Source organism: Bacteroides sp. AM37-9, assembly GCF_003603455.1.
Classification (GTDB): domain Bacteria; phylum Bacteroidota; class Bacteroidia; order Bacteroidales; family Bacteroidaceae; genus Bacteroides; species Bacteroides xylanisolvens.
In genome coordinates this window covers 10111-67781 of the sequence record NZ_QTNF01000005.1, presented here as the reverse complement: position 1 = coordinate 67781, position 57671 = coordinate 10111, and the positions used below count along the sequence as shown (strand labels likewise).

At 41.5% G+C, this 57671-nt stretch carries 47 protein-coding genes and 1 pseudogene (1 of these 48 running past the window's edge); 30 read left to right on the top strand and 18 right to left on the bottom strand.

What is annotated here, in order from left to right:
- Positions 1 to 89 carry the end of a type II toxin-antitoxin system RelE/ParE family toxin gene (locus DW862_RS05245; RefSeq protein WP_008643242.1) on the top strand. The gene continues 253 nt to the left of window position 1, outside the view, so 89 of the gene's 342 nt are visible here — the last part of the coding sequence; its start codon lies off the left edge, out of view; it ends in the stop codon at positions 87 to 89.
- A 70-nt stretch (positions 90 to 159) separates the two neighbouring features.
- Here the strand turns inward: DW862_RS05245 and DW862_RS05240 are convergent, their stop codons facing one another.
- From DW862_RS05240 to DW862_RS05210, 7 genes are all read right to left on the bottom strand, one after another.
- Positions 160 to 819, bottom strand: a complete 660-nt coding sequence (locus tag DW862_RS05240) for a response regulator transcription factor (protein WP_120067449.1) — start codon at positions 817 to 819, stop codon at positions 160 to 162.
- An 88-nt stretch (positions 820 to 907) separates the two neighbouring features.
- The gene (locus tag DW862_RS05235; protein ID WP_004305931.1) at positions 908 to 1498 is read right to left on the bottom strand and encodes a DUF4251 domain-containing protein; all 591 of its coding nucleotides are present in this window, start codon (positions 1496 to 1498) and stop codon (positions 908 to 910) included.
- A 67-nt stretch (positions 1499 to 1565) separates the two neighbouring features.
- Entirely contained in the window at positions 1566 to 2993 is a 1428-nt protein-coding gene (gene nhaC / locus DW862_RS05230; protein ID WP_120067400.1) for a Na+/H+ antiporter NhaC, read from the bottom strand.
- 154 nt (positions 2994 to 3147) lie between these two features.
- Positions 3148 to 3582 (bottom strand): hypothetical protein, encoded by a 435-nt coding sequence (locus DW862_RS05225; RefSeq protein ID WP_008018526.1) that lies wholly within the window; start codon positions 3580 to 3582, stop codon positions 3148 to 3150.
- Between the two features lie 45 nt (positions 3583 to 3627).
- Entirely contained in the window at positions 3628 to 4803 is a 1176-nt protein-coding gene (locus DW862_RS05220; protein ID WP_120067399.1) for an MFS transporter, read from the bottom strand.
- Positions 4804 to 4829: 26 nt separating this feature from the next.
- Positions 4830 to 7274, bottom strand: a complete 2445-nt coding sequence (gene pbpC / locus DW862_RS05215) for a penicillin-binding protein 1C (protein WP_165861882.1) — start codon at positions 7272 to 7274, stop codon at positions 4830 to 4832.
- A 149-nt stretch (positions 7275 to 7423) separates the two neighbouring features.
- A complete protein-coding gene (locus DW862_RS05210; protein WP_120067397.1) occupies positions 7424 to 13054 on the bottom strand; it encodes an alpha-2-macroglobulin in 5631 nt (1876 codons plus the stop codon).
- 99 nt (positions 13055 to 13153) lie between these two features.
- On the opposite strand from DW862_RS05210, the gene DW862_RS05205 reads away from it, so the two are divergent.
- On the top strand, positions 13154 to 13555 hold the full coding sequence (locus DW862_RS05205; protein WP_004315996.1) for an FKBP-type peptidyl-prolyl cis-trans isomerase: 402 nt from the start codon (positions 13154 to 13156) through the stop codon (positions 13553 to 13555).
- Positions 13556 to 13700: 145 nt separating this feature from the next.
- Here DW862_RS05205 and DW862_RS05200 read toward each other — a convergent pair whose 3' ends face one another.
- The 6 genes and pseudogenes from DW862_RS05200 to DW862_RS05175 form a co-directional block, all read right to left on the bottom strand.
- The gene (locus DW862_RS05200; protein ID WP_004315995.1) at positions 13701 to 14063 is read right to left on the bottom strand and encodes a DUF1622 domain-containing protein; all 363 of its coding nucleotides are present in this window, start codon (positions 14061 to 14063) and stop codon (positions 13701 to 13703) included.
- Between the two features lie 657 nt (positions 14064 to 14720).
- Positions 14721 to 14894: pseudogene (locus DW862_RS05195) on the bottom strand (GGGtGRT protein); the annotation flags it as partial.
- A 142-nt stretch (positions 14895 to 15036) separates the two neighbouring features.
- On the bottom strand, positions 15037 to 15375 hold the full coding sequence (locus DW862_RS05190) for a DUF86 domain-containing protein (RefSeq protein WP_004315993.1): 339 nt from the start codon (positions 15373 to 15375) through the stop codon (positions 15037 to 15039).
- On the bottom strand, positions 15368 to 15667 hold the full coding sequence (locus DW862_RS05185) for a nucleotidyltransferase family protein (protein WP_004315992.1): 300 nt from the start codon (positions 15665 to 15667) through the stop codon (positions 15368 to 15370). Before DW862_RS05185 ends, DW862_RS05190 begins: the two co-directional genes overlap by 8 nt.
- Before the next feature lie 307 nt (positions 15668 to 15974).
- Complete coding sequence (locus DW862_RS05180) at positions 15975 to 16985, bottom strand: GGGtGRT protein (RefSeq protein ID WP_004315991.1); 1011 nt, start codon at positions 16983 to 16985, stop codon at positions 15975 to 15977.
- A gap of 19 nt (positions 16986 to 17004) precedes the next feature.
- Positions 17005 to 17706, bottom strand: a complete 702-nt coding sequence (locus DW862_RS05175) for an iron-sulfur cluster assembly scaffold protein (protein ID WP_004296942.1) — start codon at positions 17704 to 17706, stop codon at positions 17005 to 17007.
- Positions 17707 to 17944: 238 nt separating this feature from the next.
- Between DW862_RS05175 and DW862_RS05170 the strand changes: the two genes are divergently transcribed.
- The 9 genes from DW862_RS05170 (at position 17945) to DW862_RS05135 (ending at position 26368) form a co-directional block, all read left to right on the top strand.
- Positions 17945 to 18349, top strand: coding sequence for an HsmA family protein (locus DW862_RS05170; RefSeq protein WP_004315990.1), 405 nt, complete (start codon positions 17945 to 17947; stop codon positions 18347 to 18349).
- Positions 18350 to 18785: 436 nt separating this feature from the next.
- The gene (locus DW862_RS05165; protein WP_008021714.1) at positions 18786 to 19286 is read left to right on the top strand and encodes a DMP19 family protein; all 501 of its coding nucleotides are present in this window, start codon (positions 18786 to 18788) and stop codon (positions 19284 to 19286) included.
- 82 nt (positions 19287 to 19368) lie between these two features.
- Complete coding sequence (locus tag DW862_RS05160; RefSeq protein ID WP_117809150.1) at positions 19369 to 20142, top strand: hypothetical protein; 774 nt, start codon at positions 19369 to 19371, stop codon at positions 20140 to 20142.
- 32 nt (positions 20143 to 20174) lie between these two features.
- Positions 20175 to 20720, top strand: coding sequence for a Yip1 family protein (locus tag DW862_RS05155; RefSeq protein ID WP_008021718.1), 546 nt, complete (start codon positions 20175 to 20177; stop codon positions 20718 to 20720).
- 9 nt (positions 20721 to 20729) lie between these two features.
- Entirely contained in the window at positions 20730 to 21182 is a 453-nt protein-coding gene (smpB, locus tag DW862_RS05150) for an SsrA-binding protein (RefSeq protein ID WP_008643258.1), read from the top strand.
- Between the two features lie 89 nt (positions 21183 to 21271).
- The gene (gene metH / locus DW862_RS05145) at positions 21272 to 24019 is read left to right on the top strand and encodes a methionine synthase (RefSeq protein ID WP_120067396.1); all 2748 of its coding nucleotides are present in this window, start codon (positions 21272 to 21274) and stop codon (positions 24017 to 24019) included.
- 11 nt (positions 24020 to 24030) lie between these two features.
- On the top strand, positions 24031 to 24633 hold the full coding sequence (locus DW862_RS05140; RefSeq protein ID WP_004315984.1) for a nitroreductase family protein: 603 nt from the start codon (positions 24031 to 24033) through the stop codon (positions 24631 to 24633).
- Positions 24634 to 24701: 68 nt separating this feature from the next.
- Positions 24702 to 24827 (top strand): symporter small accessory protein, encoded by a 126-nt coding sequence (locus tag DW862_RS26710; RefSeq protein WP_004296931.1) that lies wholly within the window; start codon positions 24702 to 24704, stop codon positions 24825 to 24827.
- The gene (locus DW862_RS05135; RefSeq protein WP_087318208.1) at positions 24824 to 26368 is read left to right on the top strand and encodes a sodium:solute symporter; all 1545 of its coding nucleotides are present in this window, start codon (positions 24824 to 24826) and stop codon (positions 26366 to 26368) included. Before DW862_RS26710 ends, DW862_RS05135 begins: the two co-directional genes overlap by 4 nt.
- Before the next feature lie 93 nt (positions 26369 to 26461).
- Here the strand turns inward: DW862_RS05135 and DW862_RS05130 are convergent, their stop codons facing one another.
- Positions 26462 to 27853 (bottom strand): transglycosylase SLT domain-containing protein, encoded by a 1392-nt coding sequence (locus DW862_RS05130; protein ID WP_120067395.1) that lies wholly within the window; start codon positions 27851 to 27853, stop codon positions 26462 to 26464.
- Between the two features lie 37 nt (positions 27854 to 27890).
- Entirely contained in the window at positions 27891 to 28502 is a 612-nt protein-coding gene (gene udk / locus DW862_RS05125) for a uridine kinase (protein WP_032811070.1), read from the bottom strand.
- Positions 28503 to 28610: 108 nt separating this feature from the next.
- On the opposite strand from udk, the gene DW862_RS05120 reads away from it, so the two are divergent.
- The 11 genes from DW862_RS05120 to DW862_RS05070 all read left to right on the top strand — a co-directional run bounded on the left by DW862_RS05120 (position 28611) and on the right by DW862_RS05070 (position 44129).
- On the top strand, positions 28611 to 28910 hold the full coding sequence (locus tag DW862_RS05120; RefSeq protein ID WP_004315980.1) for a Dabb family protein: 300 nt from the start codon (positions 28611 to 28613) through the stop codon (positions 28908 to 28910).
- A 15-nt stretch (positions 28911 to 28925) separates the two neighbouring features.
- Positions 28926 to 31007 carry a cytochrome c biogenesis protein CcdA gene (locus DW862_RS05115; RefSeq protein WP_165861881.1) on the top strand — a complete coding sequence of 694 codons (2082 nt, stop codon included), beginning with the start codon at positions 28926 to 28928 and terminating at the stop codon, positions 31005 to 31007.
- A gap of 149 nt (positions 31008 to 31156) precedes the next feature.
- Positions 31157 to 31759: an RNA polymerase sigma-70 factor gene (locus DW862_RS05110; protein WP_009040891.1), complete on the top strand. Its 603-nt coding sequence runs from the start codon at positions 31157 to 31159 to the stop codon at positions 31757 to 31759.
- A gap of 86 nt (positions 31760 to 31845) precedes the next feature.
- A complete protein-coding gene (locus tag DW862_RS05105; RefSeq protein ID WP_165861880.1) occupies positions 31846 to 32835 on the top strand; it encodes a FecR family protein in 990 nt (329 codons plus the stop codon).
- A 207-nt stretch (positions 32836 to 33042) separates the two neighbouring features.
- Positions 33043 to 36486 carry a TonB-dependent receptor gene (locus DW862_RS05100; protein WP_120067393.1) on the top strand — a complete coding sequence of 1148 codons (3444 nt, stop codon included), beginning with the start codon at positions 33043 to 33045 and terminating at the stop codon, positions 36484 to 36486.
- A gap of 23 nt (positions 36487 to 36509) precedes the next feature.
- Complete coding sequence (locus DW862_RS05095) at positions 36510 to 37901, top strand: RagB/SusD family nutrient uptake outer membrane protein (protein WP_120067392.1); 1392 nt, start codon at positions 36510 to 36512, stop codon at positions 37899 to 37901.
- 27 nt (positions 37902 to 37928) lie between these two features.
- Positions 37929 to 39893, top strand: coding sequence for a PQQ-binding-like beta-propeller repeat protein (locus tag DW862_RS05090; protein WP_120067391.1), 1965 nt, complete (start codon positions 37929 to 37931; stop codon positions 39891 to 39893).
- Between the two features lie 6 nt (positions 39894 to 39899).
- The gene (locus DW862_RS05085; protein ID WP_117809104.1) at positions 39900 to 40781 is read left to right on the top strand and encodes a sugar phosphate isomerase/epimerase; all 882 of its coding nucleotides are present in this window, start codon (positions 39900 to 39902) and stop codon (positions 40779 to 40781) included.
- 1 nt (position 40782) lies between these two features.
- The gene (locus DW862_RS05080) at positions 40783 to 41841 is read left to right on the top strand and encodes an MBL fold metallo-hydrolase (RefSeq protein WP_120067390.1); all 1059 of its coding nucleotides are present in this window, start codon (positions 40783 to 40785) and stop codon (positions 41839 to 41841) included.
- A 20-nt stretch (positions 41842 to 41861) separates the two neighbouring features.
- Positions 41862 to 42761 carry a glycerophosphodiester phosphodiesterase family protein gene (locus DW862_RS05075; protein ID WP_120067447.1) on the top strand — a complete coding sequence of 300 codons (900 nt, stop codon included), beginning with the start codon at positions 41862 to 41864 and terminating at the stop codon, positions 42759 to 42761.
- Positions 42762 to 42773: 12 nt separating this feature from the next.
- Positions 42774 to 44129 carry an MFS transporter gene (locus DW862_RS05070; protein ID WP_120067389.1) on the top strand — a complete coding sequence of 452 codons (1356 nt, stop codon included), beginning with the start codon at positions 42774 to 42776 and terminating at the stop codon, positions 44127 to 44129.
- A 132-nt stretch (positions 44130 to 44261) separates the two neighbouring features.
- Here DW862_RS05070 and DW862_RS05065 read toward each other — a convergent pair whose 3' ends face one another.
- Complete coding sequence (locus DW862_RS05065) at positions 44262 to 45827, bottom strand: ATP-binding protein (protein ID WP_120067388.1); 1566 nt, start codon at positions 45825 to 45827, stop codon at positions 44262 to 44264.
- Between the two features lie 154 nt (positions 45828 to 45981).
- Between DW862_RS05065 and DW862_RS05060 the strand changes: the two genes are divergently transcribed.
- The 8 genes from DW862_RS05060 to DW862_RS05025 all read left to right on the top strand — a co-directional run bounded on the left by DW862_RS05060 (position 45982) and on the right by DW862_RS05025 (position 54690).
- Positions 45982 to 46635 carry a DUF2490 domain-containing protein gene (locus tag DW862_RS05060; RefSeq protein ID WP_120067387.1) on the top strand — a complete coding sequence of 218 codons (654 nt, stop codon included), beginning with the start codon at positions 45982 to 45984 and terminating at the stop codon, positions 46633 to 46635.
- A 324-nt stretch (positions 46636 to 46959) separates the two neighbouring features.
- Positions 46960 to 48864 (top strand): fimbrillin family protein, encoded by a 1905-nt coding sequence (locus tag DW862_RS05055; RefSeq protein WP_087321422.1) that lies wholly within the window; start codon positions 46960 to 46962, stop codon positions 48862 to 48864.
- 73 nt (positions 48865 to 48937) lie between these two features.
- Positions 48938 to 49429, top strand: coding sequence for a PaaI family thioesterase (locus DW862_RS05050; protein ID WP_087321424.1), 492 nt, complete (start codon positions 48938 to 48940; stop codon positions 49427 to 49429).
- A 246-nt stretch (positions 49430 to 49675) separates the two neighbouring features.
- Complete coding sequence (gene hisG, locus DW862_RS05045) at positions 49676 to 50527, top strand: ATP phosphoribosyltransferase (RefSeq protein WP_008021757.1); 852 nt, start codon at positions 49676 to 49678, stop codon at positions 50525 to 50527.
- A gap of 98 nt (positions 50528 to 50625) precedes the next feature.
- The gene (gene hisD / locus DW862_RS05040) at positions 50626 to 51915 is read left to right on the top strand and encodes a histidinol dehydrogenase (protein ID WP_087321426.1); all 1290 of its coding nucleotides are present in this window, start codon (positions 50626 to 50628) and stop codon (positions 51913 to 51915) included.
- Positions 51875 to 52972 carry a histidinol-phosphate transaminase gene (gene hisC, locus DW862_RS05035; RefSeq protein WP_165861885.1) on the top strand — a complete coding sequence of 366 codons (1098 nt, stop codon included), beginning with the start codon at positions 51875 to 51877 and terminating at the stop codon, positions 52970 to 52972. The genes hisD and hisC overlap by 41 nt, the downstream gene beginning before the upstream one ends.
- Positions 52973 to 52975: 3 nt before the next feature.
- Positions 52976 to 54100 (top strand): bifunctional histidinol-phosphatase/imidazoleglycerol-phosphate dehydratase HisB, encoded by a 1125-nt coding sequence (gene hisB, locus DW862_RS05030; protein ID WP_120067386.1) that lies wholly within the window; start codon positions 52976 to 52978, stop codon positions 54098 to 54100.
- Between the two features lie 26 nt (positions 54101 to 54126).
- Positions 54127 to 54690 carry a dual specificity protein phosphatase family protein gene (locus DW862_RS05025; protein ID WP_120067385.1) on the top strand — a complete coding sequence of 188 codons (564 nt, stop codon included), beginning with the start codon at positions 54127 to 54129 and terminating at the stop codon, positions 54688 to 54690.
- Between the two features lie 183 nt (positions 54691 to 54873).
- On the opposite strand, the gene DW862_RS05020 is transcribed toward DW862_RS05025, so the two are convergent.
- Both DW862_RS05020 and DW862_RS26285 read right to left on the bottom strand, forming a co-directional pair.
- Positions 54874 to 56799, bottom strand: a complete 1926-nt coding sequence (locus DW862_RS05020) for an NAD(+) synthase (protein ID WP_120067384.1) — start codon at positions 56797 to 56799, stop codon at positions 54874 to 54876.
- Between the two features lie 598 nt (positions 56800 to 57397).
- Positions 57398 to 57583 (bottom strand): hypothetical protein, encoded by a 186-nt coding sequence (locus DW862_RS26285; protein ID WP_120067383.1) that lies wholly within the window; start codon positions 57581 to 57583, stop codon positions 57398 to 57400.
- Positions 57584 to 57671: the final 88 nt, after the last annotated feature.

Sequence of the window (57671 nt, the reverse complement as noted above, 5' to 3'; positions counted from 1 at the left end):
ATCTTCTCTATATTTATGATAAAGCAGATAGAGCGTCTATATCAGAAAAGGAAATAGAACAACTTCTGAAACAGAATGGATTGAAATAGAATAGAGAAAGGCACTGTTCACTAGTTTGTGCTAATAGGATGTGTAGGGTAATTCTTATAAGGCGGCATCTCAGATGTAGTATTCCGCTAAATCCACAATCCCAGCCCTCATCGCATATTTAGTAGCTTCATGTACATTATTTACTCCCAATTTGCGAAAGATATTCTTACGATGACTGTTTATCGTATGGAAACTAAGATTTTTCTCTGCTGCAATCTCTTTCGTCGTTTTTCCCAATGCAATTTCTTTTAGGATGTTCTTCTCCGTTTGTGTCAGCAGATGATCGTCTACGTTTGAGGCAGCCAGCGGAGAAGAAGTGCCTGAAAGCAACAGATTGCTGACATGATTGCAAATATACCGTTGTTTGCGGGTGGCACATTGAATGGCAGTCATGATTTCTTCTTTTGAATTATCTTTCATCACTACCCCGAAAGCCATACTGCTGAACAGTACCTGGCGGAGAAAGTTCAGGCTAAGTTCGTCAGAGAATAGAATCCAGTCGGCTTCCTTGAATCTTTCCTGCAAGACAATCAATTCATCCGCCCCGGCAAAATTGAACAGTGTATAATCCAATACAATCACCGCTTGCGGATGCAATCGTAGCTGCTGAATCAGTTCAGCCTTGTTATCAGCTTCTAAAAGGAGGGATACTTCCTTTTGTTTACTTAGCAGGAACATCATTCCTGCCTTACTGATATCCTGATTGTCTGCGATGATAAATTCTCTCATAAGCAATGATGAATAAAAAAACTCCGCTACAAATGTACGCATTTTGCGCGATTTGTAGCGGAGTTATGATAAGATTCTTGTATCCGGATTACCAGGAACGTCCTTTGAAGATATTTGACTGGTCAAGCGGAACGATATTTCCGTTCAATGTCAGGTTATTGTTGCTGAAGTTCGGGCTGATGCTAACCGAAGCAGTATTGTTTCCGCTGCTCATATTGATAAATACTTGAGCGGAGATGCCGATACCCTGAACGCTGAATGAGCAGTTCACATTTCCTTTTTTGTCGATATTCATCTTCATATCCGAAGAATTACCATCTACTGTAACACCACCGATTCCGTTAGGACCTGGGTAAGGAGTGTTGAAAGCAGTCTGTACGGTAGCTCTGTTGCCGTTCATCAAGACGAAGTTGGTGTTTGAAGTAACAAAAGCACTCATACCGTTGCGGAAGACAACTTGATTAGCTTCCAATACAAATTGCTTGTTCTTCAAAGCCTGTACAGCTTGTTGATAGGCTGCCATGTCCTGCACCTCTTCTTCGGCACGGAGTTTTGCTCTTTCTGCATCTCTTTGAGCTTTTCTTTCTGCGCGGCGTGCTGCTGCGTTACTTTCTTGTGCATACATCATTGTGCTTGCACTTACTAATACTAATGCTACTAATGCAATAAACTTTTTCATAACTTTTTTTTGTTTAGGTTTAATACGTTGTTCGTTTATTGCAAAAACAAAGTGTATGCCAGATTGTTCACGAACGTCTTGCAATTTTATATCCGATGGCTGCCACAGTGATACTCATTAAGGGGCTGATAATGTTGAAAAAACAATAAGGTAGATACACAAGTGTGGGTACACTCAAGATAGTAGCTTGTGTCATTCCGCAACTATTCCACGGAATCAATACGGATGTAACGGTTACTGCATCTTCCGTCGTACGGCTTAGTAAGCAACTTTCATACCCTTTCTTGGCATAAATATCGCGAAACATATTTCCCGTCAGAATGATACTGATGTATTGGTCGGCAGTTGTCAGATTAAGAAACAGGCCGGAGCAGACTGTCGCTCCAACCACGCTGACTGTTTTCTTCATGAAGCGGACGAAGATGGAAGTGATACTTCCCAGCATACCGCTTGCTGTCATTGCCCCGCCAAAACACATGGCGCACAGAATCAGCCAAATCGTATTCATCATTCCCGCCATCCCACGTGTAGCGATTAAATCTGTCAGAACGGCATTGTCTGTATGTAAATTTGTCGCTCCATAGACGGTCATCATCAGTCCTTTGAATAAAGAATCGAATCCGGAAACGGCAACTCCGGAAATCTCTTGCAACAATTCCGGCTGAAATATCAAAGCAAAGACACCAGCCAGCAGAGTGGATAGGAACAGCGTAACGATAGAGGGTACTTTCCGTGCTATCAGTATTCCGGTTACAACAGGAACTATTAACAACCACGGAGTGATATGAAACTTTTCGTTCAAAGCGGTTGCCACCTCCGCAATATGTTGTGTATTGCTGGCATCATGGGAAAGTCCTGCCACTGTGAAAATAATCAGCGTGATGATAAGAGACGGTACCGTAGTAATCATCATATAACGAATGTGACGGAACAGGGGAGTGTCTGTGATGGAAGACGCCAGGATAGTGGTTTCGGATAAAGGAGATATTTTATCCCCGAAGTATGCCCCCGAAATGATAGCTCCGGCAATCCATCCATCTTCAAAGCCTTGCGCCTTTCCGATACCCATCAATGCAATACCGATAGTGGCAATAGTGGTCCACGAACTTCCGGTCATTACAGAAATCAACGCGCAGATGATGCAGGTCGATGCCAGGAAGAAACTGGGATGGATAATTTGCATCCCGTAATAGATTAAAGTCGGTACTACTCCGCTAATCATCCAAATGCCACTTAACGCACCGATTATCAACAGAATGATGATGGCTGTTGCCACTCCGGCAATATTGTTGGTGATGGCGAGCTCGTAATCTTTCCAGGGAATCTTATAAAACACCATACCGATCAGGATACAAATGGCTGTAGTGGTAAGCAATGACACTTGACTTCCGCCGCTTAGGGCATCACTGCCAAAGGTACGGATAGTGGCAAACAATAATAACACCAGTACAACAATCGGTATCAACGATATGAGGGGAGAGGGGGCTTTCTTCATCTTGATTCTTATAACCTTTTATTTATTTTCCGGCTACTGCTTGTTGATAGCCGCGCAAAGATACAACAAAAAAGAATGAAATCTTTTGCTTCAAAACATCAGGTAATAAAAATTATTAGATGTTTATATTTGATTGGAATATGTAGGAGACGGCTCAACTGGCAAAAGTCTTGCGCCTGATCCACCAGTAACGGATGAAAAGCACCCCTGTCAGGATGAGGGCGATGGATAATCCGGTATAGAAAACAGAAATGAACGTTTCGGGCAGGAGGTGGAAGCTACGGATGGTGATTCCCAGGGAAATCATGAATATCATTGTAATCCAGCTTTTCACATCGAAAAAGGAGAACGGACAATTCCGGCGTTCTTTCTTTTGCTCGATTCGCTGGGTATGTTTATAGTAGAGCCTTCTGAAAACCAATACGAAGAATAATAAGAAAACCACGGTGGCTTCTCCTATTTTGAACATCCAATCTTGGGAAGTGTTTAACCAGGTCACAATTCCTATTCGCAGAATATTGGCACCGGCTATAATCCAGACGGCACCGGCTGTGATAAGTAAGATTTGTCTGTTAACTCCGTATTTCATTGGCGTTTTATTGTAATAAACGGTTTGACCGTTCGTTTTGTTGACTCATTTCTTGTAGAAAATCGTAATTAATAAAGAAATCCCGGTTAAAACAACTCCGGTACTGATAACTCCGTGCCAGCCATACAGTTGCCAAAAGCTGCCTGCCAGAAATGTTCCCATAGAGCCACCGATAAAGTAAGTAGTCATGAACACTGTATTAATACGGTTCGAAGCACGCGGATTCAGTTCGAAGATACTTGTCTGGTTACTTAGCTGAATACATTGCATTCCTATGTCAATGATGATGATACCGGCGATGATACCGACAAAGGTGTTTTCACCGACGAAGAACAACAACCAGGCAAAGAGAATCAAACCGCAGCCGATAAAGTTGAAGCGGCGTACGCCTACCCGTTTTACGTATTTTCCTACAAAAGAAGCAGTCAGTGCCCCGGCCACGCCGCAAAGTCCCAGCATACCGATTACGTCGCTGTTGGCGAAGAACGGAGCTTGTCCCATTTTAAAAGCCAGACAGGACCACATGGCAAGGAGGGAACCGAAATTCAGTGCTGCCCGAATCGAATAAATGCGTAGTTGCGGATATTCTTTCACTAAGGCTAACAGAGATTTCATCAGGTCGCTATATTTTCCCTGGAAGTTGGTTTGAATATCGGGAAGGACTTTTAATACAACAATCGCGCAGATAAACATCATGCCTGCAGCGATGTGATACATTTCCCGCCAGCCAATCAGTTCACCGATAAATCCGCTGACGACACGTGAAGCCAGAATACCGGTCAATAGTCCTGATAAGACAATTCCTACGTTTCTGCCTTTGTGTTCCGGACGGGAAAACTGGGCGGCTATGGGAATGAATATTTGTGGAATCATGGAACAGACTCCCGTGAGGAATGAAGCGATGAGTATCAGATGGAAACTGCGTGTCAGGGCAATCGTCAAGAGGGAGAAGATTAGGACGGTGAAATTGACAAGGATGATTTTCTTTCGTTGATATAAGTCGCCTAAGGGGGTGATGAACAACAGTCCTGCCGCATAGCCTATTTGTGTGACCATGGCAATCAGGTTAGTTCTGAACTCTGATATGCCAAGTTCATGGCGTATCATATTTAATAGAGGTTGGATATAATAGATGTTGGCTACCGAGACACCTGCCACAATAGCAAGTGTCCAGAGGATGGATGCCGGTAGTCCTCCGTTTTCTTTTAATGACTGTTTCATGCGGCAAAGATAATAAAATAAGATGTTTATTCGATGAAGAAAGTAGTGGAAACTGTGTTGCCTTCTCCGTCTACTGCCGTCAGGGAATGTTTGCCGGGAGCGGGTTGCAGGGAAGTTTTGTGGAAATCCTGCGTCTGTGTCTGATAAGTGTCGTCAAGATGCCAGAAGATAGTCGCATTGGGGTTGCTGTGTGCCAGTTCGACCGTGAGAAACCCTTTACTGCCGTCCAATTGTTTGGGCAACTTGATATGGGCGTTCATCGGAGGGTAGATGAACTGCATGGATTGGAAAGAATCTTCTCCACAGCCGGCTTTGAAAGGTGGCAGTGGTTTGTATTCCGGATGGTGCTGCTTATAGTACCATTCCCATACGGGTGGCAGGGCAAACCATGATTTCTGAATGGTAGGTTCGGTATTTGCACAGTTTTCATAGATGCGGTGGCTTTCGTCAGCAGATAGAGTGACGAGATGATGGTAAGGACAAGCCTCTGTCCGTAATCCGGCAGGAAGAATCAATACGGTATCAGTTTCTTCACAGAAACGTCCTTTCAGATGACCGGACTGGCGGCATATTTCTGCATCAACGAAAACGCCTGTGGGACGTTCGAACCACGGTGAAGAAGGGAGGTAACTGAATATATCGAATAATATAGGACCGGCTGTTTGTGCACCAACCAATCCGGGCTTTCCTTCTCCGGTTGCATTGCCTACCCATACGCCTACTGCATAGCGCGGAGTCACCCCCACTGCCCACGCATCACGGAATCCGTAGCTGGTTCCGGTTTTCCATGCGATAGTCTGCATGGATGGAATTGATTTCCAGTCAATCTCTTCGGGGCGGTTGACTTCTGTTAAGGCGGAGAGGGTGAGCCAGGCTGCTCCTGCTTTAGCCGAAGTGGTTTCTTCTGAATCCTCTTCTACGGAGAGAGGACTGAAGTTACTTTGTTCTCGTTTTTCCTGCTTGTTATGATTGCTTTTATGATTACGGCTTGTTTGCTTCGTATCATTGTTTATTTGCTCTGTATTTTCTGTTTCCAGTAGTATCTGTGCTTCCTTTCCTTGAGATACGTTCGGGGAGGGGCTGTTGCTGGAAAGGCTTCGTCCCATTTGCGCATAGGCATTCGTTACATCCCATAATGTTGCTTCTGCACCTCCTAAAATCAGTGACAAACCATAATGAGAGGCTGCCCTATTGATGGTCTTGAATCCCATCTGTTGCAACAAATGGTGAAACTTGGGTACTCCATATCTTTGTAACATGGTTACAGCCGGAATATTCAATGAACGTGCAAGGGCTTCGGAAGCGGGGACAGCTCCTTCAAACTGCATACTGAAGTTTTGAGGAGTAAATCCGTTGATATTAACCGGTACATCCGGTAACAGCATTTTCGGCAATAAACTTCCTTCCTGCAGCATGGCATTGTAGAGAAAGGGCTTTAAAATACTGCCTGTGCTTCTGGGAGCTTGGATCACATCTACCTGGTTTCCTCCTTGTTTACGGTCGAAATGTACATTTCCGCAGTATGCTACTACTTGATTGGTGGGAATGTCGATAACCAGAATTGCCAGGTTGCGGATATCACTTCGATTAAACTCGTTGCTCCACCGTTCTGCCAAACTCTCTATGTGGGTTTGTATCCCTCTGTCAATAGTTGAACGGGTATATAGCCCGTTTCTTTCCTGATAGAAACGACTGACTAGGTGGGGAGCTATTTGAGGAAGCGGATGCGGCTCGTCGGGTAACGGTTCGCTGACAGCTAATTCGTAGGTAGACGCATCGATAATCTCTTCTTCAAAAAGTTGCTTTAATAAACGGTTGCGTTTGGAAAGCAGTGTCTTTCGTCCTTTGGATAGATGAATCATGGCGGGGGCATTGGGCAGGACAGCCAGCACAGCCGATTCCGCCCATGATAAATCTTCGGCAGAATGACCGAAGTAACGCCAGGCAGCAGCATCCAATCCTACAACATTTCCTCCGAATGGTGCATGAGAGACATACATGGATAAGATTTCCTCTTTAGAAGCCCGAAATTCCAGACGGGTAGCCCATATCATTTCAACGACTTTCTCTCCGAGAGTTCTAGGTTTGTTCCGGGCGAGACGAATGGTTTGCATGGTAAGGGTACTTCCTCCGCTTATGACACGTTTGTTCTTTAAATTTTGATAGAGTGCCCTTCCGGTAGCTAACGGATTAACTCCCCAGTGGTGATAAAAGTGTTTGTCTTCAAAGGTAATGAGGCATTGCTTGATTTTTTCGGGTGTTGTCTTTCGGGGAGGAAACCGCCATTGACCGTCCGAGGCGATGCGTGCTCCCAATAATTCTTCATTTCGATCAGTCACAACGGTAGAGTAGGGTACATGAAACAGTTGCCGGGGAAGGCTAAAGATGTATCCTATTATCAAAAGAGTAATGCTTATAGTCATTACTTTCTTAGTGACAGATAATCGTTTGAAGAATTTTATAGGATTCATTTAAATATTAAAAGCTAAGAGACATATCTTTGTGACAAATAATTAAGTAAGAAATAATAAGGTACGAAATAATTAGGCACGGATTACACGGATTACGCGGTTTAAGTGAACGAGTAGAACCGTGAAATCCGTGTAATCCGTGCCAAATATTATCGACTGACAGTTGTTCTTCCTGCTTTGCTTCGTGCCTGTACGTTTACATCATACATCGCTTCACATTGAACGGCAGGGAGAATAAAGTTACCGGCATAGGTCGCTTGTAACCTGACAGTGAATACCTTTGTCTCACCGCGGCGCAGATTGAAATAGGTCAACACCCTGTCATCACGTATATCCTGATAGCTGTACTTGCTGACTGATTGACCGGAGCCGTCGGCTGCTGCGTTTTCCGTTTCGGGAGCAACCATTCTTTCATTGTATATTTCCCAACCGGACGGTATGATATGCGTCAGTGCCAGATTAGTGTAATCGGAAGTACCGCTGATATTGGATATTGAGGTGATAGCCATAAAGTCAGTTCCCTGTATGATGTCATTGACAGAGAGCGGTGTACCGTTCAGGTTAGCATATCTTATATCCATGCGGAGGTTATCGCTGATAGCCGGTAACGTATCGTTTAATAACTGCGTACGTGTGATAAGGTCTACGCTAAGCGCTCCCTTTCCTTGATTCTTCACAGAAACAGTGCCGGATTTTGGAGTGGTAGCGATCTCTTTTTCAAACACAGCTTTGGCTGATTTTACAGCAGGCTGCTGTTTATCGTTCCATGACCACACAAAATCCAGTGTGCCTGACAGCTTTTCTGCCAGACGTCCCATTGCCATCAGAGCAAAAGCGGTAGATTGTGTACTGAACCAATCCTCTTGTGACAGATTCTTAGAAACGACTTTCGCTTGTTGTAAAGCATCCCGTTCCCGGTTCATCAGGATGAGTGTTTCCAAAATCATTGCTTCGTCACGATCGGAAGAACCGTAAATCTGATTCATGGAAGAGTAGGGGTTCACCGTTGTTTCTACATTATACACAAGTTCTTCAGCCGGTTTCATCTTTCCGGTCAGTGCGTATGCGGCTGCCAGTCTCCATTTGGCCTGAATAGATAATCCGGTCTGTTCTTTCATTCGGTTCATAGCTCCATATTCCGGTACTCCTGCCAATGCAAGGGTATATAAACGGAAGGCTTGTTGCAATTCCGACTGCCATTGCTGCCAACCGCTTGCCTCCTGTGGCATACGCCAGTTTTGTGCGGCAGCACGTTGGAAACGCTTCCACTTGTTCAGTACGTTCGCATGAACGGCATATCCTTTTTCCTGTGCCAGCGTCAGGAACATTCCAGCATAAGAACTGATCCATTCGTCGGCAACAGCATTCCCCGGCCAATATACAAATCCGCCGTTGGGGAGCTGACGACCATAAATCTGCCGGATAGCTTCCTGTACATTCGTCTTTATCTTTTCGGCTTCCGTCTTATCTATCGTCTTGAATTGAGCGACAAACAGAAGAGGCAGAGCCTTGGAAGTCAACTGCTCCGTGCAATGGTGCTGATAATTGTATAAGAAGTCGAACCGACGGCTGATATCTACCGAAGGTATGCGGGATACTTCCAGCTTGATCTGATTATTTGTGGAAGAACTGCTTAGGTTGTATGACAATTCTTTGCTTTGTCCGGCTTCTATCCATTGACTGTTGCGCAGGGTTACTACCGGATTCGGATTGCGTACGTCTATTTCAATGGTTTCTTTGGTTTGTTGTCCGCCGCCATTTGCTGTCAGGTGGATCGTAGCCTTTCCGGTTTTGCTGCCTGTTTTTAAGGTAAAGAAGACAAGCTGGTCTCCCGGTTGGGTAAATTTGAGCGATTGTTGGTTAGCTCCTACAATCTGTACTCCTCCACCGGATGCCTGAAGTGATACGGTTACATTCTTCACTTGATTCTCCATCGCAAAGATATTGACCGGAACGGTAATTTCTTCCTGAATACTAAGCACACGGGGCAAAGTAGACAACATCATCAATGGAGTCCGTACGAAGGCAGTCTTTTCCGCATTACCATAAGCTCCGTCCTGTCCGGCAACCACCATGGCACGTACCGAACCTACGTACATCGGAAGTTTCAATGTATGCGTCTGGCTCTTTCCTTTTCCCAAATAGAAAGGACCTATAAACTTGACTACTGGTTTAAAACGGTTTGCTTTAGCATCGGCAGGTTTCAGTGTGGCGTCTCCACCTGTGCTGAAAAGCGAACTGTAGCTTCCGGAAGAAGCTCCCAATACATTATCATACATATCCCATGTCCGGATGCCAAGCGCTTCGCGTGAATAGAAATCATTCCATGGGTCCGGGGTCTTGAAGTTGGTAAGATCCAATAAACCGTCGTCTACAATCGCCAATGTATAAGTCATCGGTTTACCGCTCTTTTCGCTGACGGTCACGTTGAAGTTGGTTTCCGGGCGTAACACTTTCGGCATCTGTATCTGTGGTTGCAATACTGTCTGACTGTTAGTGACAAATACCGGAACAACGCCGTACATACGGATAGGCAGGTCATTGACTGTTTGTGCGTGAGGCTGTAACAGACTGATATGCAAATATACGTTCGGAGTCATCTCCGGCGTAATCTTGAATGTATATTTCGTATCTCCTCCGTTGGAGACTTCTATCCATTCCTGACGCAAAACTGTCGAACCGTTTTCAATGGATACCAGTGCACGTCCTCCCGCTGCCGCAGGAATAATGGCTGTGGCTGTTTCTCCAATTTCGTATGAATCTTTGTTCAGAGAGAAAGCAAGCATCTTGATGCCGCTGGGATCTGTTTTGCTCGAACGTCCGCGCCATTCCGGCCAGTCTATATAAACGGTTCCTCCGGTGGCATGTCCGCTCTCTTTGTCTTTTACGTAAACCAGGTAGCGTCCCCATGATGGATAATCGACGCGGAATTTGAAGGATGCTTTTCCGCCTCTTGTCTGTAAGTTGCCGCTGGCAACAGGTGTGATGGAACTGTTGTTGATGTAAGTGCCAAAAGATTCACCGCTGTTCTCCCACCACCAGCTCCAGCCGATGCGATATATTTTGTATTCCAGATTAGTACGGTTCACTAACTGTCCCTGCGTGTTTACAGTCACAATATCGAATACGTGATCTTTGTCCGTTTCAATATATTTGCCTTTCGGTTGGTTCAAGTTGATACCGACGTAAGATGTAAATGGCGAGAACGGGATTGTTTGGGTGTAGATGCTGGCATCTCCTCCCGGTTCGAATACACGGGTGGTGAAAGTTGCATTCAACATACCCGGTGCTTCGGTTGCAGTCGGAACTTTCAGTGTGACGCTGGCTTTTCCTTCTGCATCCAGTGTACCGTCAAATACATCTGTTTTGATAGTCGTGAAATCCGTAGCCGGATTATTGAAGATATATTGTCCGTACTTCTTAAACTGTGTATTCACTTTAGATAAAGACATTTCTATTTTAGCTTTCAATTTGGAGGCAGTGGCTCCTGTCAACCAGGTTGAAGTGAGTGGAGCGTAGACATCCTTGTCCGTAGCTTGAAGAATCTTCGGCAATGCCAGGTTTATTTTCAAGCGGTTGGGTTTTATGGTTTCGATACGCAGACCTTTGTGGAAGGTGGTTCCTCCTACTTTAATATATGCATTCCAGAGCCCGGTTGGATCTGTAGCCTGTGTCGGAACGTCGAATGTATAAAATCCGTTCATTCCTTGCGTTGAAATCATTTTGGTGTAGAACTGTCCTCTCGGATTGTATATTTCCAGTGCTACGGGATGCTTGTCGGGGATTCTCTTTTCGCGGTCCTCCAATATAAAGGAGATGTGCAATGTGTCTCCCGGTCGCCATACTCCTCTTTCGCCATATATGAATCCTTTCAATCCCTTTTGAATATCTTTTCCTCCTACATCGAATCTGCTGACGGACTGTTCTTCACCGTCTACGACACGCACATACGCCTTTTGCTTTTCCGATTCTGCCACGATAATGAAAGGTACGCCCTTCGGAGTGATTTCAACGAACCCGTCTCCATTGGTTTCTCCCTTTCCTATGGGCTGTAACTGGAAGTTATATGCTGTTACTTGTGCTTTCCCTATCGGTTTGGTGTCCAAAATATTGCTTACGGCAATCCATAGTTTGTTCAGTGAATTCCGTTTTACAATCATCCCCAGATTGGAAGCAAACACATTACATGCAGCAATTCGGTCTGAATTCATATAATAAGATGGATGGCATGGATTGTCGCGTTCCGTCCATCGGTACACGCTCCAGTCCATTGTTCCTCCGTTGTAATAATAGTAAGCTTCGGGCGTATTCCAGATGGCTTCATCTTCTTCAGACAAGACACTTCCGCTTACTTTGGTCAACCCATCGGATGTGTTACTGTCAGCGAATTTCATATCCTGATTCTCGTTTCCTCCACAAGGATAAGCGGAGTATTCCTGACGGAATGAAAGTATGACACGGTATATGGCACCCGGCTCCTGATGAATCAACCCGGCAAGATCTATTGAGTAATCCCCCCAATGATGAATGTCTTTGGAAGCATCTTTGGCAAGCCACAATGTTTTCTTGTAAACCAGTCTTCCCGAGCGGCGTAGTTCATTGGCCGAGGCGAGCGAATTGGTTTGCATAAACATCAATACATTATTCTCGAAGACGCGGATCACGCTCAAATCCACAGCATATAGATTGACTGCTCTGAAAGGAATAATCAGACTTTTCGAATCGGGCAGGATAGCGGCGGAGGTAGACATTTCTACCTGTGGTTTCAGACTTACTTCACTGAACGAGATCGTATGAGAAGTGCCCAGCGCTTTACCTTGACTGTCTTTGACTCCTTCATGGATATTCAACGTCAGTTTGTTCTGTGTGTTTGCTTCGAAATAGATGAAGACTCTGTTCTCGCTGATTTGGAAGATAGATGAGGAGACTTCCGGAATCTCAATCAGTCCTTTTAAATCCTGGGTAGTGGATAAAGGAGCGGAGAAAACAATCTCAATTCCGTTTTCCGGTTGTTCAATGCGTTCGGCAGACATAAAACGGAAGCAATCTTTAGCCGGTATCAGCACTTCTTCGCTTTGTTTGCGGTCAATGCCGGCTGGGTTACCATTGGCTGTAATGGTCAATGGGTAATCATCAGCTTCTCTGGGTATTTGTCTGATGCTAAACTGATACCGGGTAAGGTTGTCTGTCGCGGTGACTTCTACCGGATAACTCTTCTTGCCATCGCTGGCAGTCAGCATCTTTTCCACTTCCTCTTTTTTCACTACATCGCTGAAGCGTATTTCTCCTTTAATATTTATTTCATCCGGTTGGGTAGCTGTAATTGGTAACGACTCCAACTGCAAAGTGAAGTTACGTTCCTGCACACGGAATGAGAAGTTGAACTCTTTTAGTTTTTTGTCCACTTCGATGAAGTCTCCCAGTTGGAAAGTTCCTTCGTAGAGCGTTCCCGGTTTCAATGTTCCTTCTTCCGGCACAAACTCAATGGTGTTGTTGCTTACCCAATATGCTTTTCCTTTTAATGAAGGGGAAAAGCTGAACGGATTGTTTTTTAACTCACTGTTCAGATCCACCATGGGTTGGTCATGGGTCAACTCTATGCGTATGGTTGAATTCTGTGAAATAACTCCTCCCGTATACGCATTTACATACGGTGCATAATCGGCAGAAGGAATGATGTCTTTTTGAGTACGTGTGCATGAATATAGGCCCACAGTCATCATGATAAGTAGGAGTAGTCCGGTAGCACTAATGCTACGTGTAGTCTTTGTTAGTCCCATAGCGATGAGTTTTTTATAGTTCAACAAACAAATATACAGTTTTTATGCTAAATCCTTTGTTATTCTGATTATATTTGCAAGTTCTTAATCAATTTATTTATGGGGAAAAAGAAAGAATACAAAGATGCCAATCGACGATTTCTGAAAAAGCTGTCATTTCAGGAAGGTGTTTTCGCATTGCCGTGTGGAATTTATTACAAAGTTTTGGAAACTGGTGAAGGTACGATTTCTCCGGGTGCGCGGAGTATTGTTACCGTGCATTACAAAGGAAGTCTGATTGATGGCCGGGTATTTGATAATTCTTATGAACGTACTTGTCCCGATGCCTTACGTCTTAGTGATGTAATAGAAGGGTGGCAGGTAGCACTTCAGAAAATGCACGTTGGGGATAAATGGATCATCTATATACCTTATGCAATGGGATATGGTATTAAATCTTTTGATTCTATTCCTGCTTACTCGACATTGATATTCGAAGTGGAACTGCTTGGAGTTGCATAGAGGTGAGCTATATACGATCAGATGCATGGATATTTTTCTTTTAGCTTCTTCATAAAGGATTTGCTTTTGCAAAGGTAGCTAAAAGTAGAAATATCCGGTAATAAAAATATGCAGCTTTGGAGACATTTAATAATGCTGACCTATCTTATAGTTCCTTTATGTCCTTGGCAGAATTATCTTCTGCCAGTTCTTTAATCTCTTTATTCAAAAACACAGAAAGTACAGTTCTTACTACAACAACTCCGCCCAAGATTGCCAGCTCATCCAAAGTAGGATCAACTACAGTTTTCAGAATGTCGGATGCGATTAGAAATTCCAGTCCCAGCAAAAGGTAACTGCCGAAATCTGCTCTAAGCTGCCGGATATTATTAATGGTATAAGTTCCGTTGAACCGTTTTATCTCATTGCGCAGGAAGGCAACGAAACCAACGAGCACACCATAGGTCACAATCAGTAGACTGATAACACTGATGATAGTGGCGAGTGTATTTAAGAATGTGAGTAGCATTGTTGTATAATGTTTAGTATCTGTTATATAAACAAGCGAAGTTGTATATTAGTTCTTAAATAGATCTTTCGTTAGGATTGAGTTCTCAATCTAATTTGTGTATCAATAAAATACAAATCTCCATCTATTCCATAAAGTATCGCCTGTGTACTCAAAGTTGTTCAGCTTTACAACTATATCTTCATCTCCTGTATAGACTCATTTTCTCCATCTTTACTTAAGAATTCTATATTCAAATAAGAGGGGGGATCCATAAATCGTCTGAATTGGCAAATGAAATTAACTCTTCAATTTGCCTTCTCTTATAGCTCTCTGTTGGTCCAAACGTTCTTGTTGCTTCCTTTTTTCTTCTAATGAGGCTGGCTGCTTGCTCCATAATGCTATTGACTTGCGAGTACGCTCTATCCATTGCTTGTGAAATTCGTTGATGTATTCCATAATTTTATTGATTATGAACTTATGCAGATATGGTTATTAGGTTTATATCCAACAAAGTTCAGTTGATAAATTAGCATTGTTATATAATAATTCTTTGGTGTTTATGCCAATATCTTTTTATAAATATAGAATGGAAACGCTATTCCAAAAGTTTTTGTTTTTAAATAAAAATAGGAGAGTGCTGTATTGAGGACTCTCCTTATGTATAAAAGTAATAAATTACTTACCCAAAGCCTGAGCTCTGTCAACAGCACAAGCTACTGTACAACCTACCATCGGGGTGTTACCAATTCCCAGGAATCTCATCATTTCTACGTGAGCAGGAACAGATGAAGAACCAGCGAACTGAGCGTCTGAGTGCATACGCCCCATCGTATCTGTCATACCGTATGAAGTAGCGACACTGCATCCCTATAATTCAATCAAATTAATCGTAAATGATTGTTTTACAGGTTAATATTGAAATGTTTTAAAGAACGCTCCAGATTATAAATCTCTCTGCTTTGAATAAATGGTCGTGAATAAGTCACAAACCTTATATATTTAGTAATGCTGTTACTTCATTTTTTAGTTTTGGCAAATGATTAATAACCATACTCCAAAGTATATCTACGGATAGACTATCATAGCCATGTATGATATAATTCCTGGCATCTACTATTTTACGAGAATTGGTTATAGCTATATCTTTATCAACTTTTAGTATTCTATTCATAGCTTCACCAATAATTTCTATGTTTCTTTCAACGGCTCGTCTAAGGCATAGGTTACTATAGAAGTCATCATAAACTTTAGGAGCATTGCCGAAGAAACTTTCTACTTCTTCAATGGCAGTTAGAATATCTTGCAAGTGTTTCTTTATTAATTCATCCATAGATTAAAGTTTTAGTTGCATCCACATTCTTCTTCAAATATGGATTCTTAATAGTCTGTTCTTCCAGTAAGTCTACTTTTCTACCAAACAAATTTTCTAAAGCATATTTGAAATCAAAGAAATTATCAAAGTAATCGCTTACTTCTGCCTTATTAAAATCGACAATTAAATCAACATCGCTGTTGTCATTAAAACGACTCGTAAGAACAGAACCAAAGACAAATAATTTATGTACCTTATGTTTTTTGCATAGGTCAATTATCTTTTGGATATTATTTTCAATCAGCTTCATAGGTGTATCTCCTTTCAATGCAAAGATAATTAATAACTCTTACTTTAACAAGGTATCATTAGGGATAGTTGTATTAATACTCTACTTTTTTTGCATTGGACTAATAAATACTTTCTTTTTTAGTTTAAAGTAGTATCTATATTCATCTTAGTAAAGTGAAATCAGTATTAGGTAGGAATACAAAACTAAACTATATTAGAAAGGTAGGAGAGAGGTAAATCAGCAGTTCAACCTACGAACATACTGAAAATAAAAATCCCCATAACCTTATCAGTTACAGGGATTTACTATATGGTAATTATTTGAATTACTTACTCAAGGCCTGAGCTACGTCAACAGCGCAAGCCACTGTACAACCTACCATAGGATTGTTACCAATTCCAAGGAATCCCATCATTTCTACGTGAGCAGGAACTGAGGATGAACCGGCGAACTGAGCGTCTGAGTGCATACGACCCATCGTATCTGTCATACCGTATGAAGCAGGACCGGCAGCCATGTTATCCGGGTGAAGAGTACGACCTGTACCACCACCTGAAGCTACAGAGAAATATGGTTTACCAGCAAGAACACGTTCTTTCTTGTAAGTACCTGCAACTGGATGTTGGAAACGAGTCGGGTTAGTAGAGTTACCTGTGATAGATACGTCTACACCTTCTTTCCACATGATAGCTACACCTTCGCGAACGTCGTCAGCACCATAACATTTTACTTTTGCACGAGGACCGTCAGAGTAAGCGATTTCGCGAACAACTTTCAGTTCACCAGTAAAGTAATCGAATTGAGTCTGAACGTATGTAAAGCCGTTGATACGAGAGATGATCTGAGCAGCGTCTTTTCCAAGACCGTTCAAGATACAACGCAACGGTTCTTTACGTACTTTGTCTGCTTTAGCAGCGATTTTGATAGCACCTTCAGCAGCAGCGAAAGATTCGTGACCTGCCAGGAAAGCGAAACATTTAGTTTCTTCACGCAGCAACATAGCAGCAAGGTTACCATGGCCGATACCAACTTTACGGTCGTCAGCTACAGAACCCGGGATGCAGAATGCTTGCAGACCGATACCGATAGCTTCAGCAGCTTCAGCAGCGTTTGTACAACCTTTTTTAATAGCAATGGCAGTACCTACAACATAAGCCCATTTTGCATTTTCAAAACAGATAGGCTGAGTTTCTTCACACGTTTTATAAGGATCAAGTCCATGAGCTTCACAGATAGCGTTAGCTTCTTCGATATCTTTGATGCCGTTAGCGTTCAAAGCAGCGATAATCTGTTTGATACGACGGTCTTGGCTTTCGAATTTTACTTCTCTAATCATTGTTTCTTTCCTCCTTATATTATTCGTGACGTGGATCAATAGATTTAACTGCTCCCTGTTCTGCTGTTACGCGTCCGTAAGTACCTGTAACTTTCTTCAAAGCTTCGTTAGCATCAGTACCCTTCTTGATTTCGTCCATGAACTTACCCATGTGTACGAATTCGTATCCGCAGATTTCGTCGTTCTTGTCCAAGAAGATTTGTTTGATATAACCTTCTGCCATTTCAAGGTAACGAGGACCTTTAGCCAAAGTACCATAAAGAGTACCTACCTGGCTACGCAGACCTTTACCCAAGTCTTCCAAACCTGCACCGATAATCAAACCACCTTCAGAGAAAGCTGATTGAGTACGTCCGTATACGATTTGCAAGAAAAGTTCGCGCATTGCAGTGTTGATAGCGTCACAAACAAGGTCAGTGTTTAATGCTTCAAGAACTGTTTTACCCGGAAGGATTTCAGAAGCCATAGCAGCTGAGTGAGTCATACCAGAGCAACCGATTGTTTCGATCAAGGCTTCCTGGATGATACCTTCTTTAACGTTCAGTGTCAGTTTACAAGCACCTTGTTGAGGAGCGCACCAACCGATACCGTGTGTCAAACCAGAAATATCAACGATTTCTTTAGATTTTACCCATTTGCCTTCTTCGGGTATGGGAGCCGGTCCGTGGTTAGGACCCTTCTTTACAACACACATGTGTTCCACTTCGTGTGAATAAGTCATAATTAGCTCTTTTTTTAAGTGATATAATTAAAAATACGTAGTCACGATTCTCTAAATCGCCCACAAAGGTAGTCGATTTATTTGTTTCTGCAAATCGCCTTTTATTACTTTTTTGTGAAAAGAGACAAATCTGTTTACGTTTTTTCGTCGTTTGTAAAGTCGGGATTGCATTTGTGAAAGATTGAGACCGCGAGAACTATCTATCCTGTGCTTTGTTGTTATTAGAAAAAGAAAATTTATGGAACTGAATCAGATAGATATACATTATTCAATAGCGGCAATTTGCGTTATTTCATCTGCGCTTGTGTTTTATACGATAGGTGTTTGGGGAGAACGTCTTCAAAGGAAATTAAAGTTTTGGCATATCATTTTCTTTCTTCTCGGGTTGCTGGCCGACACGGTGGGTACAAGCCTGATGGAGCATATTGCCGAACTTACTCATCTGCATGACGAAATGCATACGGTGACAGGGGCAATTGCTATTCTTCTGATGTTTGTACATGCGTTATGGGCGATATGGACCTATGTGAAGGGAACGCCTATAGAAAAGAGACATTTTAATCGTTTCAGCATTGTAGTTTGGTGCATTTGGCTTATACCTTATTTAATAGGAGTTTATTTGGGGATGCGATTACATGTATAATAAACAGCCTGAATAGAGCCGGCTATTCATAAATCACCTTACAATATTCTTGTCGGCTGACGATAGCCGGCGATTCGGACAACTATCGTTGTCTGATTAGCCGACTAGAGTTGACTGGATAGCCGACTGGAGTCGTCTGTTATTAAACAGTTGCTTTTCATTCGGGATATATATGCTATTTGCCTGTTTCTATTAATATAGCAAGTATTGGTTCTCACTATGTGGTGAAACTGTGAAATACATATTCTGTGAAGGATGTGAATACCGTGTTTTATATGATTTGTTCACAGGAAGTGTCTGTAAATGAGATGATATGGATCGTGTGAAGAACGTGGAGGACGGATAATGAAGTTAAGATTGGCAAGATTATGGAGAGATTATTACTGGATGTAGAATAAAATTCGTAGCTTTGCTGCATCATTATATAAAGAAGATTATGATCGAAGTTGTAGAATCAGCCTTACAAAAGGCTGCGGGTGAAGGAATGGATGAATTTATCCAGGCGTTTACAGATAAATATAAAGAGGTAATCGGTGGTGAATTGACTGCGGAGACGATGCCTTTGTTGACGGGAGAACAACATTCTTTGCTGGCTTATCAGATTTTTCGTGATGAGATGATGGTTGGCGGGTTCTGTCAATTGATTCAGAATGGCTATGGTGGTTATATCTTTGATAATCCGTTTGCGAAAGTGATGCGTTTGTGGGGAGCGGAAGAGTTTTCGAAATTAGTTTATAAGGCTAAGAAAATCTTTGATGCCAACCGGAAAGATTTGGAAAAGGAACGGACGGATGATGAATTTATGGCTATGTACGAGCAATATGAAGCTTTTGATGAGTTGGAAGAAGCCTATTTAGAGATGGAAGAACAAGTCACAGCATTGATTGCAAGCTACGTAGATGATCATTTGGAACTTTTTGCAAAAATAATAAAGTAACGGATGCAGTATTTTTTAAGTACTTGCATTTATTAATTATGAATTAGAATTTATATCTTTGCAAAATCTAAAAAATATGTTTATGAAACAAGTGAAATTTTTCTTGGTGGCTTTGATGGCTGTGGTTATGGGTATGTCAGTTACTTCTTGTATGAATGGAGATGATAACCACAATGTTACAATGACTGTTCCTGTTAAGTATAATTTTGGATCATTTCTGATGGGGGATGCAACTACGAAGTTGGTTCCAACTACAGAATTGGGCTTTTTGGATGGAAATATGTATATAATTTCATGCCAATATGACCAATCACAGGTGACAGCAAATAGTACTAGTATACCAGTTACTTTGCTATCTACTCCGCTTTGTATTGACCCTAAAGGTAATGAAGGTTTGAATCCTCAAAAAACGGAACCTACTAATCCTCTTTATTCATTGGATAAGCAACAGTCAAGTTTGGTTTATTATGACAAAAATACAATCGTTTTGACAATGCCATATTGGGTGAAAGTTACAAACTCTAGTGTTGAAGATTCAGAAGTAAAGAAGCATTCATTTGTTCTTTCTTATGATCCTGAAGCAATGACTGCCTCTGACACTAAGTTAAAACTATATATTAGCCATGTTGTTGAGGATGCAGGTGAGACCGTAACTCGTTCTAATTTTACATATGCTTATAGGGCTTATTCAATTAGAGCTGCTCTTGCTGCATTTAAGGAGAAAACAGGCAAATTACCGAAATACCTGGAACTGACAGCTGAAATCAATAACTCAAAAGATGAATTGGTCGATAAGGATGGGAAGGAAACTTCGGTTGAACGTTCGGTTGAATATGATTACGCATTTACAGAATAACATTGAACTACAAAGAACTATTTAACATAGCAATGAAATTGATTTCCTCTCCGGCCAAGGCCTGGGAGGAAATTTCTATGGAAGAGGATAGGCGAAAAGTATTTATGGCTTTTGTCTATCCTATGATTGGTTTATGCGGTCTGTCCGTATTCATCGGTTCGTTATTGACGAATGGGTGGGGAGGTCCGCAAAGTTTCCAGATAGCTATGACCAATTGTTGCGCCGTAGCTGTAGCCCTGTTCGGTGGCTATTTTCTGGCAGCTTATGCCATCAATGAAATGGGAACAAGGATGTTTGGTCTGCATAGCAATATGCCGTTGACACAACAGTTTGCAGGATATGCATTGGTTGTGTCTTTCCTGCTTCAGATAGTAACCGGACTATTACCTGATTTTAGAATTATTGCTTGGTTGCTGCAGTTCTACATCGTCTATGTGGTATGGGAGGGAGTTCCTATACTGATGGGAGTAGAAGAAAAACAACGATTAAAATACACCCTTTTGTCGTCTGTATTGTTAATACTATGTCCGGCGGTGATACAGATCGTGTTTAATAGACTGACGGCTATACTTAATTAATGAGTAAAGATGAAACAACCTCCTGTAAATATAAAGAATAAGCGGGCTACGTTTGATTACGAGCTGATAGATACCTACACAGCAGGTATTGTATTGACCGGTACGGAAATAAAATCCATTCGTTTGGGAAAAGCCAGTCTGGTAGATACGTTTTGCTATTTTACGAAAGGCGAATTGTGGGTGAAGAATATGCACATCGCCGAATATTTCTATGGATCGTACAATAACCATACGGCACGTAGAGAGAGGAAGTTGTTGCTTAATAAAAAAGAATTGGAGAAACTTCAGCGGGAGATGAAAAATCCCGGCTTTACGATTGTTCCTGTACGCTTGTTTATCAATGAGAAAGGTTTGGCGAAACTGGTAGTCGCTTTGGCGAAAGGTAAGAAAGAATACGATAAACGAGAATCTATAAAGGAGAAAGACGACCGTAGAGATATGGCAAGAATGTTCAAGCGGTAAGTAAAAAACGCTATAAGATAAACGCCGGACTGCGAAGTGTCTGGCAGAAGATGGCAGAGTAGGTATTTAGGTATTAATGTGATAGGGTAATGAAAAAGACAATTTCTCAAGTCGTATCCGAGCGCATCCTTATTCTGGATGGGGCAATGGGTACAATGATTCAACAATATAACCTCAAGGAAGAAGATTTTCGTGGTGAACGGTTTGCGCATATCCCCGGACAGTTGAAAGGGAATAACGACTTATTGTGTCTTACACGTCCCGACGTGATTCAGGATATTCATCGTAAATACCTGGAAGCAGGTGCGGATATCATCGAAACCAATACATTCAGTTCGACTACAGTTTCTATGGCTGATTATCACGTAGAAGAATACGTGCGTGAGATGAATCTGGCAGCCGTAAAACTAGCCCGTGATCTTGCCGACGAGTACACTGCAAAGAATCCTGATAAACCGCGTTTTGTAGCCGGCTCTGTGGGACCAACCAATAAAACCTGCTCTATGAGCCCGGACGTGAACAATCCGGCTTATCGTGCTTTGAGTTACGACGAACTGGCTGCATCCTATCAGCAACAGATGGAAGCAATGCTTGAAGGTGGCGTAGACGCCATTCTGATCGAAACAATCTTTGATACCCTGAATGCTAAAGCTGCTATTTTTGCAGCCGAACAGGCAATGAAAGCAACAGGCGTCGAAGTCCCTGTCATGTTATCTGTAACGGTGTCCGATATTGGCGGACGAACATTGTCCGGCCAGACATTGGACGCATTTCTTGCTTCCGTACAACATGCCAATATCTTTTCTGTCGGTTTAAACTGTTCTTTCGGAGCCCGCCAATTGAAACCATTCCTTGAACAACTGGCAGCTCGTGCACCTTATTATATTAGCGCCTATCCGAATGCCGGATTACCGAATAGCCTGGGTAAGTATGACCAGACACCTGCTGATATGGCTCACGAAGTGAGAGAATATATCGAAGAAGGACTAATCAATATCATTGGCGGCTGTTGTGGAACGACGGATGCCTATATTGCCGAATATCCCGCCCTCGTGAAAGGTGCTAAACCTCACGTCCCTGCTCTTGCACCGGATTGTATGTGGCTTTCCGGACTTGAACTGTTGGAAGTCAAACCGGAAATTAACTTTGTAAATGTCGGCGAACGTTGCAACGTAGCCGGTTCTCGTAAATTTCTCCGTCTGGTAAACGAAAAGAAATATGATGAAGCTCTCTCCATCGCCCGTCAACAAGTGGAAGACGGTGCTTTGGTGATTGACGTCAATATGGATGACGGACTGTTGGATGCAAAGGAGGAGATGACTACTTTCCTGAATCTTATCATGTCCGAACCGGAAATAGCCCGTGTTCCGGTAATGATTGACTCTTCCAAATGGGAAGTGATTGAAGCCGGCCTGAAATGTCTGCAAGGAAAGTCAATCGTTAACTCCATTTCTCTGAAAGAAGGCGAGGAAGTTTTCCTCGAACATGCCCGTATCATCCGCCAATATGGAGCGGCCGCCGTCGTAATGGCTTTTGATGAGAAAGGTCAGGCAGATACAGCCGCCCGTAAAATAGAAGTTTGCGAACGGGCTTACCGTCTTTTGGTAGATAAAGTAGGTTTTAATCCTCATGATATTATTTTTGACCCCAATGTACTTGCCGTAGCCACAGGGATTGAAGAACATAATAACTATGCCGTAGATTTCATTGAAGCTACCGCATGGACCAAAAAGAACCTTCCGGGTGCTCATATTAGCGGAGGAGTCAGTAACCTTTCTTTCTCTTTCCGTGGCAATAATTATATCCGTGAGGCGATGCACGCTGTATTCCTTTATCATGCCATTCAGCAAGGAATGGACATGGGGATTGTGAATCCGGGTACTTCCGTGTTATATAGTGATATCCCGACCGATGTATTGGAAAAGATAGAAGATGTCGTCTTGAATCGTCGTCCGGACGCTGCGGAACGTCTGATAGAATTGGCGGAATCGCTGAAAGCAACTATGAGCGGAACTGCCGGACAACCAGCTGCCAAACAAGATGCGTGGAGAGAAGAATCCGTTCAGGAACGCTTGAAATATGCCTTGATGAAAGGAATCGGAGATTTCCTTGAACAGGATTTGGCGGAAGCATTGCCGCTTTATGATAAAGCAGTCGATGTGATTGAAGGCCCGTTGATGGATGGAATGAATTATGTAGGTGAGTTGTTTGGTGCCGGTAAGATGTTTCTTCCCCAGGTTGTGAAGACTGCCCGTACGATGAAAAAAGCCGTAGCTATCCTGCAGCCGATTATCGAATCGGAAAAAGTGGAAGGAAGCGCCGCGGCTGGAAAAGTGTTGCTGGCAACTGTAAAGGGCGATGTGCACGATATTGGAAAAAATATTGTAGCGGTGGTGATGGCTTGCAATGGTTATGATATTGTAGACTTGGGAGTGATGGTGCCGGCGGAAACCATTGTGCAGCGTGCCATTGAAGAAAAAGTGGATATGATCGGATTGAGTGGTCTGATTACTCCCTCTTTGGAAGAAATGGCGCATGTGGCTTTGGAACTCGAAAAAGCAGGACTGGATATTCCTCTTCTGATTGGTGGGGCTACTACATCGAAAATGCATACGGCATTGAAGATTGCTCCTGTCTATCACGCTCCGGTGGTACATCTGAAAGATGCTTCCCAGAATGCAAGTGTTGCTTCCAAATTATTGAATCCACAGCTGAAAGCCGAATTGGTGAACGAACTGAATAGCGAATATGAGGCGCTTCGTGAAAAAAGCGGTCTGCTGAAACGTGAAACGGTTTCATTGGAAGAGGCGCAGAAAAATAAGTTGAATCTGTTTTAAATAGTATCACAATGAAAAAGATTTTCTCTTTCTTATGTCTGATTGCAGCAATAGTTGTTGCTATGAGCGCATGTTCTTCTACCAAAGAAGAAAAAGGAACGTCCGAAACCGGAAATGCTGCTTTGGATAATATCTTCGCACGTAAAAGTGTGCGTACTTATCTGAATAAGGGAGTGGAGAAAGAGAAAATAGACTTGATGCTTCGTGCCGGAATGGCTGCCCCTTCGGGTAAAGATGTCCGTCCTTGGGAGTTTATAGTAGTATCCGACCGTGCCAAACTGGATTCAATGGCTGCTGCGCTTCCTTATGCAAAGATGTTAACCCAAGCCCGTAACGCTATCATTGTCTGCGGAGATTCTGTACGTTCGTCTTATTGGTATTTGGATTGTTCAGCAGCAGCGCAAAATATTCTGCTGGCTGCCGAAAGTCTGGGACTGGGGGCTGTATGGACAGCTGCCTATCCTTATGAAGACCGTATGCAGGTGGTACGCAAATATACCAACCTACCTGATAATATCCTTCCGCTTTGTGTCATTCCTTTCGGCTATCCGGCTACAAAAGAGAACCCGAAACAGAAATTTGACGAGAAAAAGATACATTATAATCAGTATTAGTGAGCAAAAGTTTTGTCTTTTCAATAATTTCCTTACATTTGCAACGCTAATTAAAATCTGATACGCAAATGTTTGGAATAGACGACCCTTTTATAATTCTGCCTTACCTTCTTTCGGTGGTATGTGTGATCTTTGCTGCCTGGTTTGGGCTGAAGTATTGGAATAAGGACGACGAAAAAGACGAAACTCGATGAATACATTTACACTCGGCTTGATTGTGATAGGATATCTCCTGTCACTTGCTTACCTCGGCTTTTTGGGATACAAGAAAACAACGAATACCAGTGACTATCTGGTAGGCGGACGTCAAATGAATCCTATTGTTATGGCACTTTCTTACGGTGCTACGTTTATCTCTGCATCTGCTATTGTAGGTTTTGGAGGAGTGGCGGCAGCTTTCGGAATGGGTATTCAGTGGCTCTGTTTTCTGAATATGTTTATTGGGGTTGTCATTGCTTTTATCTTTTTCGGTTTACGCACCCGGCGTATGGGTGCAAAACTGAATGTGAGCACTTTTCCTCAATTATTAGGCCGTCATTTTCGTTCCCGTAATATACAGGTATTTATTGCTGCTGTTATTTTCATCGGAATGCCGCTTTATGCAGCAGTTGTGATGAAAGGTGGAGCTGTATTTATCGAACAGATCTTTCAGATTGATTTCAATATCTCTTTGTTGATATTTACATTGGTTATTGCTGCTTATGTTATTGCAGGCGGTATGAAAGGAGTCATGTATACAGATGCGTTGCAGGCAGTAATCATGTTCGGTTGCATGCTGTTTCTATTATTCTCTTTATACCAGGTGCTCGGTATGGGTTTTACCGAGGCGAATAAAGAGTTGACTGCTATTGCTCCGTTAGTCCCGGAAAAATTTAAAGCATTGGGACATCAGGGATGGACTGCAATGCCTGTTACAGGTTCACCACAATGGTACTCACTTGTTACTTCCCTTATTTTAGGAGTAGGAATCGGATGTCTTGCGCAACCCCAGCTAGTGGTTCGTTTTATGACTGTAGAGAGTAGCAAACAATTAAACCGCGGTGTATTTATCGGTTGTTTCTTTTTGATTATAACCGTAGGAGCTATCTATCATGCCGGAGCTTTGAGTAACCTTTTCTTCTTGAAAACAGAAGGAGTGGTTGCTACCGAAGTAGTGCAGGACATCGATAAGATTATTCCATATTTTATTAATAAAGCGATGCCCGACTGGTTTGCCGCACTCTTTATGTTATGTATCCTTTCGGCTAGTATGTCTACACTAAGTTCGCAATTCCATACAATGGGTGCTTCGGTAGGTTCTGATATTTATGGAACTTATAAACCCCGTTCGCGGAATAAACTGACCAATGTGATTCGTCTGGGAGTATTGTTCTCTATTTTGGTCAGCTACATTATTTGCTATATGTTGCCTCATGATATTATCGCCCGTGGAACTTCTATCTTTATGGGGATTTGTGCTGCTGCTTTCCTTCCAGCCTATTTCTGTGCTTTATATTGGAAGAAAGCTACTAAGCAGGGTGTCATGGCAAGTCTTTGGGTCGGAACAATCGGTAGCCTGTTTGCCCTTGTATTTCTTCATCAGAAAGAATCTGCAGCATTAGGTATCTGCAAAGCATTATTTGGACGGGATGTATTGATTGCCACTTATCCTTTCCCTGTGATTGATCCGATATTATTTGCCTTACCATTATCTGTATTAGCCATCATCGTAGTCAGCTTAATAACCAAAAAATAAGTATTAAGTAAGTATCAAGTATTAAGTATTACGCCATGCGGATAAGCCCTCAAAGGCCACGGTTAATACTTAATACTTGATACTTAATATTAATCATGCTTTTATTTTCTTCTTGTAGGATTCGTAACGCGACATGATATCACGGACGAAGTTGTAAGTCTCGATACCACGGAAATACCCGTTTTTGCAGACAGGGTCGGTAAAGTATTCTTCATTGCTTTTGAGCAGGATGAAGTTTTCTACATTGTCTTTCCATACTAGTTTGTTCTTTCCGTATTTTTCGGCTAGCGCCATCGCATCGTATATATGTCCCAAGCCGGCATTATAAGATGCCAGAATGAAGTTGAGTCGTTCCTGTTTGTCGGGAATCATACTGAAACTGCGGTCAGTGGCGGCGATATATTTAATAGCCGCTTTCACACTTTCCTCCGGGTTCTGCTCCTTGCCGGGAGGTACTCCCATTGCCCGGGCGGTGGCAGGCATTAACTGCATCAGTCCTTTGGCGCCAGCCCAGGAAACAGCTGTGGTATCGAAATTAGATTCAGTATAGGCTAGTGACGCCAGCATACGCCAATCCCATCCAATATCTTTGGAATACTTTCTGAATAAATCATCATAATGAGATATTTTCCCCTCTTTCAATGAAAGAATAGGAGAGTGGGGCATCATTTTACTATTCTCAAAATAACGTTTCATACTGGCAGTGTAGGCAGGAGAGGTCATATTTTCCTGATGCCATTTAGTAGCGGCGGCTGCCAGTTCGGGGCTGTCTTTTCGTACTGCCCACGAAGACCGTTGATCGAAACTGATAGACAGATCGATATTTAAATTAGGATAATAGGTCTTATTTAATTTTGCCAAGTCATTATCAGCTACTGTATACGGAATTTTTCCTTGCGCCACTTGCGTTATCAAGTCCTCGATGGTAGTACTGTCATTGGTAACTTCATGAATCCGGATGCCGCCTCCTAATTCGCTGTTCAGGTTGACGAGGCGGTCGTAATATTTCCCCGGCTTTACGTATATATCTTTTTCTACCAGTTCGGTTACGTCTTTTAATGGCTTCTGTTTTCCTCTTCCTTGCTGAACAATCACTTGATGGGTGATGACATCTTCACCACAATAAAGCAGACTGTCTTTCCACTCTTTGGTGATAGGCAGATTATAGGCAATCATATCTCCTTCGCCTGCCCGCAATTTTTGAATCATCTCGTCAACGCTGTTGGCAACTTCAATCCTAAGCTTTAGTCCCAGACTTTTGGCAAACTGCTCGCTAAGTTCATACTGGAATCCCATTTCCTGTCCCCGGTAAATAAAATAGGAAGTAGAGCTATACAATGTCAATACAACGAGTTCGCCACTATCTTTTATTTGTGGAAGATCACGTGTGGATTCATCCGTTGTACTATGTTGCTTGTTCCGGCATCCGAACACACAACAGAACAATACGAGGAATAAAGGGATAATCAGTGTCTTGACATTCATACCTGACATTTTGCTTTTAACTCTCCATTCTCCACTCTCAACTCTTCAAGTGTTTCTTGATGTACATAGTCAGTATATCAATAGCTACCTTATTACTGCCGCCTTCCGGTACAATAAGGTCGGCATATCGTTTGCAAGGTTCGATAAATTGCAGGTGCATAGGCTTTAAAACCCGTGTATAGCGTTCCATTACAGCTTCGGCAGTACGTCCGCGCTCAATAACATCTCTTTGGATAACACGTATCAGGCGTTCGTCGGGATCGGCATCTACAAAGATTTTAAGGTCCATCATATTGCGTAGCTTTTTATCACATAAAGCAAGGATTCCTTCAATGATAACCACTTCACGAGGTTCGATATGAATCGTTTCGGGCTGGCGCGTACAAGTGAGATAAGAATAGGTAGGCTGTTCGATGCTATTTCCTTCTTTCAGCATCATGACATGTTTGGATAGTAGGCTCCATTCAAAAGCATCGGGATGGTCAAAATTGATATTCTGGCGTTCTTCAACCGGGACATGACTACTGTCTTTGTAGTATGAATCCTGTGGTAAGAGTACTACTTCCCCTGCGGGGAGACTTTCTATAATTTTCCGTACGACGGTGGTCTTTCCGGAGCCTGTTCCGCCTGCTATTCCTATAATTAACATCTCTTTAAATGTATATTTGAACCAAATAGAGTATTTTTGCATTACTATTAATGCGATGATTGCATTAACAAGACAAATATAGAAACAATTCATTAAAATAACAACGTAATGGTAAAACACATTGTATTATTTAAGTTAAAAGACGAAGTTCCTGCTGAAGAGAAACTGGTAGTCATGACTAAATTCAAGGAAGCGATAGAAGCTCTTCCTGCTAAAATCTCTGTCATTCGCAAAGTGGAAGTCGGATTGAATATGAATCCTGGTGAAACATGGAATATTGCGCTTTACAGTGAGTTTGATACACTAGAAGATGTGAAATTCTACGCAACACATCCCGACCACGTAGCTGCCGGTAAGATTTTGGCTGAAACGAAGGAAAGCCGTGCATGCGTAGACTATGAATTATAAACCCCAAAAATAAAGATGAGAAAAATAATTTCTTTCCTGCTTTTAAGCTTTGTTGTATATGCATTGCAAGCGCAGATCAAAGATCCGGTAAAGTTTAAAACAGAACTGACACCTCTCTCCGATACGGAGGCAGAGGTGGTGTTTACGGCTGCCATTGATAAAGGTTGGCATGTTTATTCTACCGACCTGGGAGATGGCGGTCCTATTTCTGCAACATTTAATGTTGATAATAAATCGGGTGTCGAGCTTGTCGGTAAACTGAAACCTGTGGGCAAAGAAGTAGCTACTTTCGATAAATTGTTCGAAATGAAGGTACGTTATTTCGAGAATACAGCAAAGTTTGTGCAGAAAGTGAAATTTACGGGTGGAGCTTACGCGATAGAAGGTTATCTGGAATACGGAGCTTGTGATGACGAGAGTTGTCTGCCTCCTACTCAAGTGCCATTCAAGTTTTCGGGAGTAGCAAAAGCCGGAAATGCTGCCGCAACGAAAACAGAACAATCGAAAGCAGAACAACCGGAACAAAAAGTAGTGGATAAGGCAGATAAGAAAGAAGAGGCAACTTCTGTTGCTTCGAAAGACTCATCTGCTATGATGGAGTTGGTGCCTGCAACTACAACGGAAGCAGCCACGGATATTCAGCCGGCAGTTGCCTCTAGTGAACTTTGGAAACCCGTTATCAGTGATCTGCAAGCATTAGGTGAGGAGCACGGTCAGGAAGATATGTCCTGGATATATATATTTATTACAGGGTTTCTTGGAGGATTATTGGCTTTGTTCACTCCTTGTGTGTGGCCGATTATTCCAATGACAGTCAGCTTTTTCCTGAAACGCAGTAAAGACAAAAAGAAAGGAATTCGTGATGCGTGGACGTATGGTGCATCTATCGTAGTGATTTATGTGGCATTAGGTTTGGCTATCACGTTGATTTTCGGTGCCAGCGCATTAAACGCTTTATCTACCAATGCTATTTTCAACATTCTCTTCTTCCTGATGTTGGTGATTTTTGCCGCTTCATTCTTTGGAGCGTTTGAAATCAGACTACCCTCGAAATGGGGAAACGCAGTAGATAGCAAAGCGGAATCTACGACCGGATTACTAAGTATTTTCCTGATGGCTTTTACGCTTTCATTGGTATCTTTCTCTTGCACAGGTCCGATTATCGGATTTCTGCTGGTACAGGTATCTACCACAGGAAGTGTGGTTGCTCCGGCAATCGGTATGTTGGGATTTGCCATTGCTTTGGCATTGCCGTTTACACTTTTTGCCCTGTTCCCGTCTTGGCTGAAATCTATGCCGAAGTCCGGTGGATGGATGAATGTAATCAAAGTAACGCTGGGTTTCCTCGAATTGGCGTTTGCGCTTAAATTCTTGTCGGTAGCTGACTTGGCTTATGGTTGGAGACTGCTTGACCGTGAAACATTCCTGGCTCTGTGGATTGTAATCTTTGCTTTGCTTGGATTCTATCTGTTGGGTAAGATCAAATTTCCGCATGATGACGATGATAATAAGGTGGGAGTCACCCGTTTCTTTATGGCATTAATCTCTTTAGCGTTTGCCGTATATATGGTTCCCGGTTTGTGGGGAGCACCATTGAAGTCTGTATCTGCATTTGCTCCGCCTATGCAGACGCAAGACTTCAATTTGTATAAGAACGAAGTACATGCGAAATTCGATGATTATGATTTAGGCATGGAATATGCCCGTCTGAACGGAAAACCCGTTATGCTCGACTTTACTGGATATGGTTGCGTAAACTGTCGTAAGATGGAAGCAGCGGTGTGGACTGATCCGAAAGTGAGTGATTTGATTAATAACGATTATGTATTGATTACTCTCTATGTGGATAATAAGACTCCGTTGACCGAGCCCGTAAAGATAATCGAGAACGGTACAGAACGTACTTTGCGTACTGTCGGCGATAAATGGAGTTATCTGCAACGTGTGAAATTCGGAGCCAACGCCCAGCCTTTCTATGTATTGTTGGACAATCAGGGCAAACCGTTGAATAAGTCGTATGCTTATAACGAAGATATTCCTAAGTATATCGAATTCTTGCAGACCGGATTGGAGAATTATAAGAAAGGGAAAAATTAAAATCTTCGATAAGACACAGTCTTGAATGATAAATGAAATAAAAGCGCTCTCATCTTTTCGGTGAGAGCGCTTTTATTTTTTTATTTCAGAAAAAATACATACGTTTGTAACATCATAACAATACCTTTGTGCCCAAAAATAAAGAAAATATGTACGCAACAGACACTCTTGTAAATGAACGGGAATTGGTTCTCCGTCTGATAGACGGAGATGAAGAGGCCTTTTGCGAACTTTATGCCGCTTACAAGAATCGTTTGCTCTACTTCGCCCTGAAGTTCGTCAAGTCGCGTGAATTTGCTGAAGATATTTTTCAGGATGCATTTACGGTAGTCTGGCAAACTCGTCGTTTCATCAATCCCGAAGCCTCTTTTTCTTCCTACCTTTATACCATCGTACGTAATCGTATTTTGAATCAGTTGCGTGACATGGCTAATGAAGATCAGTTGAAAGAACAGATTCTTTCTCAAGCGATCGATTCAACAAACGAGACCAATAACCATATTTTGCTCAATGATTTGAAAGAGATTGTTGCCCGTGCATTGGAACAATTGACACCCCGCCAACGGGAAGTGTTCAAAATGAGCCGTGAGTTACAGATGTCTCATAAAGAAATAGCCGAAGCGTTGGGTGTCTCTGTTCATACGGTGCAGGAACATATTTCTGTTTCTCTGAAAGTGATTCGTTCTTATCTGACTAAATATTCAAGTACATCAGCTGATATACTTTTGATTCTATTTTGTTTGAATTTATAATAAATGTTAATCACACCCTAGCTCTTTCTTACTTTTGTGTATTACTTATACAAAGGGAAGGAAATTAATATCCTTATTTTGAATGTATGATGAAAGATACTAAAACAGAAAAAGATAAATTGCATCGTTACCTGGATGACCTTTATACCCGGGAAGAGGCTTCGCAACTTTTGCAAAGCATAAAAGAGGCAGAAAACCAAGATTTATTGGATGAACTGGCAGCAGAGGTTTGGGAAGAATCCGGGAACTTGCAACCTGCTACTGATTTGGAACGGGAAAAATATAAGAGAGAGGCACGTCAGTTATTGAAACGTATTGAACACAAAAAACGTACCTGGTTCCGTCGGGCGTCTGTGGTGGCGGTTAGTACGGCGGCTGTCATAGCCATTATAATAGGGAGTGTCAACTTTTTCCGGTATATGAATGAGCAGCAGGTCACGCTTGCCGAAGTCACCACTTCTTTTGGTGAAAAAAGGCAAGTGACTTTGCCGGATGGAACTCTTTTGGTATTGAATTCTTGTTCTCAAGTGCGTTATCCGGAACGTTTTGTGGGAGATAGCCGTGAAATAGAACTTGAAGGTGAGGGATATTTCCGTGTTGCCCGTAATGAAAAGATGCCATTTGTTGTAAAGACGAAGCGGCTGGATGTTCGGGTATTGGGTACTCGTTTTGATGTCAAGTCCTATTCAACGGATGAGATTGTATCTGTGAGTGTGGAGAGTGGTAAAGTACAGGTTGATTTACCGGAAGCGATGATGAGGCTGACTGCAAAAGAGCAAGTGCTTATCAATACGGTTTCCGGTGAATATAGTAAGAAAACAGAAGATAGGGGAGTGGCTGTCTGGATGAAAGGAGGTTTACGTTTCTACAGTACACCGATTCGGGATGTGGCAAAAGAACTGGAGCGTGTATATAATTGCCGGATTACTTTTGCTCCCGGTCAGGATTTCAACAACTTGATTACCGGTGAGCACGATAATAAGAGTCTGGAGGCCGTACTTAAATCCATCGAATTTATCAGTGGTGATATCAAATATAAGAAAGAAGGCATTAATGTCCTTCTTTATAAAGAATGAGATGAAGAAAAGATAATGTTTAACCTTTAAAAGAATAATAGATGAAAACAGCCCCTTCATGAACCCCCTAAAATGATAGAAGCACTCCAAAGGAATGCCCCTATCCGCAATCCGGACGGATATTCATAAGCTTCGACCCAAATGAATAACGTATCGCGTATTGCTTGTTTTTAATAACTTTAGTCAATTACTAAAACGCACAAATTTATGAATAATCTTCTTATTTGTAAAGGGATAAGTAAAAATAGCTGTTCGTTTTTAGCTTTTTTACTATTCACCTTCATTTTAATTGTTCCGGCTGCTGCTCAAACACTGAAAGAGCACGATATAACGCTTCGCGTGCAAAATGAGCCGGTAGAAAGTGTTTTCAATAAAATCAGCAAACAGACTAATTTTAAATTTCTCTATGACCAGGAGACAGTGAACAAAGCTCCGAGAGTTTCTTTCGACATTAAAAATGCTTCATTAAAACAGATTCTGGGCGAGATAACCACCCAGGCCAAACTTTATTTCAATAGGACCGATCATACAATTGCTGTCAGCAAACAGCCGCTTAAAAAGGAAGAAACAGCTCAACGTACACGCACTATCCAGGGAATTGTTGCAGATGATAAAGGAGAACCGGTGATTGGTGCCAGTGTTCAGATTAAAGGAGAAGGCAGTGGTACCATTACCGATATCGACGGACGTTATTCAATCATGAATGTACCGGAATCTGCCACACTGACTATTTCTTATATCGGCTATAAAACGGTGAATATCTCTGCAAAAGATAAGAATACGGCAAAAATCACGTTGGTGGAAGATAGTAAGATGATCGATGAAGTAGTCGTGGTAGGCTATGGCGTTCAGAGAAAAAGAGATGTTTCTACTTCTATTTCTTCCGTGAAAGCTGAACAAATAGCAGAAGTTTCCGCTTCCGATTTTCGTCAGGCGTTGGCGGGAAAAATGCCGGGAGTACAGGTGACGCAACCTAGTGGTGATCCGGAAGGAAGCGTAAGTATCCGTGTTCGTGGTATCAGCACAGTGAATGCAGGTAGTGATCCTCTCTATATTATCGACGGTGTACCGGTGGAACGTGGATTTGCCAATCTGAATAATAATGATGTTGAATCTGTAGAAGTTTTGAAAGATGCTTCTTCGGCAGCTATTTATGGTAGTCGTGGATCGAATGGTGTAATTATTATCACGACCAAACAGGGGCAGTCGGAGAAAATGAAAGTGCAGTATGATGGATATTATGGTATCCAGAGTGTTTCGAAGAAACTTTCAATGATGAATGCATATCAGTTTGCCGAATTTGCAAAAGATGGGCATGACAACGCCTATCTGGATGCCAATCCCGGTGGATCACCGGACGATCCGAATGGAATGCGTCCCAACTCATGGGAACGTATCCCCACCGAACTCTTTCCTTATCTGAATGGTGACAAAGGACTGACCGATACGGACTGGCAAGACGCTATATTCCGTACTGCTGCTACTACCAGCCACAATGTATCTATTTCCGGCAGAGGAAAAACAGTCGGTTATTTTATTTCAGCCAACTATTATGATAAAGAAGGTATTATCATTAATTCCGATTTTAAGAAATATAGTATGCGTATGAATTTGGACGGGAAATATAAAAGACTGAAATTCGGTCTGAATTTTTCTCCTTCTTATTCTACTTCCAACCGGGTAGATGCTTCCGGGTCTAACGGTATTGTGCAATCAGCCTTGATGATGCCTCCGGTATGGCCGGTGTATAATGCGGATGGAAGTTATAACTATCAGGGAAACGGATATTGGAGAATTGGAAATGACTATCAGCACAATGCCGTATTAAACCCGGTAGCCATGGCAAACCTCCAATCGGATGTTGTAGATCGTATGGCTATTGTGGGAAAAGTCTTTGCGGAATTGGAGTTATATAAAGGGCTTACCTATAACATTTCTTTTGGTGGTGATTATTACGGTTCGCATAACGATCAATACCGTTCATCGGAACTTCCGTTATTGGGACAGAAATATTATGATGTGAAGTCGAATCCTACTGCATACAGTTCATCCGGTTTTTATTTCAACTGGTTGGTTGAGAATAAAATCAATTATAATACGACCATCAAGGATGCTCATTCTATCAATGTCGTTTTAGTGCAATCGGCTCAAAAAGAAACATATAAAGGTGATAATGTAACGGCTACCGATTTCCCGAATGACTATATACAAACAATTTCCGGAGGTACGGTGACGAAAGGTGCATCTGATAAAACACAGTGGACAATTGCTTCTTATCTGGCACGTGTACAATATAGCTATAAAGGTAAGTATATGGCTTCAGCAGCCATTCGTGCAGACGGTTCTTCCCGTTTCGGAAAAAACAACCGTTGGGGATATTTCCCTTCTGCTTCTTTTGCATGGAGAATAAGTGGAGAAGACTTTTTCACGAAAGCAAAATTCCTGTCATTTGTTGATGACTTGAAACTTAGAGCCAGTTATGGAGTTACCGGTAATTTTCAGATTGGTAATTATGACCACCTGTCTCTGATGGCTTCCGATAATTATATACTCGGTACAGGCAATGGACAGTTGGTGAATGGATATAAACCTAGTACCATAAAAAACGAGGATTTGAGTTGGGAAAAGAATGCGATGGTGAATGTAGGTATTGATTTACAAATGTTCAAAGGATTGTTGGGGCTGACTGTGGATTATTACAATACCAACACTTCTAATATGTTGTTGAACGTACCTGTTCCTCATCTGACCGGATATAGCACTGCATTGATGAATATCGGTAAAGTGAACAACAGGGGATGGGAAATAGCATTGACCTCGCAGAAGAATATAACGAAAGATTTCGGTTATTCATTCAATGCCAATTATGCTACAAATACAAACGAAGTAAAGGCGCTCGGTCCGGGTAATGCTCCTATCATATCTACCGGTAGCGTAGATCATGCGTATTACATAACGAAAGTTGGTGAACCTATCGGCTGTTATTATCTGTTGGTGCAGGATGGTATTTTCTCCAATGAAGAAGAATTGAAGAAATATCCTCATTTCAGCAATACCAAGCCCGGAGATTTCCGGTTTGTGGATGTAGATGGAGACGGCGTGATGGACTTGGATAAAGACCGTGCGATAGTAGGTAACTATATGCCTGATTTCACCTATGGATTCGGAGGAAAAGTGTGGTTTAAGGGATTTGATCTTGATTTCAATTTCCAGGGAGTGTATGGTAATGAGATTCTGAACTTGAATCGCCGTTACATTGATAATCTGGAAGGCAATACCAATGGTACTACCATCGCCTTGAATCGTTGGAAGAGTCCGGAAGATCCGGGAAACGGTCAGGTGAATCGTGCCAATCGTAAATCAAAAGGTTATAATGGACGTACGTCAACCTGGCATTTGGAAGATGGTTCTTATCTGCGGTTGCAGAATGTGACACTGGGATATACTCTGCCGAAGAATCTGACCCAGCGCTTTTTTGTAGAAAAGTTGAGAGTATACGTTTCCGGACAAAATCTCTGGACTTCAACTAATTATAGCGGATACAATCCGGAAGTGAATGCCCGGCCGTCTAATTCTCTTTCACCGGGTGAGGACTATGGTACTTATCCATTGGCTAAAACATTCTTATTCGGATTGAATATAACTCTTTAATCATCCTTTAAAATACACGTTGTATGAAAAAATATAAACTAATACTATTCTTGTCAACTGCTTTTCTATCAGTTGCTTGTACAGATAGTTTCTTCGATTTGGAACCAAGTAGCAGTGTGCCTACCGATAAAGTATATAAGACAGCAGACGATTTTAATGTAGCTGTGATGGGATGTTACTCTAAATTGCAGACACAGGTTTCCTATTTTACGGAGTGTTGCGAATATCGGAGTGATAATTTGACATTGAGCGCACCTACTGCCGGAACGCAGGACCGTTATGATATCGACCAGTTTGCAGATAAAGCTTCTAATGGAATCCTGGAAAATGCTTGGGCGAATTTTAATAATGGAGTCTATCGTTGTAATCTTATATTAGATAGGATTGATGAAGCCAACTTTGACGCTACTCTGAAAAAACAATATAAAGGAGAAGCCCTTTTCATTCGTGCACTTACCTATTTTAATATGTATCGTCTGTGGGGAGGAATACCTATGACTAATAAGGTGGTAACAGTGGCCGAAGCTCTGAAAATCGGACGTAGTTCAGACCAGCAGGTTTATGATTTCCTTGTCGGTGATTTGAATCAGGTTATTAATGAAAGTATGTTGCCGTCTTCTTATGCAAGTGCCGATATGGGACGAGTGACTTCCAGTGCTGCAATGGCACTGCTCGGCAAGATTTACCTCACTTTCCATAAATGGACGGAAGCTCGAAATGTGTTATCTCAATTGATAGGTAAGTATTCTCTGATGACTACTCCGGACCGGGTTTTTGATGTAAATAATAAAATGAATGATGAGATCATTTTTGCTGTTCGCTTTAATAAGGATGTGGAAGGAGAAGGGCATGGATACTGGTTCTCTATTATTAACCTGACCGACGATACCAATCAGACAAAGGCGCTGAAAGAATGTTATAAAGACGGGGATAAGCGGAAAGATTTGATTACTTATGTAAAGGTGGAAGATAAGGTCTGTGTCATGAATAAATTTAAAGATGTCAAGAGCGCGACTTATAACACTGTTGGTAATGACCAGATTATTCTCCGTTATGCCGATGTATTGTTGATGTACGCAGAAGCTTTGAATGAAATTAGTTACAGTAATTTGCAGAATTCAGAAGCCTTGGTTGCTTTGAATGCTGTACATACCCGTGCCGGATTGTCTCCGATTTTGATTACAGAGTTACCCGACCAGGATAGTTTCCGTAGTGCGATCATGCTGGAACGTCAACAGGAATTTCCTTATGAGGGACAGCGTTGGTTCGATTTGGTACGTATGGGAGGTGCTAAGGAAGCCATGAAAGCAGAAGGACATATTATTCAGGATTACCAATTCCTGTATCCTATTCCCAAAACGGAATTGGAAAGAATAAACAACACAGAATTGTTGTGGCAGAATACGGGATATTAATAGGGTTAAACTAAAAGAATTCAGACAATGAAAAAAATAATATATAGCTTGTTGTTTATTCTCACAGTAGTTTTTACTGCTTGTGAAGAAGAGCTGCCAAAAGCGAATTTCGATTTATATGAACTGAAGTCACTTACGGCAACAGCCGGAGATATGAATGTGACTCTTGCTTGGGAGGCATACGAAAATGCCCGGCCTAATGAATATTTGATTCTTTGGACTTCTGGATCGTCAGACGCGGAAGGAGGTGAGATGACTGTGGATGCAAAAACGATGACTGCCACAATCAATAATCTGGTGAATGACGTTGCTTACACTTTTTCTGTACAGCCTCGTTATACAGGAGGATTGGCTAGTAAAACGACCGCTGCCTGTACGCCGAAGAATGCGAGATACCCGATTTCTGATCTGACGGCAGCAGCCGGCAATGAAAGAGTGCGTTTGAGATGGACAAAACCTGCCAGTGAACGTTTTACCCGTTATCAGGTTACTGTTAATCCGGGCAATCAGATTATCAATCTGGATGATACTTCATTGGAAGAATACATTGTTGACGGGTTGACTAACGATCAGGAATATACGTTCAACGTAGTTTGTGTTTATCCTACAGGCAATTCTATTCCAGTGGAAACTTCAGCTACTCCGGGATTGATCTATCCTATTCTTGCCAATACGGAACTGGTCGTGTGGGAACCTTGCGCCTTTGCTTATAACGATATGTATTTTATGGCAGGTGAAGTGAAATCGGTAAGCTGGGATTTTGGTGATGGTACGACATCAGGAGAAAACAACCCTGTACATGCATTTGCTACTACCGGAACTTATACAGTAGCTGTTACGGTGACTTATGTAAATAACACAACCGAGTCGGGTAGTCTGGCTGTTACAGTCGGCAATTATAAATGGAATTCTGTCGATTTGAACTTTGGCGGACTTACCGGATATGTAAAGACTTCCAATCCGGTGTTCTCTCCGGATGGAAAAACAATGTACACTCCAACATCTACTCCTGCAGGGCATTTATTTGCTATTGATGTAGTGAGCGGTGAATTCAAATGGGTGTTTGCTATCAGTGAGATAACGTATGGTGGAGGTGCGTTGGTGGCTCCTGATGGTACTATATATCAGTGTGTAAGAAATGCTACTATTAATAATGTATATGCTATAAATCCGAACGGAACTCAAAAGTGGGCGGTTAAATTGGATGCTGCGATAGGTGCTTTTCCTGCATTGTCTGCCGATGGTGTCCTTTACTGTCTCACCAATAAGAGTACGTTGTATGCCCTCGATGCATCCAGTGGCATTATAAAATGGCAACAATCCCTTGACGGAGCAACAGGTAGTGCGGTAGCTATTGATAAAGCCGGAAATGTTTATGCGGGTACAAGTGCTGCTATTTATGCTTTTAAACCGAATAAGGATCAGATATGGAAATTGGAAGAAGTAAATGTGACAGAACAGGCTACGTTTGCTTTGAAAGATCAGATGCTTTATGCGACGTTGAAAGGAGGCGGACTTGTTGCTGTCGATATGACAAACGGGACAAAGATATGGACGTATCCGACTACGAAAGGTGATGCCTATTTCCCGATTGTAGATAAAAATGGTAATATCTACTTTACAGAGAAAGGAGCGCAGACAGTTCATGCAGTAAATGCCAACGGGGCTAAAATCTGGGAGAAAAAGGTAGGCAACAATTTGAATTACAGTGGAGGTACCTTGAGCACGGATGGTATTCTTTATATAGGTACTCAATCAGGAAACAAAGTATTGGGACTTGATATTACTAATGGAAACATTGTTTTTGAAGAAACTGTAGGACAACAAGTCATGGCAGCTGTTACTATTGGTCCGGACAAACGGCTTTATTGCGGAACGATCGGATCTGGTAATATCGGTGCTGTCAAAGCATTTGATATTAATAAGACTTTGGAGACAGACTCCTGGAGTATTCGTGGTGGTGATATTCAAGGTACAAACCGTCAAAAGTAAGTGATGATGAGAATCTCGGTTTTTATTGTATTTATGACGATGACAATGGGAGTATATGCACAGAAATATAAAGTAGGTACTACTACAGCTTTGTGGAAAGTACCTGCTTCCACAGATTTTTCTCAAGCTCGGTCTGTGGGGCTAGAGTATGTGGAAGTTGCATTTAACCAGTGTTATAGAGGCGTTCCGGCAAATGAGGTCATTCCTCGTGTTCGGGATATGAAAGCAAAAATTGATAGTGCCGGTATCAAAGTCTGGTCTATACATCTTCCTTTTTCCCGCACGCTGGATATATCGGTTCTCGATGAAAAGAAAAGGAAAGAAAATGTAGATTTTATGGCGGAGATGATTGAACAGTGTGCTCAATTTCAACCGAAATGTTTAGTTCTGCATCCAAGTTCTGAACCGATTGACGACAGTATTCGGGCACAAAGAATAGCCAATGCTTCCAGGTCTATTGCTTATCTGAAGAAATATGCGGATCAGATAGGAGCACAGTTATGTATAGAGAATCTGCCGCGGACTTGTTTGGGAAATACTCCTGAAGAACTTGGGGAGATCATCAAAGACATTCCCGGTGTGAAGGTTTGTTTTGATACCAATCATTATACAAAAGGAACGACGGAACATTTTGTAGAAACCATTGGTGAACGTATTGGTACCATACATGCTTCGGATTTTGATTTTGTCAACGAGTGCCACTGGCTTCCTACGCAAGGCGATATTAAGTGGGGAAAGTTAATGCACGCACTCGAAGGAGTCGGTTATGAAGGAGTTTTCATGTATGAAGCGACTAAAGATCACGAAAGCCATGATACACGTCCAACCCCGGAACGGGTCGTTGAAACTTTCAATAAAATAATTAATGATTATAAAACACTGAAATAAGATGGATATAATAAGAAAAATTCAATATTTACTGTTTTGCCTTTTGGCAATAGGTTTTGTTGCTTGCGATGCTGATGACAACAACAGTACCGAAACAGGTCATGAAGGAATCCTTACTCAATTGGCAGAGGAAGTGGATGCCACAGCACAACAGTTGTGGAGTTCTTCTCCTTTGATTGTCAATGCCGGACGTACTGCTACTTTGACCAAAATTCAGGGGTATGCGGATAAATGTAAAAATGATTATTTTGTCAGCTATCTGAATGGCTTCGACCAAGCAAGTACAAGTATGGAAAAGTGCGATCCTATTATCTATTTTTATCGGAGTGCATTTGACCGCGTGATGGATGGAATTAAAAACTCAAAAGTGGAAAATGGTACGGCAGAGATTTGGGCACTCTATAATATGGGGTATGTGGTTAAGACTCCGTCAGGGTGTTTTGCTATTGACATATCTCATCGTTGGGCAAAAGAACTGGCACCTTATATTGATTTTCTCTGCGTCACTCATAAGCATTCCGATCATTATAACAATGATCTTATTCAGGCTATGTTTGATTTAGGCAAACCGGTATTGTCTAACTACCTGAAAGATACGACATATCCTTATACCGCAAAAGGAGATAAAGATTATGAAATAGGAAAATTCAAAATTAAAACCTGTATCACCGATCACAACAATTCCGGGTTATCTAATTTTGTGACTGTATTTTCGATTGATTGTGGTGAAGATACCGGTAACTTCGTCTTTATGCATGTAGGAGACTCCAACTATAAACCGGAACAATATACGAATCTGGCTTCTCATGTGAATGTATTGATACCACGTTACGCTCCCAATGCACTGACTGAAAATAATATTCTGGGTTCAGGTGCAGGGCAGGTAGAACCGGATTATGTCTTGTTATCGCATATTCTGGAACTTGCTCATGCCGGTGTTGACGAATCAAGATGGTCATTGGAACTGGCACTCGAACGGGCTTCGAAGATTAACTGTGAACAGACCTATGTACCAATGTGGGGAGAAAAAATGGTCTGGAAAAACAATAAACTGAATTAAAATTCTTAATGTTTGCATTTATGAAACGGATATGTAACTTCATACTTCTTCTATGTTTGGTACAACTGGCTGTTGCCCAAAATAGAATAACTGAAATCAGAGAAAACCTGTTAGGAAATCATCCTGATAAAATACTGGTTGTATCACATCGGGCTGACTGGCGTAATGCTCCGGAAAACTCATTGCAAGGTATACAGAATTGCATTGATATGGGAGTCGATATGGTAGAGATCGATTTGAAAAGAACCAAAGACGGACATTTGGTAGTGATGCATGATAAAACAATCAATCGCACCATGAACGGAAAAGGACTGGTGGAAGATTATACACTGGCAGAATTGAAAGCGATGCGCCTTAAAAATGGGGTAGCTTGTAAAACAAGACATCAAATTCCTACATTGGAGGAAGTCATGTTGCTCTGCAAAGGTAAGATAATGGTAAATATTGATAAGGGCTATGATTATTTTCAGGAGGCTTATGCCGTACTCGAGAAGACAGGGACAGTCGACCAGTGTGTTATCAAAGCCGGGCTTCCTTATGAACAAGTGAAAGCTGAAAACGGTGCTGTGTTGGATAAAGTAATTTTTATGCCTATTGTACAGTTGCACAAAGAAGGAGCCGAAGCTATTATTGACAGTTATCAGACTCACATGAAGCCTGCTGCTTATGAATTAGTATTCGACAATGATAGCCCGGAGGTTCTTAACCTGATAAAGAAAGTGCGTGATACAGGTTCTAACTTGTTTATCAATTCTCTATGGCCCGAACTATGTGGCGGTCATGATGATGACCGTGCGGTGGAACTCTATCAACCGGAAGAAAGCTGGGGATGGATCATTAATCAGGGAGCGAAATTAATTCAAACCGATCGTCCTGCGCTGTTATTGGAGTATCTGCGCAAAAAGAAACTTCACGACTAACCGTATTTCTTCATGTTAAAACAGCTTATAAACTTTTACAAGGTCTCTCCACCGGGACCTTGTAACGGGGAGGCTTTGTCCTCTTCCGATGAACGTCGTCTGAAGTATTTGAAATGGTCTACCTTCCTTTCGGCAACTTTTGGCTACGGTATGTATTACGTTTGCCGCCTTAGCCTGAATGTCGTAAAGAAGCCCATCGTAGAGGAAGGAATCTTCTCTGAAACGGAACTGGGAATAATCGGCTCCGTATTATTCTTCACTTACGCCCTCGGAAAGTTCACGAATGGTTTCCTTGCCGACCGTAGCAATATCAATCGCTTCATGACTACTGGTTTATTGGTTACGGCATTAGTGAACTTATGTCTCGGCTTTACCAATTCTTTTATTCTGTTTGCTGTCCTTTGGGGAATTAGCGGCTGGTTTCAGTCTATGGGTGCCGCCTCTTGCGTGGTTGGTCTTTCCCGTTGGTTCACGGACAAAGAACGGGGTTCCTATTACGGATTTTGGTCTGCCAGCCATAACATCGGTGAAGCGTTAACCTTTTTGATTATTGCGTCTATTGTCAGTGTCTTGGGTTGGCGATACGGCTTCTTCGGAGCCGGTATTGTCGGTTTGCTTGGAGCTTTAATCGTGTGGAAGTTCTTTCATGACACTCCCGAGAGTCAGGGTTTCCCTCCAGTGAATATTCCCAAACAGAAAAAAGAGATGAGTGCAACAGAAACGGCGGATTTCAATAAAGCACAGCGCCAGGTGTTGATGATGCCTGCCATTTGGATTCTTGCCCTTTCGAGTGCTTTTATGTATATCAGTCGTTATGCGATAAACAGCTGGGGTGTCTTTTACTTGGAAGCTCAAAAAGGGTATTCTACCCTGGATGCCAGTTTTATCATTTCTATCTGTCCGGTTTGTGGTATCATCGGTACGATGTTTTCCGGAGTGATTTCGGATAAATTGTTTGGTGGTCGTCGCAATGTTCCGGCCTTAATCTTCGGATTGATGAATATATTTGCACTTTGCCTTTTCCTGTTGGTTCCGGGCGTACATTTTTGGATAGATGTATTGGCTATGGTTCTTTTTGGTTTAGGAATCGGAGTACTAATCTGCTTTTTGGGTGGTTTGATGGCTGTCGATATTGCTCCTCGCAATGCATCGGGAGCAGCATTGGGAGTTGTCGGCATTGCCAGTTATATTGGTGCCGGATTGCAGGATGTGATGAGCGGTATACTGATAGAAGACCAAAAAACGGTTCAGAACGGAGTTGATGTTTATGACTTCACCTATATCAATTGGTTTTGGATAGGGGCGGCTCTGCTGTCAGTACTTTTTGCGTTATTGGTCTGGAATGCAAAATCAAAAGAGACAGATTAGTTCCAAGTATATTAGGTTAGATTGAAAAAACTTGTTTGTAAAAGAATATAACAAGTATTTGTTTTCAAAGGTATTGGATTTAATTTCGGGAAGTTCGTTGTTACGATTCTTCCCGAAATGTTTTTATCATATTTACTTCGTCTCTGCCAGCCAACGATTGATATTGCGGGTTTCCGCACTGAATTCCACACCGATCCTCACTACTTCCCGATGATCTTTCTGATAAGGAATTAGGTAACCTTTATTATCAATCTGTTTTATTGCTTCTTCTGCGGTTCCATTTAGTTTGAACTCAAATACATAGATATATTTGGGCGTTTTGACCACAGCATCGGCACGTCCGCGGGCACTGCGTACTTCTGCTTCTGTGAATTGTCCCATTAGTTTGAATACAAGATAGAAGATAACCTGATAGTGCCGTTCGGTCTGGTCATTCAGTTCATACGGAATATCAGCAAAGAAAGCCTCCAAACGGGTGAGGAAAGATTCATAATCACCTGTGCGTAATTCCTGAACGAATTTTCCGATATAAAATCCTTGATCGTTGTTCTTCATTGGAGTGTAAAACGGAACAAGAAAGTTTATGAATCCGTAGCGCACTTCATCATTCGGAAAATCAAGCAGATAGTTCTGAAACTCTCTGTCGTAATCCTTAATAGTCAAATATCCACTTTGATAAATCAGCGGTATAGGATTATGAGCATCCATTCTGTATTCTACAAAAGAAGAAGCAGGCGCTTCTATACCATTTAATAAAGTACGGAGATCATATTCACTTTTTTGTAGTAGTTCAACCAAGAATGTTGGCGTACCGGTTTGGAACCAATAGCTGCCCAACTCCAATTTACTGAAAGCATTCAATACGCTGAACGGATTGAATACCCCTGAGCCATCCGAGTGAAAATGATAACCGTCATAGTTGCGTTTCATTGCTGCGACTACTTCTTCTGGAGTCTGATGATTTTTGCGACCGAAAATTTCAATTTCGGGTTTGAAAGTACTCTCCAGTTCTTCTCGGGTAATACCGCAAAGTGTGGCATAAGAATAGTCTAGGCTAATGTCATTCAACTGATTCAGATCGCTGAATACGCTGACTTGAGAGAACTTCGTAACTCCGGTCAGGAAAACAAAACGGAGATATGCGTCAGCACTTTTCAATACTCCATAAAAGGCTTTCAATATCTGACGATACTCTTCGAACAATCTCGGACGGGTAATGGCTTGCAAAAGAGGTTTGTCATATTCGTCTACTAATACAACGACGTTTTTTCCTGTTTTCAGAAAAGCTTGCTCGATCACATAGCTGAAGCGTTCTTCGGGGCTACGATCTTTTTTCTCATCACCATAAATAGCTTCCCATTTCTCTAAATATTGGTTTAGCATTGCGATTAAATCCGCTGCCGTCTCATATTTTTTTGCATTCAGATCAAGGTGTAAAACTGGATACTGTTCCCATTTCGTCTCTAGTTGTTCAATGGCCAATCCATTAAATAGCTCTTTTTTCCCTTGGAAATAAGCATCGAATGTCGAAATTAATAGACTTTTACCAAAGCGGCGTGGTCTGCTTAGAAAATATGGCTTTCCCAAATTGGCCATACGCCATACAAGCGCGGTTTTATCCACATAAAGATAATTCTCCTTCCGTATTCCTTCAAATGTCTGTATTCCAATAGGAAGTTTACGCATTAAGTTATCCATATCCGATGGTTTTAGAGTTTCATACGCAAAGATACAATATGCAAATGAGAATTTAAGTAGAATACAAACATTATCTTTTCAGAATAAATTCAGTTTTACGCCTTTCTTTTGCCGGAGATAATTTATTATCTTTGTAACTTTAATCCGATAATCAATGAGTAGAATAATATTAAATACTAAGATTTGGCTGTTTGTGTTGTTGCTTGGAATGTCGTTTCCCGCATGGGCACAAAGTGATGATTTCAATACATGGACTAAATTTAAAGTAAATCATAAGATAGATTCCCGTTTCTCGGTTTCAGGCGATTTGGAATTACGTATGAAGGATGATGTAAGTCGATTAGATCGTTGGGGACTGACAGTTGGTGGAAGTTATCGCCCTTGTTCTTTTTTGAATCTGGGAGTGGGATATGAGACCCATCTTCGGAATTTGGGTGATTCAGACTGGAAGTTGAGACATCGCTATCATATATCTGCCACTGCCAACTTTCGTTATCAATGGTTGAAAGTGTCTTTGCGGGAGAGGTTTCAGCAGACTTTTGACCGTGGTGATTCTGAAACTCGTCTACGTTCTCGTTTGAAGTTATCCTATGCTTCTACAAAAGGAATCGTTTCTCCTTATTTTTCTGTTGAAATTTATCAAAGTCTGGATGATACCTCTTTTTGGAGAGCAGACCGTATGCGCTATCGTCCCGGAGTGGAGATTGCTTTAGCCAAACGTTGGTCATTGGATGCATTTTATTGTTATCAATATGCATCTTCGCAAGGCAGACACATTGCCGGAATAGAAGTGGGGTATTCTTTTTGAAATAAATGACGGATAGTAAATAATAACCAATGCTAATATAATAATGTGGAGTTCAGAATGTCTTGTTTTTGCATGTGTTATGTAAATGGCTGATTACGTGCTTTTTATATAAAAGATTAATCTTTTTAAAGGAAAATATTTCTTTTCTTAACTATAATCTGTACTTTCGCTTCCACATTTCAAACTGTAATGTGGGAATTTAAGATTTTACAGTTGCAACAGACGTGTTGTATGGTTTTTCATAACCGAAAGTGAATACTTCCTCTTATGGCATTCTTTCTGCTCAATCAAGAATTTCTTTTTTTGAACTAATAGAAAAACAAAATGAAAACATGCCATAACCTATTTGTGGGAGTAGGTTTTTTTATCCTTTGTTGTACTATGTTTACTGCTTGTGTAAACCATATTTCGGAGGAAGAAGGGGAAATCATTAATAATGGAGATATTCCGTTGAAGTTTGTAGCTGATATTCATGAGATCATGAATACTCGTGTAGTAAACAATAGTTTTGGAGAAAAAGATGAAGTGGGGTTATTTGCACTTGCAGGAACTACTACAATGCAAGAAGAACGTTATGCAGATAATCTTCATTTTGTGCGTTCATCTACTGGTGAGTTTGTATCTGATGAATCGGTTTACTATCCGGATGATGGAGTTACATTGAATTTAATCAGTTATTATCCATATCAGAATAGTGGAGTAGCAATGGGGGAAAGTTCCATGCAAGTGACCGTTGCAACAACTCAAGATAAACTGGATGATTATTCTCATTCTGATTTTCTAGTTGCTTCCAAAAAGGAAGTATTAGCCAGTAAAGATGCAGTTGCTTTGACTTACAACCACCAGTTCTTTCGCATGAAAATAGTCCTTGTCCCCGGAGAGGGAGAGAATATAGAAGAAATACTATCTGTGAAACCTACACTTTCGGTGAGTGGCTTTTATACTAAGACCATTTATGATTTTCAGAAGAAAACATTCTCTGCCTATTCTGAAGAGAAAGATATTACTCCTGCAGGAGAATGGGAAATAAAAGACGGTCGACTAGTAGGAAAAGAGCTTATTTTGATTCCCCAAGAGGCGACTGTTGGGTATCAATACATAACATTGGAAGCTGCCGGCAAACTATATACCAGTTTATTACCATCCACTTTACAATTGGAAAGTGGAAAACAGAGAGAGTTGGAAATAACGTTTGTATCGGCCGAAGATATATTAATGAGTAAAGTGAACGGAGAAATCGGGGATTGGGATGGGACAGAAGTGGATCATACCGAATCGGGTATTTTGCATAAATACATAGATGTATCGAAGCTGACTTTTGAAAAATCGAATGTGTACAAAGTGATACATTCGGGAAAACAAGTAGCCGAAATATGTAAAGAGTATCTTGTTACTCCGGATTTTTCTTCTCAAGCGATTGTTGCCTATCCGATGAAAGAAGACGGTAGCGTTAATTTATCTCAAGGGATTGTAGCACAGTTATTAGGAAAATCAGGAAAAGTAAATGGTGGAAGTGTATCATGGAATATGGAAGATCATTCATTAACCTATGTGGATGGCACCTTATTGGCTCGTAATAATGTTTATGTGCTGGCAGACGGAGCAATCTCCTTATCAGTAACACTGGCAGATGATGTGTTACCTGTTCTAGCATTGGAAGATGTGGTTCGTGACGTACGTGGAGGAGTCATCCATAATTATCCGCTAGTGAAGATCGGAACTCAATACTGGATGAGGAGTAATTTGGAGGCATCTTTATATGTAAACGGTGATGCGCTCCCTAAATTGAATCAGGTAACAGCAAATATAGCCGGATATTTGCAATCTACTACAGAGCATTATTTTTATACCGCTAATGTTGCGCTTTCCGGTAGGATCTTGCCAACTCACTGGAGTATACCGAATTGGGAAGACTGGAATATTTTAAAAGACTACTTGAAGGGGGAAGCTTCTTTGTTGAAGTCAGGGATCTGGTTGTCCCTGAAGACGGAAGAACAAGTGCAACCTGCAACTAATTTATCCGGTTTTAATGGTATTCCTGTAGGAATGTATGTAGGGGCTTTTCAAGCAGATTATGAGAACAAACATTTGGCATATTGGACATTGGACAATACAAATGCCACCATCGATACTAAGGTTTTCTACATGAAAAGTGATACGAATATCATAGAAGAATCTAATGCGGGTATTGATACGAAAGCTTTCGCTATTCGTTGTATTAGAAAGTAAATCAGTGAAAATTGCATCTCCTTTTCATAAATTGCTTATATTTGGGAAGTAAAACTAACTAAAAGAGAGAACTATGAAGAAGATAATAAATCCCTGGAAGGGTTTGGAAGGGTACAATTGTTTCGGTTGTGCTCCTAATAATGAAGCTGGAGTAAAAATGGAATTTTATGAGGATGGTGACGAAGTAGTGAGCATTTGGAAGCCACGTCCCGAGTATCAAGGCTGGATTGACACTTTGCATGGCGGTATTCAAGCAGTTTTGATGGATGAAATCTGTGCGTGGGTGGTGCTTCGTAAACTACAAACGACTGGAGTGACTTCGAAGATGGAAACCCGTTACCGAAAATCTGTTGATACCAAAGATTCTCATATAGTATTGCGTGCCTCTATTAAAGAAGTGAAGCGGAACATTGTCATTGTTGAAGCAAAATTATATAATAAGGATGGAGAAGTGTGCACGGAATCAGTTTGTACTTACTTTACTTTCTCGAAAGAAAAGTCGAAAGACGAAATGCATTTTACGAAATGTGATGTAGAGCCGGAAGAGATATTGCCTTTAATTTGAAATAAAAACTCAAGTTTTTGTGATAAATGTTTGGTGGTTTCAAACAAATGCTTTACTTTTGTCGCAGTTAATAAAAGAAATATGAAATATACAACTACACATCATCATCATCATTTTCCTAACGAATAATCGGTGGGCGTGGATGATATTGTGTATAACTATATAAACGATAACTAAGGCTTGCCGAATACGGTAAGCCTTTTTTTATTTCTCAACGCATATTATAATTAAAAATTAAATAAAGTCATGTTAAGAATCGCAGTACAAGCCAAAGGACGTCTCTTCGAAGAGACAATGGCACTTTTAGGAGAGTCGGATATTAAGTTGAGCACTACAAAACGTACCTTATTGGTGCAGTCTTCCAATTTCCCTATTGAAGTTCTATTCCTTCGTGATGATGATATCCCGCAGACAGTGGCTACCGGTGTGGCAGACTTGGGAATTGTTGGCGAAAACGAATTTATGGAGAAAGAAGAAGATGCGGAAATTATCAAACGTTTGGGATTCAGTAAGTGTCGCCTTTCATTGGCTATGCCGAAAGATATTGAATATCCCGGTTTGTCATGGTTTGACGGTAAGAAGATCGCTACTTCCTATCCGGTTATTCTTCGTAACTTCCTGAAGAAAAATGGTGTAAATGCTGAAATTCACGTGATTACCGGTTCCGTAGAAGTGTCTCCGGGAATTGGATTGGCTGATGCTATTTTCGATATTGTAAGCTCCGGTTCTACGTTGGTAAGTAACCGTTTGAAAGAAGTGGAAGTCGTAATGAAGTCGGAAGCATTGCTGATTGGCAACAAGAATATGAGCGACGAGAAAAAAGAAGTGCTCGAAGAACTGCTGTTCCGCATGAATGCAGTAAAAACAGCCGAAGATAAAAAATATGTATTGATGAATGCTCCGAAAGATAAACTGGAAGAAATCATTGCTGTATTGCCGGGTATGAAGAGCCCTACGGTGATGCCGTTAGCACAGGAAGGCTGGTGCTCTGTTCATACAGTACTTGATGAAAAACGTTTTTGGGAAATCATAGGAAAACTGAAAGGACTGGGAGCGGAAGGTATTTTAGTACTGCCTATTGAAAAGATGATTGTATAAATATATAGGCACAGATTTCACGGATTACACAGATAATGTAGTCGCTAATCCCAGATACCGTGTAACCCGTGAAATCCGTGCCTAATAAGATATAAACTATGAAATTGATTAAATATCCCTCAAAAGAACAGTGGACGGAACTTTTGAAACGTCCGGCACTGAATACGGAAAATTTGTTCGACACTGTTCGCTCTATTATAAATAAGGTAAGAGCAGAAGGTGACAAAGCCGTCTTGAAATATGAAGCTACTTTTGATAAAGTCACCTTGTCTGCGCTTGCTGTGACTCCTGAAGAGATACAGGTTGCCGGAACATTGGTAAGCGATGAACTGAAAGCAGCCATCTCCCTGGCAAAACAAAATATTGAAACCTTTCATGCTTCCCAACGTTTTATCGGAAAGAAGGTAGAAACAATGAACGGTGTGACTTGCTGGCAAAAATCGGTAGGAATCGAAAAAGTGGGATTGTATATTCCGGGTGGAACAGCACCACTTTTCTCAACTGTATTGATGTTGGCTGTTCCGGCTAAAATTGCAGGATGCAAGGAAATCGTACTTTGCACGCCTCCCGATAAGAATGGAAATATTCATCCGGCTATTCTTTTTGCTGCGCAACTGGCAGGTGTCAGTAAAATATTCAAGGCTGGTGGTGTGCAGGCTATTGCCGCTATGGCCTATGGAACGGAGAGTGTACCTAAAGTATATAAGATATTTGGTCCAGGTAATCAATATGTGACAGCTGCCAAACAGTTGGTAAGCCTGCGTGATGTAGCTATTGATATGCCTGCCGGCCCTTCTGAAGTCGAAGTTCTGGCTGATGCATCTGCCAACCCGGTTTTTGTAGCAGCAGACCTTTTGTCACAGGCAGAACATGGAATAGATAGCCAGGCTATATTGATTACCACTTCCGAGAAACTTCAAACAGAAGTAATGGCGGAAGTAGAACGTCAATTAGCCGAATTGCCCCGTCGTGAAATTGCTGCAAAATCATTAGAGAATAGTAAACTGATTTTAGTAAAGGATTTGGATGAAGCATTGGAACTGACTAACGCATACGCGCCGGAACACTTAATTATAGAAACGGAAAACTACATGGAAGTAGCAGAGCGTGTAACAAATGCCGGTTCTGTTTTTCTTGGATCGTTAACTCCCGAAAGTGCCGGTGACTATGCTTCCGGAACAAATCATACCTTGCCTACCAACGGTTATGCCAAAGCATATAGCGGCGTCAGTCTGGATAGTTTTATCCGCAAGATTACGTTTCAGGAAATTCTCCCGGAAGGAATAAAGGCTATTGGTCCTGCTATTGAGGAGATGGCGGCTAACGAACATTTGGATGCGCATAAAAATGCGGTCACAGTTCGTCTCAAAGCAATTCAAAATTCATAATTTAAAATTTAAAGAAGTGAAAACATTACAAGAATTAACCCGGCCGAATATCTGGAAATTAAAGCCTTATTCTTCGGCACGTGATGAATATAAAGGAGTCACCGCTTCTGTTTTCCTGGATGCAAACGAAAATCCGTACAATACGCCTCACAACCGTTATCCGGACCCTATGCAGTGTGAACTGAAAACATTGTTGTCGAAAATTAAGAAAGTATCTCCCGAACATATTTTTCTCGGAAACGGCAGTGATGAAGCCATCGACTTGGTCTTTCGTGCTTTCTGCGAACCGGGTAAAGATAATGTAGTAGCTATCGATCCTACCTATGGAATGTATCAGGTCTGTGCCGATGTAAACGATGTGGAATATCGGAAAGTATTGTTGGATGATGACTTCCAGTTCTCTGCTGACAAATTGCTGGCAGCTACCGACGAGCATACCAAACTTATTTTCCTTTGCTCGCCTAATAATCCGACAGGAAATGATCTGCTTCGTTCCGAAATAGAAAAGATTCTTTGTCAGTTTGAAGGATTGGTAATGTTGGATGAGGCTTACAATGATTTTTCTAAAGCTCCGTCTTTCCTCGAAGAGTTGGATAAATATCCCAATCTCGTCGTATTTCAGACATTCTCCAAAGCTTGGGGATGTGCTGCTATCCGTTTGGGAATGGCTTTTGCTTCCAAAGAGATTATTGATATTCTTAGTAAAATCAAATATCCCTATAATGTCAACCAGTTGACTCAACAGCAAGCCATCGCCATGTTGCATAAACATTATGAGATAGAACGTTGGGTGAAAACTCTGAAGGAAGAACGTGACTATTTGGAAGCGGAATTTGAAAAGCTTCCATGTACCATTAAACTGTTCCCGTCTGATGCGAATTTCTTTTTGGCAAAAGTGACGGATGCCGTGAAAATCTACAATTATTTGGTAGGTGAAGGAATTATTGTGCGTAATCGCCATAACATTTCGCTTTGCTGCAACTGTTTGCGTGTGACTGTCGGTACCCGTGTAGAGAATAATACCCTATTGGCTATCCTTAAAAAATACCCGGGATAATTTATGAAGAAGAAAGTATTATTTATAGATAGAGATGGTACGTTGGTGATCGAACCTCCCGTGGATTACCAACTCGACTCATTGGAGAAGCTGGAATTCTATCCGAAAGTATTCCGTAATTTAGGTTTTATCCGCAGTAAACTCGATTTTGAATTTGTGATGGTCACCAATCAGGATGGATTGGGTACATCTTCCTTCCCGGAAGAAACGTTTTGGCCTGCCCATAATCTGATGCTTAAAACATTGGAAGGAGAGGGGATTACTTTTGATGAGATTCTGATAGACCGTAGTTTCCCGGAAGATAATGCGCCCACCCGTAAACCACGTACCGGAATGCTGACGAAGTATCTAAATAATCCGGAATACGATCTTGCCGGAAGTTTTGTGATAGGCGACCGTCCTACGGATGTGGAACTTGCCAAGAATTTGGGTTGTCGGGCAATCTATCTGCAAAATTCACCTGAAACCCTGAAAGAAAAAGGACTGGAAGAAGTCTGCGCCCTTGCAACAACTGACTGGGATCAGATATCCGAGTTCCTTTTTGCCGGAGAACGGAAAGCGGAAGTACGTCGTACAACCAAAGAAACAGATATTGATGTGGCTTTGAACTTGGATGGAAACGGCGCTTGTGACATCTCTACCGGTCTTGGCTTTTTCGACCACATGCTCGAGCAGATTGGAAAACACTCCGGTATAGACTTGACAATCCGTGTAAAAGGAGATCTGGAGGTAGACGAACATCATACAATCGAAGATACTGCTATTGCATTAGGAGAATGTATTTACCAGGCTTTAGGTAGTAAGCGTGGAATTGAACGTTATGGCTATGCTTTACCGATGGATGATTGTCTTTGTCAGGTTTGTTTGGACTTTGGTGGTCGTCCCTGGCTGGTTTGGGATGCCGAATTCAAGCGTGAGAAGATAGGGGAGATGCCAACGGAAATGTTCCTTCATTTCTTTAAGTCACTAAGTGATGCGGCAAAAATGAATCTGAACATTAAGGCGGAAGGACAAAATGAACATCATAAGATAGAAGGTATTTTTAAAGCCCTTGCCCGTGCCTTGAAAATGGCAATCAAAAGAGATATCTATCATTTTGAACTTCCATCCAGCAAGGGAGTACTTTGATCTTTTTATAATAACAATATAGACTTATGCAGAAACGAATCCTGTTGAGCCTACTTTTGGGAGTAATCTTCTCTATATCTATTTTTAGTCAGAATCTAAAAGTAGAGAAGATTACTCTTCCTGATAGTGAATTAACCAATCTGTACAAGATCGATTCGGGTGTATATCGTTCAGAGCAACCTTCGCATGAAGACTTTAAAGCTTTAGAAAAGTATGGTATTGGCGAAGCTCTCAATCTCCGTAATAGACATAGTGATGATGATGAAGCCGCAGGAACAAACGTAAAGCTTCATCGGGTAAAGACCAAAGCTCATTCCATCAATGAAGAACAGTTGATTGAAGCATTGCGTATTATAAAGAATCGTAAAGCGCCGATTGTTATCCATTGCCATCACGGATCAGATCGCACAGGAGCTGTTTGCGCACTTTATCGAATGGTATTTCAGAATGTTTCAAAAGAAGACGCGATTCATGAAATGACTGAAGGCGGTTTTGGCTTTCATCGTATTTATAAAAATATCATTCGGAGGATTAAAGAAGCGGATATAGAGCAAATAAGAAGAAAAGTTATGTGTACAGAGGGATTTTAGTATGTAATTTTGTGCAGATACATGTCTTGCTAAAATGTTGTATCGAAGCTATGATGAGGCGTTATATTTTCTCAACTATTCTCACTGCTATGAGAAAAAAATCTCACTATAATGAGAAAATCTTCTCATAGTAATGAGTATTTTTTCTCATAGCAGTGAGAATAGTTTGATGTTTGTACTTCCCTATAAATTCTCTATTTCTTTAAGCCACATAGCTGAATTGGCATCACTAGGCATCCTCCAATCCCCCCGTGGACTAATAGAAATACTTCCAACTTTAGGGCCGTCCGGTAAGCAAGAACGTTTGAACTGCTGATTGAAGAAACGACGGAAGAAAGTGGAAAGCCATTTCTTGATGGTTTCTTCATCATACGTATCTTTGAATGTCGTTCTTGCCAAATAGAATATCTTGGAAGGCCGGAAGCCGAAACGTAAGAAATAATATAGGAAGAAGTCGTGCAGTTCATAAGGACCTACCAGATCTTCTGTTTTCTGTTTAATTTCTCCGTTCTCATCCGCCGGAATCAATTCCGGGCTAATAGGAGTGTCTACAATATCAAGCAAAGTAGCTTTCGAGTTTTCGTCCATACCGTTTTCTGCCACCCATTGTACTAAATATTTCACAAGTGTTTTGGGAACACTCGCATTTACCCCGTACATGGACATGTGATCGCCGTTGTAAGTAGCCCATCCCAATGCAAGTTCCGATAAGTCCCCTGTGCCGATAACCATTCCCCAAGTCTGATTGGCCACATCCATTAGTATTTGTGTACGTTCGCGTGCTTGCGAATTCTCGTATGTAACATCGTGTACATTCATGTCATGTTCGATGTCCTTAAAATGTTGGATGCAGGCATCTTTAATACTAATTTCACGGATGGATATACCTAATGATTTCATTAGATCGATCGCATTATGGTAGGTGCGGTCAGTCGTTCCGAAACCCGGCATCGTGATTCCGAGAATACCATTTCGGGATAATCCCAGTTTATCGAAAGTCTTCACGCAGACGAGCAGTGCTAGCGTTGAGTCTAATCCACCTGAAATACCAACTACGGCTGTTTTGGCTCCGGTGTGAACTAATCTTTGTGCTAGTCCGGCCACTTGGATAGAGAATACTTCTTCGCAATGTTCATTTAGCTCAATTCCTTGTGGTACGAAAGGATGGGCATTGAACTTCCGGGTTAAGGTCAGTTCTTTGCTGTTGACAAATTCTGTCGCGATAGAAACTGCTTTCTTGTCTCCTAAATTTGCCTGATTAGCGGCGAAGGTAGTATTTATCCTGCGTTCTGCCCGGATGCGTTCCACATCAATTTCACTGATAATCAGTTGCTCTTTCATACTGAAACGTTCGCTGCGTGCAAGCAGTGAACCGTTTTCATAAATCAGCCCATTACCGGCAAAAACCACATCGGTAGTAGATTCTCCAAAGCCACAAGACGAGAATACATATCCGGCAATACAACGTGCGGATTGTTGGCTGATGAGAGAACAAAGATAATTGTTCTTTCCAATGCCTTCATTATCAGCAGACATATTGAACAGAATCTCTGCTCCTTGCAGTGCCAGTGAGGAACTTGGAGGTATAGTAGACCAAAGGTCCTCGCATATCTCAATGCCAAAAGTCGTATCTGAAGTCTCAAAAAGCAGATTTGCACCTATGGGAACGATTTGTCCACACAGGCGTACGTTGTTTGTAGTCAACTGAAGCGCTGATGTGAACCAACGTTGTTCGTAGAATTCTTTATAATTCGGCAGATAGGTCTTGGCTGCAACTCCCAACACTTTCCCTTTCTGAATCACTACGGCTGCATTGATTACTGTCGAATTGACAACGACAGGCATGCCAACAATAGAAATGATATCTAATTGACGGGTGTTATTCAGAATTTGCATCAGCCCCATTTCTGCTTCTTCTAGCAAAAGTTGTTGTCCAAATAGGTCACCACAAGTATATCCGGTGATACTCATTTCCGGGAAAATGATGATCTGCACTCCTTTTCCTTCAGCCACTTCAATCAGACTTTCTATCTTCTCTACATTGAATTTACAGTCAGCCACTTTTACGTGTGGCACGGCTGCAGCTACTTTTACAAATCCGTAGTTCATCTTATACCTTATTTATATATAATGACTGCAAAAATAGGAAATAGTTTTGAATAATTATCTTTTCTATATTGAATCCTCTTAATAAGCTATTTTGTATGAGTTGTGATGTTGTTATTTGAGCAATTAAAGTAACTATCAAAATGAACATTTATATTCAACTATCATTGAAATATGTTGTGGATTTATTTTCATTTATGGGTTTGTGTACTTAAATATGTATCAAAAAGATATAAGTGGAAATTTGGTATAAAATATGCGACATATTGTTTCTTTTATTTAAATATAATATATATATTTGTAGCCAAAATAGAACAATATTAGAAGTGTATAACACCTAAACAGAACAAGTGATATTAGTGTTTAATTTATAACTTAAGAGAGCAGATGGTCATACATTTAATTCACACAGCAGTAACACGAAAAATCTATTTGGATATTTGGCGCAATATTAAGAATTTGCCAAGTTAGTCTATTCCTATTCTATATTTATAGATAATAATAGCCTGTCCCAAGTCGGTGCAGAAAATGCATAAACCGATTTTGGGAAAGGAGTGTATTATTCTACGCGAAGACTGCGTATTCCTTATTGTAGATAAATCTATAAAAATAAATCAATTTCATTAATCCTCAAATCCGCAACTAAGCTCTTCAGCGTCCTTCTTGCGTCTAAACGTCCTCTCATCACTGAATTAGCAGATAAATTGAGGCTGAAATACCCACTTCTGCCCACAATATCCCCTTGCCCCACTATGCGACTTGAGGCAATACGCAGTATCATACCCATAAGTTGTAGGCGTTATCCAAAATCAGTCTGAAAAATATCTGCGTAAGCATTATTACAGGTATAGATATTCAGCACATACCGCCTTGAT

What these genes read in the sequence shown, in the direction of transcription:
- DW862_RS05085 (WP_117809104.1), top strand. Translation starts at nt 39,900, where the DNA reads ATGAGAATCTCGGTTTTTATTGTATTTATGACGATGACAATGGGAGTA.
- DW862_RS05165 (WP_008021714.1), top strand. Translation starts at nt 18,786, where the DNA reads ATGATCGAAGTTGTAGAATCAGCCTTACAAAAGGCTGCGGGTGAAGGA.
- smpB (WP_008643258.1), top strand. Translation starts at nt 20,730, where the DNA reads ATGAAACAACCTCCTGTAAATATAAAGAATAAGCGGGCTACGTTTGAT.
- DW862_RS05120 (WP_004315980.1), top strand. Translation starts at nt 28,611, where the DNA reads ATGGTAAAACACATTGTATTATTTAAGTTAAAAGACGAAGTTCCTGCT.
- DW862_RS05050 (WP_087321424.1), top strand. Translation starts at nt 48,938, where the DNA reads ATGAAGAAGATAATAAATCCCTGGAAGGGTTTGGAAGGGTACAATTGT.
- DW862_RS05025 (WP_120067385.1), top strand. Translation starts at nt 54,127, where the DNA reads ATGCAGAAACGAATCCTGTTGAGCCTACTTTTGGGAGTAATCTTCTCT.
- DW862_RS05070 (WP_120067389.1), top strand. Translation starts at nt 42,774, where the DNA reads ATGTTAAAACAGCTTATAAACTTTTACAAGGTCTCTCCACCGGGACCT.
- DW862_RS05210 (WP_120067397.1), bottom strand. Translation starts at nt 13,054, where the DNA reads ATGGGACTAACAAAGACTACACGTAGCATTAGTGCTACCGGACTACTC.
- DW862_RS05220 (WP_120067399.1), bottom strand. Translation starts at nt 4,803, where the DNA reads ATGAAACAGTCATTAAAAGAAAACGGAGGACTACCGGCATCCATCCTC.
- DW862_RS05060 (WP_120067387.1), top strand. Translation starts at nt 45,982, where the DNA reads ATGAGTAGAATAATATTAAATACTAAGATTTGGCTGTTTGTGTTGTTG.
- DW862_RS05100 (WP_120067393.1), top strand. Translation starts at nt 33,043, where the DNA reads ATGAATAATCTTCTTATTTGTAAAGGGATAAGTAAAAATAGCTGTTCG.
- DW862_RS05065 (WP_120067388.1), bottom strand. Translation starts at nt 45,827, where the DNA reads ATGGATAACTTAATGCGTAAACTTCCTATTGGAATACAGACATTTGAA.
- DW862_RS05095 (WP_120067392.1), top strand. Translation starts at nt 36,510, where the DNA reads ATGAAAAAATATAAACTAATACTATTCTTGTCAACTGCTTTTCTATCA.
- hisD (WP_087321426.1), top strand. Translation starts at nt 50,626, where the DNA reads ATGAAATTGATTAAATATCCCTCAAAAGAACAGTGGACGGAACTTTTG.
- DW862_RS05240 (WP_120067449.1), bottom strand. Translation starts at nt 819, where the DNA reads ATGAGAGAATTTATCATCGCAGACAATCAGGATATCAGTAAGGCAGGA.
- DW862_RS05080 (WP_120067390.1), top strand. Translation starts at nt 40,783, where the DNA reads ATGGATATAATAAGAAAAATTCAATATTTACTGTTTTGCCTTTTGGCA.
- DW862_RS05140 (WP_004315984.1), top strand. Translation starts at nt 24,031, where the DNA reads ATGAAAAAGATTTTCTCTTTCTTATGTCTGATTGCAGCAATAGTTGTT.
- DW862_RS26710 (WP_004296931.1), top strand. Translation starts at nt 24,702, where the DNA reads ATGTTTGGAATAGACGACCCTTTTATAATTCTGCCTTACCTTCTTTCG.
- DW862_RS05020 (WP_120067384.1), bottom strand. Translation starts at nt 56,799, where the DNA reads ATGAACTACGGATTTGTAAAAGTAGCTGCAGCCGTGCCACACGTAAAA.
- nhaC (WP_120067400.1), bottom strand. Translation starts at nt 2,993, where the DNA reads ATGAAGAAAGCCCCCTCTCCCCTCATATCGTTGATACCGATTGTTGTA.
- DW862_RS05175 (WP_004296942.1), bottom strand. Translation starts at nt 17,706, where the DNA reads ATGACTTATTCACACGAAGTGGAACACATGTGTGTTGTAAAGAAGGGT.
- DW862_RS05075 (WP_120067447.1), top strand. Translation starts at nt 41,862, where the DNA reads ATGAAACGGATATGTAACTTCATACTTCTTCTATGTTTGGTACAACTG.
- DW862_RS05185 (WP_004315992.1), bottom strand. Translation starts at nt 15,667, where the DNA reads ATGAAGCTGATTGAAAATAATATCCAAAAGATAATTGACCTATGCAAA.
- DW862_RS05110 (WP_009040891.1), top strand. Translation starts at nt 31,157, where the DNA reads ATGTACGCAACAGACACTCTTGTAAATGAACGGGAATTGGTTCTCCGT.
- DW862_RS05055 (WP_087321422.1), top strand. Translation starts at nt 46,960, where the DNA reads ATGAAAACATGCCATAACCTATTTGTGGGAGTAGGTTTTTTTATCCTT.
- pbpC (WP_165861882.1), bottom strand. Translation starts at nt 7,274, where the DNA reads ATGAATCCTATAAAATTCTTCAAACGATTATCTGTCACTAAGAAAGTA.
- DW862_RS05235 (WP_004305931.1), bottom strand. Translation starts at nt 1,498, where the DNA reads ATGAAAAAGTTTATTGCATTAGTAGCATTAGTATTAGTAAGTGCAAGC.
- metH (WP_120067396.1), top strand. Translation starts at nt 21,272, where the DNA reads ATGAAAAAGACAATTTCTCAAGTCGTATCCGAGCGCATCCTTATTCTG.
- DW862_RS05180 (WP_004315991.1), bottom strand. Translation starts at nt 16,985, where the DNA reads ATGATTAGAGAAGTAAAATTCGAAAGCCAAGACCGTCGTATCAAACAG.
- hisC (WP_165861885.1), top strand. Translation starts at nt 51,875, where the DNA reads ATGCGGTCACAGTTCGTCTCAAAGCAATTCAAAATTCATAATTTAAAA.
- hisB (WP_120067386.1), top strand. Translation starts at nt 52,976, where the DNA reads ATGAAGAAGAAAGTATTATTTATAGATAGAGATGGTACGTTGGTGATC.
- DW862_RS05205 (WP_004315996.1), top strand. Translation starts at nt 13,154, where the DNA reads ATGGGGAAAAAGAAAGAATACAAAGATGCCAATCGACGATTTCTGAAA.
- DW862_RS05160 (WP_117809150.1), top strand. Translation starts at nt 19,369, where the DNA reads ATGAAACAAGTGAAATTTTTCTTGGTGGCTTTGATGGCTGTGGTTATG.
- DW862_RS05170 (WP_004315990.1), top strand. Translation starts at nt 17,945, where the DNA reads ATGGAACTGAATCAGATAGATATACATTATTCAATAGCGGCAATTTGC.
- DW862_RS05155 (WP_008021718.1), top strand. Translation starts at nt 20,175, where the DNA reads ATGAAATTGATTTCCTCTCCGGCCAAGGCCTGGGAGGAAATTTCTATG.
- DW862_RS26285 (WP_120067383.1), bottom strand. Translation starts at nt 57,583, where the DNA reads ATGGGTATGATACTGCGTATTGCCTCAAGTCGCATAGTGGGGCAAGGG.
- DW862_RS05090 (WP_120067391.1), top strand. Translation starts at nt 37,929, where the DNA reads ATGAAAAAAATAATATATAGCTTGTTGTTTATTCTCACAGTAGTTTTT.
- DW862_RS05200 (WP_004315995.1), bottom strand. Translation starts at nt 14,063, where the DNA reads ATGCTACTCACATTCTTAAATACACTCGCCACTATCATCAGTGTTATC.
- DW862_RS05225 (WP_008018526.1), bottom strand. Translation starts at nt 3,582, where the DNA reads ATGAAATACGGAGTTAACAGACAAATCTTACTTATCACAGCCGGTGCC.
- DW862_RS05105 (WP_165861880.1), top strand. Translation starts at nt 31,846, where the DNA reads ATGATGAAAGATACTAAAACAGAAAAAGATAAATTGCATCGTTACCTG.
- udk (WP_032811070.1), bottom strand. Translation starts at nt 28,502, where the DNA reads ATGTTAATTATAGGAATAGCAGGCGGAACAGGCTCCGGAAAGACCACC.
- DW862_RS05115 (WP_165861881.1), top strand. Translation starts at nt 28,926, where the DNA reads ATGAGAAAAATAATTTCTTTCCTGCTTTTAAGCTTTGTTGTATATGCA.
- DW862_RS05190 (WP_004315993.1), bottom strand. Translation starts at nt 15,375, where the DNA reads ATGGATGAATTAATAAAGAAACACTTGCAAGATATTCTAACTGCCATT.
- DW862_RS05130 (WP_120067395.1), bottom strand. Translation starts at nt 27,853, where the DNA reads ATGAATGTCAAGACACTGATTATCCCTTTATTCCTCGTATTGTTCTGT.
- DW862_RS05135 (WP_087318208.1), top strand. Translation starts at nt 24,824, where the DNA reads ATGAATACATTTACACTCGGCTTGATTGTGATAGGATATCTCCTGTCA.
- hisG (WP_008021757.1), top strand. Translation starts at nt 49,676, where the DNA reads ATGTTAAGAATCGCAGTACAAGCCAAAGGACGTCTCTTCGAAGAGACA.